We start from the raw sequence: 54,514 nt of genomic DNA, 5'->3' as shown, positions 1-54,514 counted from the left end.
GTCCGAGTATCCGTCCGTCGGCGCGTGGGTGAACCTCAACGACGGCGGTCACACGGAGACGGTCATCGGCTTCGACGCGGACACCGTCTACACCAAGGGTGGCAACAGCATCCAGACCGGCTCCTCCGACAACGGTCAGGGCAACGGCGTCTGGTCGCACGAGACGCCGCGGCGGGCCGCCAAGGTCGTCGGCTATCTCGCCCCGCACTTCCCCGACGGTGTGTGCCCGCCGACCGCTGACCCCAAGGACCCGCGCGGCGGTAAGGCCGTCGCCTCGTACCGGTGGGCTCCGGAGCCGTCCCCGACACCGGGCGCGCCCGCATTCCCGGGCCGCGACAAGTTCGTGCTCGGAGCCTCGAACGCGTTCGCGCTGGAGCTGCAGACGTGGCTGGCGCGCGGCGACTGGGGGCCCCGCTACCGGGTCGGCCCGTCCCGCACCATGGCGCAGATCGACCTGCAGAAGGTCGCCGCGCTCCAGCAGCACTACCTGTCCGCGCTCGGCCCGGCTGATGGCCTGTGCGGGCCGCTGACCTGGCGGTACGCATATGAGACTGCCTACGGCCTCCGCTCCAAGTAGCAGCCCTCTCCTCCCAGAAACGGAATCCGCCATGGCTAACGCCCCTGTCGAAACCAAGGTCACCGCGGCCACCGCCGCCGCGTACCTCGCCAGCACCGGTCTCCTCGCCAGCCTCACCGCCGTGCAGGACAACAGCTCTCTCGTGGGCTGGATGCCCGGCGCGCTCGCCCCGTTCGTGTTGTCGCTGGTCCCCACCGCGATCACGTTCATCGCCTCCTGGGGAGCGAAGCACAGCCCGCGGGCGCCGCTCACCCCGCCGCCCACAGCCTGACCCTCCACTCCTGATCCACTGCATCACCGGAGGCCCCCATGCCGGATGAGCCGTCCACTGGCGAGCTGGGGCGGCTCATCCAGACCTGGGATCGCCGCCTGGACATGGTGAACGCGAGGTTCACCGAGTACGTGCCGAGCCTGCTGTACACGACGACGGCCGGACACACGTCCGAGCGGTTCGCGCAGATGCAGGCGGAAATCCAGCAGATCCGCGCCGAACGCGACCAACTGGAGGCCGCGTTCGAGCAGTACCAGCGGGATCAGGCGACACGCCGCGAGCGGGAGCGCCAGGCACGTTTGTACCAGATGGTCGTCCCCGTCCTCATGGGGCTGCTGACCTCGGCTGTAGCGATCTGGGCGGTGGTGCGGTGAGCGACGCAAAGAATGTAGCGAAGCGCCCGCAGCCGCTGCGCCTCCCGCGCGCCGAGATCGTCATCGCGGCCACCGCCGTGCTCCTGGTGGCGTTCATGGCGTGGCTGGCCGTGCAGGTCGTGGGCCTGCACCACGACCTGGACACCTCCAACCACGCTAGGGACCAACTCGCCCGGCAGGTGCAGGGCTTGGGCGCCTCGCCGGTTGCCGGGCCGCCGGGATCGCGCGGGGAACCGGGGCCTGCGGTGACGGGGCCTCGCGGTGAACAGGGCATTCCCGGACGGGATTCGACCATCCCTGGCCCGACCGGATCCCCCGGGGCGCCGGGCAAAAACTCGACCGTGGCCGGACCACCCGGAGCACCCGGCCGGGATTCCACCGTGCCCGGCCCGACCGGACGTGCGGGCGCCCCCGGCGCAGACTCCACCGTCCCCGGGCCCAAGGGCGACCAAGGGTCGGCCGGCAAGGACGGCCGCGACGGCTCCAACGGCGCCCCGCCTGCCGGCTGGACGTACACGGACGCCGCGGGCATCACGTACACGTGCTCGCCGGCGGCAGGCTTCGATCCGGCCGCGCCCCGCTATACGTGCACCGCGAACCAGCCCACACCCGCGCCGCCGCCGCCGTCTCCGGCCCGCCGCGGCCTGCTCGGCGTCGGGCTCCTGGCCGCGAGTTCCAGCTACCGGAAGCTGCTATGAAACGCGCCGTATGGATCGTGTCCACTGCCGGCCTGGTGGCGCTGTCGTACTACCTGGTCGCGTACCGGTGGGATGAGGTCGGCGGCAACATCGAGGCGCAGGTCGTCATCATCACGCCCGCGTTTGCCGTGCATCACCTGTTGATCCGCCGCCGCGCCGACCGTCAGCACGCCCAGACCGTGGCCGCCATCGGCGCGGCCGACCCGAGCACGAAGGGAGCGCCCGGATGACTGAGCCCGAGGCGCATTTCGAGCGGCGCACCCTTCACGAGGTTGTGGCGTATCCGCCGCACGCCCCGCGCGAGGAGGACCCGCACTACCGGGTGTTCCACCACGCGCAGCACCACCTCATTCACGTGCTGGGGGTGGGCTGCTGGATCGGCGGGGCGACCCTCGCGCAGATCAAGGCGGGGCTGCCTTCCGGGCACCGCTGCGAGGGTGCGAAGCAGTTGGAGGCGCATCACGCGATCGCGGAGTTCGCTGGCCTCAATGAGGTGGACTGGCAGAAGGTCGCACAGGACTTCCCGCAGGCGAACATCCACAGCGACGAGGACTTCCTGAACTACGCCGAAGGGGAGGGAGGCTTGATGATCATCTGCGACCTGCACCACAGATCCCCAACCCGGGGAATCCATTCCGTCACCTACCCTGCGTGGCTGCTCGACCGGTACGCCCGGGACGGCTGGGAGTTCCTCCGCGACGCCGGCCCGCCCGTGGCCACCCCATTCCCCGGCCCGGTCATCGAGACCGCGTAGCCCGCCAACCCTTCACGACGACCCCCGATTTGGAGGCGCCGTGACCCGCATACGCGCCCTGCTCGCCGCCCTGGTCCTCTCCGCCGCGATGCTGCTCGGTGGTGGAGCGCCCGCGTCGCAGGCCGTTGTGGCGCCGGTGGCGTTCCAGGTCCCGACGTCGCTCGACCTGCATGACGGCTCCCTGAGCAAGTTCGGCAGCACGTACTACCTGTACGGGACGCAGTACAAGTGCGGTTTCAAGTGGCAGATCGCGTCACCGTGGTGCGGGTTCGGCGTATCCACGGCCCCGTCGCTGGCGGGCCCGTGGTCGACGCCGGTGACCTTGTTCTCGCCGTCGGACATCGACCCGTGGACGGGGACGACGTGGCAGGCGGAGTGCGGGGACGGTTCGGCACAAGGTTGCTTTAACGGACATATGGTGCAGCGGTCCGGGTGGGGCATGAACGATGGGGTGTTCATCCTCTGGTTCAACTCGCCCGCCGACTACTCCCGTTCCCACGCAAATGCGTACAACGCCCTCGGCTGCAATTCTCCGACCGGCCCGTGTGGTCCGTCCGCCGGCCCCCCTTACGGCTCGTACACCAAGCCGTCACTGACGATCTGTATCGGTAACGGCGACTTCGGGATCATCAACTCCGGGACGCCCGGCGGCCGTCCGGCGATCGTGTGCAGCCTCCCGTCCGGTGTGGGGCTGAGTATCGAGGAGCTCGACAAGTGGGGTGTGAACGGCACCGGGGTCGGCGTCCGCAACATGGCGAACCTGGGCGTGGTGGAAGGCCCGGGCGGCTGGTGGGATGCGGCAACCAACCAGTACGTGGGGACGTTCAGTGATCCACAGTGCGGGTACTGCGCCGGGGTCGCCACCGGCTATATGACCTCGCCAACGCTGTACGGGCCGTGGACTGCCCCGACCAACCTCGCCGCCGCCGGCCTCCCGGTCGCCGCGCGCCGTGACATCTCCGCGAACTCCTGCGGCGGCCAGCCCCGCACGGTGTCCGTCCTCGACGGGCAGGCGTACCAGGGCATCGACCTGTGGACCGGCGACCGGAACGAGACCAACGCCGGGTCACTGTTCGTGCCGCTGACCATGGGCACCCCCACCGGGACTCCTGGCGATGGCGGCATCTGGCGGCCACCACTCACCCTCGCCTGCTGACCGTTTGACCTCGCCCCCGCTGCCTGCCTTGTGCAGGTGGCGGGGGCGATTTCGCTGTGTCCGCCGTCACTGAGCGTCAAATCCTTGCGGTGTTGTCGGTGTTGGGATGTACATTGGCGGTGCCGCGAAGCGAAGCCCCGGGTTACTTCCTTGCAAAGACAGTCCCAGGGCGCCAGGTACTCGCAGCACCCTTCGGGGGGACAACTGGATACAGGTGGCGGGCGAAGCGCAGTTCGGGCCTACTTCGAATATGGATCGAGTGGTTGCGGGTTCAAATCCCGTCCACCGCTTCGGCGGTGGTAGCTCAATCAGGCAGAGCGCTTCGTAGCTCGAACGTCTGGTACTCGCCCGCCTCCTGTGTCCAGTTGCTCGCCCCGATCCGGTCGCCTCGCGGCCGGGCCGACAACTGCATAGACGCCGCGAAGCGCAGCAAGGCCCTACTTCTGCATCCAGCAGCACGCGGGTTCGAATCCCGTCGGCCTCTTCGGGGGCTGTCCGCTCAGCGGCCTAGAGCGTCACCTCGCAGGAGGTGGGCACGTAGGTCTTGCGATTCGTACTCGCGGCGTCCAGCAGTCTGTCCGTCGGCCCGGAACCCTCAACCGAGGAGACCGCCATGGGCAAGTTCACTTCCGCGCAGACCGCCGCGACCAGTCCTGTGACCACAACCGGGACGACCACCACCTTTGAGGGCGGGGCCGCGTTCACTCGCGACGCCAAGTCTGACCTGTTCCTGTTCGCGGCCGTCAACATGGTCGGCGAGAACACCTTCTACGAGAGCGCGGGCGCCCGCGATCAGCGGTTCCGTGACCTGGTCCGGGCTGCGACGCTGCAGGACCCGGACTGGGTCGCCTCGTTCGTGCCGTATCTGCGGGGCGAGATGAACATGCGGTCCGCCGCGATCGTCATGGCCGCAGAGTCCGCACTGGCCCGCAAGGACGGCACCGCGCAGGAGGCGACGATCCCGGTGCGGAAGATGGTCGCCGACGCGATGCTGCGCGCGGACGAGCCGGCGGAGTTCATCGCCTACTGGAAGCAGCGCACCGGTAAGAAGACGCTACCCGGCGGCGTGCAGCGCGGTGTCGCAGACGCTGTCGCGCGCCTGTACACGGAGCGGTCGGCGCTCAAGTACGACGGGTCGGCGTCGCCGTGGCGGATGGCGGACGTGGTCGCACTGGCGAAGCCGGAGCCGGCGGGGTCGTGGCAGGCGGACCTGTTCGACTACCTGGCGGACCGCCGGTGGAAGCGCGAGGTCGTGCGGGTCACGGACCGCCTGCCGATCCTGTCCGCGTACCGTGCGGCGGCGACCATGCCGGAGGCTGAGCGGCGCGCATGGTTTTTGGAGGATCCGGAGCGGCTGAAGGCTGCGGGGATGACGTGGGAGCAGCTGTCGAGTCTGGGCGCTATGGATGCGGCGGCCTGGTCGGCGATGATCCCGCACATGGGTTTGATGGCGCTGACCCGGAACCTGCGGAACTTCGACGAGGCGAAGGTGTCGGACGGTGTCGCGGCGACGGTCTGCGCGCGGTTGGCCGATCCGGTGGAGGTTGGCCGGTCGCGGCAGTTCCCGTTCCGGTTCCTCTCCGCGTACCGGGCGGCCCCTTCTCTCCGGTGGGGTCATGCCCTGGAGCAGGCGCTGGCCGCGGCGACGGCGAACATTCCGGAGCTGCCGGGCCGCACGCTGGTCTTGGTGGACACGTCCGCGTCGATGCGCAACACGGTGTCGGCGAAGTCCCAGGTCCGGCACGTGGACGTGGGCGCCCTCTTTGCCGTGGCGCTCGCAACGCGGGGCTGCTCGGTGGACCTCGTCGGGTACGCGGACGGCGTGTTCCAGCACCCGCTGACCCGGGCGGGGAGCGTCCTGAAGCAGGCGGAGGCATTCTGCCAGCGGATCGGCGAGGTGGGGCACGGCACGGAGACGGTCGCCGCGCTGCAGGCATCGTTCAAGGGCCATGACCGGGTGGTGATCGTGTCGGACATGCAGGCGTTCGCGCACCCGGGCTACGGGTGGGCCAGGTCCAGCACCTGGGGGCGCCCGGCAAGGGCGAGCATGTCTGTGTCGGAGGCAATCCCGGCGAACGTGCCGATGTTCGGCATCAACACCACGGGCTATGCGCAGGCCACCATCGACAGTTCGCAGGTGAACCGGTATGAGATCGGGGGGTTTTCCGACAAGCTGTTCACGATGATCGACCTGCTCAGCCGGGGCCGCGACGCGAAGTGGCCCTGGGTGTAGTCGATCCGCCTGCCACACTGTCCCTGGCGGCTGGTGCCACGAGCGCAGCACCGTGGTCAAATGCTGGGTCCAGGTCCGGGCAGCCAGCCGCTACTGCCGGGATGGTCGGAACCGTGGGAACGGATCCGCCGCCCTTGAGGTGGTTGAGGCCCCCGGAGCTGCATCGCCCCGGTCTGCTGCAGGCCGGGGCGTTCTGCTGCGCGTCATCGGTGGCGTGTGGCAGGGTGATTCCACTCCCGCGCAAGCGGAGGCTCTCCCTGCTTCTGCGGGGATGTTCCTTTGGATTCTCTAAGGTGCACGCTGCTCCCCGCCTGTGCGGGGATCCGTCGAAGCCCCCACTTACACCGTGGGGGCTTCGACGGATCCGGGGTCAGGCGCTTGCGTGGTCTGCGGTCTGGTCGGCCTCGCCCGGGGTGAGTACTTCACGGATGGTCTGCGCAGCGTCTCCGCTGATTGTTAGCCAGTAGTAGACGTCCAGGTCGCGCGGATTCGCCTCCAGCAGTCCGGGTTTGACGGGCCTGCGGCCGAGGATGACCTCATCTTCGCCGTCGAGGTCGATGAGGTCGGCGAGCATGGCGTGGATCGCCTCGTGGGCCTCGGTGCGGCTGTACTCCCCGCCCGCCATGACCTCGTCGAGGAGGTCGTAGTCGTGGACGGTTCGCCCGTGGATGATGCTGGCGATCTCGGTAGATTGCGGGTCGGCCTGAGCTACGGTCTGCTGGTGGCGGGTCCTGAGCTGGCCGACGCGCTGGCGGGAGATCCCGAGGATGTCGGCGGCCCGGACGTCGCCGTGGGCGGCTCCCAGGTCGTCGGCGATTGCAGCCCGCTTGGCGGACACGGCGGCTTTTACCTGGTCGATGAGGTCTCCGGCGGCGTCGTAGCGCTCCTTGTCGGAGAGGTTGTCGTACTCGGTCCAGTCGATGGTCAGTCCCACGGTGTGTCTCCTGGCGGTTGGTGGGCGGTGGGCGGTCAGTGTTCGGCGAGGACTCCGCCGGCCTGGAGGCTGACCTGCTTGGCGAGCTGGGCCCACTGGGCGTCGTCGAGGTGGACGCGGGCGGGGTCGATGTTGCCCATGATCGCGGCGATGTTGCGGGTCTTGACGTCGGTGAGGAGCTTGTGGAGTCCGGCGAGGGAGCGGACGTCGGCTGCGTGGTAGGCGCTGTCCATGACGACCTCGATGTAGTCCGTGGTGAGGTCGGCGATGACTGCGACCGCCTTGATGGTCTTGCGGCGGGCGCCGATGGCGATGCGGTGGGCGAGGGAGGTGGCGTCGATGATCCAGCGGCCGGAGGTCTTCGTGGCGGCGATGACCCCGCGCCGTGCCCAGGTGCGGATGGTGGCGGTGGTGACGTGGGCTTCGGTGGCTGCGGCGGTGGTGTTCATCGGGTCCTCCCCCTGTCGATGAACACAAGTAAACCCTAGGCTTGCACTTCTGTCAAGCCTAGGGTTTCACCAACCATGGATTTGCCCTACCCCCGCAGCCCCACTTCCGGCCGGCACACATCGCACGCCACCGCCCCGCCGGCCAGCAGCCTGGCCGCTTCCCGTATCCCGACGGCGTCCTTGGCGTTCGTCGCGACCCAGCAGTCATCCCGGTGAAGGAGCAGGTCGCCGACGTCCGCCCGCCACCGCCGCTGCACGAGGATGACACTCCCCGCCGGCCCGACTGCCTGCGGGTCGAGCCCGCTGTAGTCCTCGCCCGCGATGGGCTGCACCTCGTCCGGGTACCGGCCGGAGACTTCGACGGTGCGCGGCTCGACGTGCGATCCGGTGGGGGTGTCGACCCGCGACGGCAGGTCAATGCGCAGCGTGTACCACCACACCCCGGCGCTGTCCCGTTCCCGCCGGATGACCTCGGCGTCGATGCCCTGGCCGTCGGGGAGGGTGAGGCGCGCTTGGGGGCCGACGCCGGTCTGCTGCTCGGGGAGGCTGTCGGGGTCGGCGGAGTCGTTCATGTGTTCGATAATAATGCCTTGAGCCGGGAGTGGCGCGGCGGGGGCAGATTGCTGACATGTGCACGCTGGGTAGCCATATGGGAGCGTGAACCTCTGAACTCGCGCCCCTCACGCACGACTTGCGCCCCGCGCAACCGCACAAGGAGTCACTAACGCGGCGTAATGTTGTGGCAGCCGGATCATCGTTCGATCCGACAGGGACAGAGGTATGCCCCCGCACGGTGTCAGCCGCCGGAGGCAGAACCAGAGGAAAGAAGGTCCTCAGTGGTTACACCCAACAGTAACTTCCCCGCGCCCAGGGTCAACAGCGGGGTCAGCCCTTTCGACGCGATCCGCCGAACCGACACCTTCGGCCGCGAATACTGGGACGCCCGCGAGATGCAGCCCCTCATGGAGTACTCCCGGTGGGAGAAGTTCGACGAGGTCATCATCAAGGCCAGGAACTCCCTCGCCCTCGTCCAGGGCCCCGAGCAGGCAGGACATCACTTCACCACATGGGGAAGTGATGGGGGCCGCTGGGGAACCCAGAAGCTGGCCAGCTACCGCCTGACGCGCTTCGGTGCCTACCTGGTCGCGATGGCCGGCGACGACACCAAGGAAGCCGTCGCCCGCGCCCGCGTCTACTTCGCAGTCCTCGCCCGCGAGGCGGAGCTCGGGTCGCTCACCAGCGAGGAGATCCGCCACACCGCCCTGGCCAGGGCCCGCGAGATGGTCGACTACCGCACCTTCCGCGACATGATGGCGGAGAACGCCCCCGACTACGCGCCCAGCAGCAAGGCGACGAGCAAGTTCTTCGCCTGCATGCAGAACAAGCTGTACCGGCACCTGACCGGCATGGACGCCGTGGAGATCAAGAACGCGCGGGCTCTGTGCCACTGGCCCGGTCGCGAGGAGGGCAAGCCGGAGCCCAGCGCGAAGAGCCGCCACCGGAAGGTCGCGAAGAACTATCTGACGGTCTCCGAGCTGAAGAAGCTCAACCGGATGGTGGGCAGGCTGTGCCTGCGCGCGGAGGACGCCGCCGATGACGGGGTGCACCTGTCGCTCACCGAGTGGAGCCACCTGGTGGACGCCGAACTCACGCTGACGGTCACCCGCGCGCTCGCGGCCTGACCCGGCCGATACCAGGGCGTACACCTCGCTGGCCTGAGGTTCGTCGGTTCGGTCCCTCGCGTCAACGGGGGACCGTCCACCCGCCCGCCGTTGTCAGCGCCGCCCCGTACCCTGGGCTCATCCCATTCCCGCTGGCTGCGGTCGGGCCGCCCCGGTCGTTGAGGACCGGGGCACAACCTCGGAGGACCCCATGGCCGCTTGCCCGTTCTGCGAGATCGTTGCTGGCCGTGCGCCTGCCACGATCGTCCGCGAGTGGCCGGACGCGCTCGCTATCGTCCCGCTTGGGCCTGTCGTGGACGGCCACCTGCTGATCATCCCGAAAGTGCACGTCGCTGACTTCAGCGAGGACCCGGACGTGTCGGCCGCCACGATGCGCCGGGCCGCCGAGCTTGCTGATGGGACCAATCCGGCGAACATCATCACCTCGCGCGGCCGGGCGGCCACCCAGTCCGTGTTCCATCTGCATCTGCACCTGGTGCCCCGTGCGGCAGGCGACGGGCTGGCATTGCCCTGGTACAGCGGACGCGGCGGGAGGAGCGCGGCGTGAGCGACGACCTGGTGGAGTTCCTGCGGGCCCGGCTCGCCGAGGACGCGGAGGTGGCGCGTCTGGCGCACGCCACTGATCCCGCGCCTTGGTACGAGGACGTTGGGGAGGGCAGCTACACCAACCAGCGCGAGGGTGTTGACGGCGTCGGGCTTGTGCGCGCCGCCGACAACGTGGGGCTCTGGGACCGCGAGGCGTCGTGCACGCTGTCGATGACCGCTGCGACCGCGACGCACGTGGCCCGGCACGACCCGGCGCGGGTGCTGGCCGAGGTCGACGTCAAGCGGCGGATGCTCGACGAGTACGACCAGGCGCTTGCCCAGCGTGTGGAGTTGGCAAATACGCCGCACTCCATCGAGGGGTCTGTACGACTCCTGACCGCCCTACGCTTCGTGAAGCTGCTAGCCGTGCCCTGCTTCGACCACCCCGACTACCTCGCCGAGTGGCGCCCGTAGCTGACGCCGCCTGCACAACATCCCCGCGCCGTACCAGCCGCTACGCTGTAAGTGGGCGAGCATGCCCATCTCGCGGACGCAGCGCCCTGTGCACGGGCACCAGCTGCGGGTGCAGCCTCCAACCGGGCCGTCCGGGCTCCGCGTCCCGGACGGTCCACCTACGCCGCCTCGACCAGCCCGGCCCGCACCGCTGCGAGGTACGCCGCCCGTAGCCGGGCCAGCTCCGCCAACTCCCGGGGGCCCCACGCGATCCGGCCCGCCGCATATCGGCGCAACGCATCGTTCGCCTCAGCGGCAGACGGCGCGGCAGGGCCGGGCGGAGGGGTGGGGGGCATGATCGCAAGTCTAAGCGGCCGCTGTGACAGCGGGAAGAACGCGGTGGTGAACGGCATATGACGGCGCCTACGACTCCCAGCGGTAGAAGACTTTCCCGTCCCGCCGCTCCGCACCGAACGCCTCATAGAAGGCGAGCGCCGGCGGGTTGTCCCGGTCTGCAGTCCACTCCACCCGCGAGCACCCGGCCTCCTCCGCCACCGACCGGAGGGCGGCCATGAAAGCCCCGGCCACACCGCGGCGGCGGGCGCTCTCGAGGACGAACATCTCCTTCAAGTACAGGGACGCGTCCGCGCCGGCGGCCGGCCACAAGAACGTGTACGAGGCCAGGCCGACCACCTGTTCGCCGTCGCTGGCGAGGAGGACGGTCGCCATCGGCCGTTCGCCGAACAGGGCGTTGTGGACCTGCGCAACCAGGTCGGCGGCCTGCGGGATGTCCGTGGCCCCGTAGTACGTCTCGGTCTCGACGAGCATCTCTGCGATCGTCTCCGCGTCGCCCTCAGTCGCCTGCCCGATCGTGACCATGACTGTCCCTCTCGCCTGGGGATGGCACCCGCCCGCGCGCCACGGACGAGGCCCGGATGGATCAGGTCAGCCGAGTGGCACCCGCGCGAAGCTCTCCCACTCGTACATGTAGTTATCGCGGTGCAGCACGATCAGCTCCGCCGACGTGATCCGCGCCGTGGCCGGCTGCACGTGAAGCCCGTCGAGGGCGGCGGCAATCGGTGCGGCCGGACCGTCCCCGGCGCTGTACGCCACGGACACGTGCGGCGTGAACCCGCCCGCCTTCTCGGGCACCTCGCCGAGGACGTCGCCGATGCCCGCCCGGATCGCATCCCGCACCGCCCGCACCGGTCCATCGGTGGCCACGTTCAGCAGGATCGCCTCCGGGTCCAGGATCGCCGGGCCGATCGTCACGTCGAACGCCGGGACCGCAGCGAGCCGCACCCGCGCAGCCTCCACGACCTGCTGCACCACCTGCTCGTCGACCTCGCCGACGAAGTTGATGCCCTGCATGGTCAGGTGCAGCCACTCGTCCGGGATGAGCGTCAGCCCGTCCACCCCGGCGAGCCCGGCACGGTACGCCGCAGCCAGCCGGTGGACGTCGTCCTGCCCCTTGAACGTCAGATGCCAGGTGTAGAACCTCCGACCGGGCTCCCACCCGGGCCGCCACCACCAGTGATTCCGCATGATCTCGGGAGTCGTCATCCGGAGATCCAATCAGGGACCGGCATCCCCTGACGAGAGCGCAAGATGACGCGGCGCAGAATCCATGCACCAATCAGCCAGCAGCGTGCGGGCCGCGACGCTGGCTGCACCGCGGGAACCGGGGCCGCTGGCCATCATCGCCCCCAGGTCCCGCATCCGCCCGACGACGGTCTCCAGCCGCTGCTCAGGCCGCAGTTGCAGCACCGGCAACAGGGCCTCCATCGCACCCTCCGCCTCGCCGCCGCCGACGTGGGCCATGGCCCGGCTGATGTGGATCTGCGCCTCAGTGCCGTATGCCCGGACGGGCTGTTGTGCCAGGTGGGCCAGGGCGCTTGTCGTCTCCTCCAGCGCGTCGCCGTACAACCCCACCCGGATGTGCGCGCCGGCGGCGTAGTTCTCCTGGCGGGCCTGCGGGCACGAGAAGATCCCGCCGATGTCGTCCCCGCCAGACATGGACTCCCGTGCGGCGACCGCCCGGCGCAACGCGTTCTGCGTCTCGTCCGCAGCCCCCAGCTTCGACCAGGCGTCCGCCTCCTGGCAGGCCAGCAAAGCACCAACGGTTCCGGCCGGCTGGTAGGTGGCACCGCGACGGGCGTGCGTGATGGCGTCCCGCAGGCGGCCGTCCCAGAACGCAACCTTCGAGCGGGTCGAGGCGACCCAGGCGCGGAGCCCGTCGTGACCTGCCATCTCCGCGCACAACCACGCCGTGCGGCCTTGGGTGTCGGCGGCGGGCATGTGACCCAGATCCGATGACATCCAGGCGAGGAGACCGCACAGGTATCCGGCGGACACGTACAGGTCAGCGGACTGCCGCGGCGGCTGGTGGCCTTCGAGGAGCCGGAAGACTTGGTCGCGGAGCACCCGAGCTCGGCGGAAGAGCTCGACGGCGTCACCGGTCAGGTACTCCGTTGCGAGGGTCCGCACGTCGGCGCCGAGCTGCTCGAGGGCGATGTCGCCGACGTTCGTGGTCTCCGCCCACTGTGCCCAGGTTGCGGACTCAGCGGCTGCGGCCAGCACCGTCTCCGTTCCGGTGACGGCAGGCGGCGGCTCGGCGACATGCGGTGCGGCCGGGCGGTCCGTGGTCACTGCCGTGCTGGTGCGGCGCAGGATCCGCAGGTCACTCTCGGGCAGGGCGCGCCGGTCCTCCAGGTCGAGGAGCGCCTCAACGTCGCAGCCGTACAGGTCCGCCAGTAGCGCGAGAACGGCGAGCGATGGCCGGCGGCCGGCGGTGGACGGCCACTTCTCCCACTTGCCGAGCAGGCTCGCGTCTGCTGCAACCACCTCACGGCGCCCGGCGGCCAGGTCGTTGATGCGGTTCGCGGCGTCCTGGAGGCTCCAGCCGTGGGCGTGCCGCCAGGCTTCGCGGGGGCGCATCGTCCACCGGGTCCGCATCTCGGTGCAGATCTCCGCGGTGGTGCATCCGGTGGTGAGCATCTCGGTGCGCAGGGCGTCGCGTTCGGCGCGGGCTCCGGGCTTGGGGTGTGAGGTCATGGCGGTCCCCGTCGTGCGGTGGCGTGGCGCTCACCGTAGCGCCGGTGTCACCCGGTCGGGGCGGACACGTCCGGGTCATAGGGTGTCCAACTGTCCAATTCCCGCCCGGCCGATGGTGGTTAGCGCAGGTCGGGGCGCGTGTGGGCTGTCCGGAAATCTTGGACACCGCAGCCCGTGACGACTGGGGCTGGAGAGGGAATCGTGATGGGTAGGCAGATCACCACCTACCGGGGGCCCGCACATGAACCCGCACCACGACACGGAGCCGCGCTTGGACTGGCTGCCCGCCGAGCCCCAGGGGCATGCCGTAGTCCCTGCCGGCGTTCACGGCTGGGACGCCGTTCGCATCCCCAGGTTCTGGGCGAACCGGGTCCTGGACGCTCTCGGCGACGGGGCGGGTGCGGTCATCCACGACGGGCACTGTATGTACCTTCTCGTCGCCCACGGCACCGCCGACGATCTGCGCGTCCCGGCCGCGCACGACATCGCCGTCCTGGGCACCAGCACCTACGTCGCGATCCCGGGCATCGGCCGCCACGCCGGCACACCCGGTATCGACCGCCTCCGCTGGCGGACACCGCCGACACCCGACGGTGACTATCTCACCAACGCCGGCCTACTGCAGGCCGCGATCGACAACGCGCTCGGACCGCGTCGGGCAGCATCATGAGCGCCCCAGTTGCTGCCATCACCAAGGTGTGCCTCGCGGCGAAGGCAACCCCGGAGTTCCACGGGTACTGCCCCGGCAACGCCGACGTCTACGCCTACGGTGCGCCCCCCGGCGAGCCTCCCGTGCTACGGACCCGGTGCGGTTGCGACTGCCACAAGGTCGCTTCGTGATGCGCGCCTGGTGCCCCTGGTGCAAGACCGAACTGACGGGGGACGACCGCGTCATGGTCGGCGTCGTCGAGGTCGCCTCCGGCCCCGGCCGCCCGATCTACGCCTGCGACACGTGCAAGGTCGCCTACCGGATCGTCGCCTTCGCGGACCATCCGACCGACACCGACGGCAACCCGCGCTACACCGACCGGGAGCCGTTCGCGCCACGGTCACACCATGCCTGACCGTTCCTGCTGCCTGGCCGCCCCGCCCGTGATCGGGTTCCTCGCGTTCATCGCCGTCCTCATCGGCGGTAGCGGCCTGTACGGGCTGATCCACTCATGAGACGGGGCCGTCGTCCGCAAACCCCCCCGGACGGCGGCCCTTCACGCGGGGGGTGCGGGGGGTGCACAGGGTGTTCATGCAAGATGCATGTGCCTGACAGGCGTATGCCAGTAGCATCCCTCATCACGCAACCGTTGCGTGATGCGCCAACGTGGTCGGCTACTCCCGAAGGAGGTCGTGAAGGCAAGCGGGTCAACGGGCGGCCTGCCGTTGCACCGGTGCGTCAGCCCGTGTCGGCGGCGTGAGACTGGGCCGCCACATGTACGCCCCCGAGGGCGGCGGCCCTTCACGCGGGGGGTGCGAGACCGCAACCCAGGTGTCACCAGACAGCAGCAACCGCTCTCTAGCGCCTGGATGGCATATGCATCTAGGGTCCCTGTTGCGGACCCGCTGTTACGTCACCGTTACGCGGCCGGTCAGAGAGCTCATGCTCCCTGACGAGATCGGAGAGAGGTATGTCGAGCGACATGGCGATACGCAGCAGCCACGTCAACCGCGGGTCGGTCTCCGCCCGCTCGACGCGCTGGATCGACCGCCGGTCCAGTCCCACGGCTGTGGCCAGCGCGTCTTGCGACATTCGCTTATGCCGGCGGGCGGTACGGATGCTCTCGCCGATGGCGATGCGGCGGGCGGTCAGCCAGTCAGGTTGATGATCGTCAGGCACTCGACACACGGTCGATTGGTGGCGATTATGTGTCAGTACCTGGCTGGACGCATTTTCTGGCCGCGATCGAGCATGAGCACTACCTGAGGCGATCGGCCGGGGCCCGCACGACCCGTAGAACAACTGCCCGCCGAACGCAGCGCCTCGTGGACGTCAGCGGCGAGGCCCTAACCCCTGCGAGAAATTCGAACGTATGTTCACTCGAACGAGTGACGTAACCATCGGACAGGTGTGCTCGTTGGACTAGTTAGGTAAGGCACCCAAAGACGTGCCGGGCTCTCCGTGTTGTGCGTGAGCCCCTTCGCGGGAGTTCGGCACTTGCGCGCCCCGGTCTGCGACGGCAGACCGGGGCGCGTGCATGTCCGGAGGATCTGGGAGATGGATCGGGATTTGGGATGTTCCTGGGCGATGATCTTGCCGGTCGAATCCGGATGGGCGCCTACTCGACCCGGACCAACGCCCTAGGGATTGCGCTCTGGGCTGGTCGGCTGGGGAGTGACGGATCATCCACCATGCGGCCAGTAGGTGCCGTCTGACATCTACACGATCTTCGAGGGCACCAGCGAGATCCAGCGGCTGGTCATCGCCCGCACCCTGTCGGGCATGCCGATCCGCTGACGGAAACCCCGGCCGATGGCCGGGACCCCGCTCGTCCATGGCACCCCCTCCACCGGTGGAGGGGGTGCCTGTTGTCGTTCCGCTTGTCGTTCGGCTGCTTTGGAGAAAGCTTCCGCGGGAGGTTTCCGGGCCGGGCTTTGGGCTAAGAGCACTGAGGCCGGGACAACGACGTCACGGACGACGCGAGGGGCAGGTACGCCATGCATATGAGCGGCGGTGCACTCGCGGCCACCGTGAGCTTCGCGGTGCTGGCGGGGGTGGTCGGCGCCGGAGTCGTTCACGGGCAGTCGGTCGGAAACCACGGAACGGTGCCCGCGCGAACGGGCACCGAGACCGTCCAGAACTCGACGCGCACCGGTACGGGTGCGCCCGGTGCTCCCGGTGCTCCCGGGACAGTGTGCGAGGACGGCTGGGTGGCGCTGTCGGTGGGCGTCGAAAGCTGCGCGCACCATGGCGGCGAAGCGCCGTAGGCGGCGGTCATAGGCGGCCGGTCACGGGCCATCGGTCACGGACGCTGCGCATGGGGCGCGCGGGACCCGGAGCGGGAACGTACCGCTTCCTCGAATTCGTCGAGGGTATCCACCAGCAGCTCCGCGCCGCGGCGCACCATGCGCTCCTGGGCGCCGTCGCCGTGCCAGCCGTCGAGGGCGACCCGGACCGCGTCCCAGTCAACGGTGTCCCGGTCGCGCACAGCCTGCGCGGATTCGGTGACGGCCTCGCGGAGCACCCGGGCGAACTCCGCCGCGGCCGGTACGGGTTCGGCGTTCCGGCCGGGCAGATGGGCCTCCATCAGCATTCCCGCCCGCCCCATGGCGGACAGCGCCGCGTCGGCGTCCTGCGCCGCCCGGCGCGACAGGCCGCGGTGGCGCACCGGCTCGGAGTCGGCCCGCGCGACCGCCTGGTTCCAGGCGGCCCCGGCCGCCCGGGCGTCGAGCAGGGCCTCCCGTACCGTCCCGGAGCGCCGCTTGGCCGGATCGGCGAAGCCCTCCAGCACTGCGGCCGTGTACCCGGCCGTGGCCTCGAGCCGCTCCGCGAGCCGGTCCCGCAGCCGCGGCGTCTCCCAGGCGGGGAACACGGCGTAGGCCGCCATCGCCAGCACCCCGCCCAGCAGCGTCAGCAGCACCCGCTCGGGGACCGTCTGGGTCCACTCGCTGCCGCCCATGCCCAGCAGCAGGACCGCGTAGGCCGCGAGGCAGGCCTGGGAAACGGCGTAGCCGGTGCGCATCAGCAGATACATCAGGGTGATGGCCAGCACGGCCAGCCCGGCGCACAAGTACACGCCCGGTGAAGCCGCTTGCATCACACCGGTGGCGACGGCCACCCCCACGAGCGTGCCGGCGAAGCGGGCCGAGCCGCGCGCGTAGGTCTGGGAGAAGTCCGGGCGCATCACCATGACCGAGGCCATCGGTGCCCAGTACCCGTGGCCCAACGGCAGCGCCGCCCCGATCAGATAGCCCGCCGCGGCGACCGTCGACATCCGCACCGCGTGCCGGAACACCGGGGACTGCCAGTGCATCTCCCGGCGGATCGCCCGCGCCGCGAGCGGTACGAGCCGCAGCAGGGTGGGGCGCAGCAGATGGGCGGACTCGGTGGCGTCCGAGGGGCCCGAGCCGTCGGCGCTCTCCACGGCCGCGACGAGCAGGCCGATCAGTCGGGCGGCGGCCCGGCGGGCCGAACCGGTCAGTTCCGCTTCGGGTTCCGGCACCTTCAGGAAGGCCTTCACGTCCTTCGGCAGCCGCACCGGCTTCGCCTGCCGGATCGCGCGGGCCACCGCGTCCAGTACGGAGGCAGCCGCCGTCAGCAGTTCACGGGCGCGGTCCCGTTCCGGGCCTTCCGCCGCGGCGCCGACCGAGGGGTCGGCGAGCGACGCCAGCACCGGCCGGATCCGCTCGGCCAGCGCCCGCTTGCCGTGCAGTTCCTCCGGCCGCCGCCGGGCCTCCCAGGGCGTCACCGCGGCGGCGCTGCGCGCTGTCATCAGCGGCTCGGGATCGAACGGGGCGTGCGGATCCTGGCGCAGCCGCCGGGCGTAGTCCGCCTCGGCGGCGAACGCGTCCGCGAGCGCGTCGCGTTGTGCGCCCCAGCGCCGGATGGGGAACACCAGGATGAGCGACGCCTGGACCAGTCCGCCGAACGCGATCACTCCGGCGTGCACCAGGGCGCCCATGACGGATGTGGGGAGGGTGACGACGACCAGCATCACGGCGACGGTCAGGGCCGCGACGATGCCGGAGGTGGGGCCGAGCGCCCATGCCATGCCGGCCAGGAAGGACCAGACGGCCAGCAGTACGACGAACAGGAAGAGATTTGAGGCGGCCAGATATCCCAGGAAGGTGCTGACGGCGAGGCCGGCGCCCGCGGCGAGGGCGAGCACCGGGCGGGAGCGCCAGCTGCGCTGGAAGGTGGCGGTGCCCGAGGCGAAGGCGCCGAACGCCGACGACGCGGCCACGCCGGGGGAGGACAGCCACAGGGACAGCCCGATCACGATCGCGACCCCGGCCGCACCGCGGAGCGCGACCAAGGGCTCCAGCCGGGTCCGTTCGATTTGCAACCCGGAGCGGCCGGTCTCCTTCAGCGCGCGCAACCAGGTCATGATCCAGAGGATAGGTGGAAACGCGGCAGAACCGGCTTTCCTTCTCACCGGGCGGGCGTAGCGACCCGGCCGATGGGTAGGCGCGGCCCGACCCGGCCCGAGATCCACTGCACGAATGCACGAAGGAGAAGTCCATGGCCCATCCCGACCTGACCGTCATCCGGGCGACCGTCCCCCCGGTGCCCGACCCGCAGCCGCAGCCCCCGGACCCCGTCCAGCCCGATCCGGTCCCGCGGCCGGTTCCGCGCCCCGGCCCGCCGCTGCCTCAGCCCGTGCCATTGCCGCAGCCCGAACCGGGGCCACAGCCCGATCCGGTCCCGGACCCGTCCCCGCTGGCCCGCGTGAGGCTCGTGCGGCACGTCACATGAGGCCCCGGCGGCGCCTCGCGCGTCACGTGAGGCCCGGTGGCGCCTCGCACGACCCCGCCACGCGGTGACGCGATGACCGGAATCCGTGTTCCGCCGGCAACCCCCTGCCGCGCGGGGCGCGGCTTCTGGTTCAATAGGTCGCATGGCCAGCCTCACTGACATCGCGACAGGTCGCAGCGACCTCGAGCCCTTCTGGCCGTCCCGGCAGGGACATCACTTCGACCGAGAGTGTTGCCGCGCGATCACCGCGCGGACCCGCTCCCCTCGCTGACCTGCGGACAACGGCCTCCGGCCGTCGCCGTCAGCATCACGGATTCCGGTCCCGCGCAATACGTCGTCCATCCAACGACCCTTCGCGCGAAAGAGCCGAACCCATGTCGAACACCCAGTCCCTGACCCTCCCTGCCGTCAACCGCCAGCGGCTGCGCGCCGTCCGGCCCGACGAAGTTCCGCCCGCCCCCGACTTCCTGCCGCCCGGCGCCACCTGGCTGCCGGCGCCCGGCCATGTGCTGCCGGCGGTGGCCGGCCAGCAGCGGATGGTCGGCTACCTGGTCCTGGTCCCCGCCGAAACGGGACCGGCTCCGCTGGAGACCGCCGAGCCGGCGCACGAGCCCGCGCGGGTACGGATCGACACCGAGCGGCGCACCGCCGCGGTGGACGGCCGCCCGCTCGACCTGACCTACCTCGAGTTCGAACTGCTCGCCCACCTCGTCGCCCACCCGCACCGCGTGCACTCCCGCGACCAGCTCGTCACCACGGTCTGGGGATACGGTCACGTGGGCGACGGCCGCACCGTGGACGTGCACGTGGCGCGGCTGCGCCGCAAGCTCGGCGCCGAGCACCGCGGCAGCATCGTCACCGTGCGGCGCGTCGGCTACAAGTACGCGCCCGTGGAGGCTACGGGACGACTGTGACGGGCCAGCGCCCGGCCTTGACCAGCCGGACGGCGACCGAACCCACGATGCGGTGTCCCGCATGCTCGGAAGCACCGACCACCACCGCGTCGGCCGTGAGCTGATCCGCCGCGGTGACCAGCCCGTTGTAGGCGTCGCCGCGGACGGTGTGGAATTCCCAGCGGACATCGAAGATCCCCTGGAGCCGCTCCGTCGACCGGCGGATCTCGGCCATCAGATCCTCGGCGACCTCGGTGGTGGTCTCCGCCACCGGGGCGCCGAAGATCGCGCCGGTGAGGATGACCGGCTGTACGTATACGACGGCGAGCAACGCGTGCTGCCGCCGGGCCAGGCCCGCGGCGTAGGCCACGGCCCGCCATGAGGAATCGGAGCCGTCCGCTCCGACGACGATGACCTTGGGTCCGTCCGTTCCGCGCTCGAATGGCGCGGGCACTTTGTCCACCACGCCTTTGAGGCTAACGGCCGTTGCCCTGTGCCGGCCGTCGCCCCGCGCACCCTTGATCACCCGGATGGCCGTATTGCCACGACACGTGGGCTTTTGGGATGCAGGATTTCGGTGAGGAGTCCCAGAGAGAACCCGCAGTCCGGTGGCTCCCGGGCCGCCGACGTGCCGCCCGCATCTCTGAGCCAACAGCCAAGCCGGCAGAGCCGGCAACGGGGAGGTTTGCGATGCCGAGGGTGACCACAAGCGTGATTGTGTCGAGGCCGGCTGCTGAGGTCTTCGACTTCCTGGCCGATGCCCGAAATCTTTCGCTGTGGAGCTCGGGCGTGGCCGCCGTCGACAGGGATGCGGTGCCGCCGGGCGCCAACGCCCAGTACCGCTACCGCTATCCCGGACGGCACCGGGAGCACCTGCTGGTCTGCGCGGGCTACGAGCCCTGCCGGCACATCGTGTTCCGGGGCCAGCGCATGTGGAGCCCGCTGGGGACGCAGGTCCCCGAGTACGGCTTCGACCTGATGCCGCACGGCGGTGGCACGCTGGTGCGGCTTTCTGTGCACAGCGCGCTGGGGGCCGGGATGGCGCTCTTCTCGCCGGTGGTGTCCATGGCCTGGCGGCGCGATCTGCCGGTGGACGCCCGCAAGCTGTGCGAGGCGCTCGGCGGTCTGTACGCCGCACCGCGCGCGCTGAAGGCCGTACGACCGCCTGAGGCGGGGGTGCCCGCTCCCGAGCCCTACGACTACGCCCCCGCTGCCCGGGTGATCCAGCCCGGCGTTGGTGCGTAGTGGAGTCGAACATCACTCATTGAGTGTTAAAATATGCACGAAAGGCTGCTGAGCACCGCACCTTTCCCCCATACTGCCCCGGCCTGGTCCCCCCGTCCTGGCCGGGGCTCCTTTTTGTGCCGAGCCGTTGTGCCGAGCCGTTGTGCGAGCGCCACGGCGGCGGGGGGGGGGGGGGCCCGGCCCCCCCCGGGGGCGGGGGCCCCCGCTCTTCCCCACCAGGACAAGCCCCGGACCTACCGCTTGGCCACGAAGACGTGCGAGGCCACATCGGCCCCCAGCTCGGCGGCCTCGCCGCCGCTGCCCACGAGCACGCCGCCCGCCGAGGACGTCACACTCACCACCGCGCCCGGCTGCACACCGGCCCGCCGCAGCGTGTACATCAGCTGGGCGTCGGTCTGGATCGGCTCACCGATCCGCTTCACCACCACGCTCGCCCCGGCCGGGCCGGGCGCCAGCTCGGCCAGGCTGACCATGCCGTCCTCCAGGAACGGATCGGCCTCGGACTTCTCGCCCAGCTCCTCCAGGCCCGGGATCGGGTTCCCGTACGGCGACTCGGTCGGATGGCGCAGGAGCTCGAGCACCTTGCGCTCCACCGCCTCGCTCATCACGTGCTCCCAGCGGCAGGCCTCGGCGTGCACCTGCTCCCACTCCAGGCCGATCACGTCGACGAGCAGGCATTCGGCGATCCGGTGCTTGCGCATCACACGTGTGGCCGACTTCCGGCCCTCGTCGGTGAGTTCCAGGTGCCGGTCGCCGGCGACATGCACCAGGCCGTCACGTTCCATGCGCGCCACTGTCTGGCTAACCGTCGGGCCGCTCTGATCGAGCCGCTCGGCGATTCGGGCGCGCATGGGGACCACATCCTCCTCTTCCAGCTCCAGGATGGTGCGGAGATACATCTCCGTCGTGTCGATGAGTCCGGACATGCGCGCCCCTCAATAGCTAGTGCGTGGCCCTGCACCAATTCTTACGCATCCCACCGACAACCGGCCCCGGCGCGGGATTCTTGACAGCGACGGCAGCCTGGCCGCACGGTGATCCGCATGAGTGAGCCCCGCGACGATCTGGCCGGCGAGTACTTCGACGCGGCCATCGCCCTTCTCCGGAGGGTACGGGACGAGGAGTCCGCCGGTATCCAGGCGGCAGGTGAGGCCATCGCCGACGCAATCGCCGCCGGCAACCGCATCTTCGCCTTCGGCGCGGGACACTCCTCCCTCGCCGCCCAGGATGTCGTCTACCGCGCGGGCGGTCTCGCCCTCGTCAACCTGCTCGCGGTGCCCGGCGTCGTCGGCATCGACGTCATGCCCGCGACCCTGGGCAGCGCCCTGGAGCGGGTCGACGGCCTCGCGGGGGCGGTCCTCGACACGAGCCCGGCGCGACGCGGCGACGTCCTCGTCGTCATCTCGCTGTCCGGACGCAACGCCCTGCCGGTCGAAATGGCGCAGAACGCCCGCGCTCTCGGCCTCACCGTCATCGGCGTCACCTCCGTGGCCTACGCCAAGGAGACCAAGCCCCGCCACGTGTCCGGCACGTTCCTCAAGGACCACTGCGACATCGTCCTGGACTCGAAGATCGCCGTCGGCGACGCGGAGCTCGTCCGCGAGGACGTCCCGGCCCCCTTCGCACCCGCGTCCACCGTGGTGACCAGCGCGCTCATGCAGGCTGTCGTCGCCACCGCCGTCGCGAACCTCGCCGCCCGCGGCATCACCCCGCCGCTGCTGCGCTCCGGCAACGTGGACGGCGGCCATGACTGGAACGGCCGCATCTTCGAGGAGTACGGCTCGCGGATCTTCTTCCGGCACTGAGACCCTTGGGATCCGCTTCCGCCACCGAGACCCCGGGCGCGGCAAGGGCACCGGGGGCCGCAGGGGCCGTTCGGCTACCAGGGCGGCGCCCGCTCACCCCAGCAGCTGCGCCAGGTCCAGCGCCGCGGCGACCCGCACCGCCACGTCCTCCGCGTACGCCGCGTCCGAACGGTCGAAAAGACGGCGTCCGGCGCCCCGCAGGAAGGTGACCGCGCCCAGCGTGCGGCCGCGGCTCCGCAGGACCGTGGAGAGGCCGTGGACGGTCCCCTCGGGCCAGCGGCGGGCTGCCGCCCACTCGTCGATCCTGGCCCGCGAGGCGGGCTCGGCGGCCGCGAGGGCGCCGAAGCTGGCGCGTACGGTGCCGATCCGCTCGACGGCCTGCAGCACCGGGTGCGCCGCCCCGTACGCGACCGGAATCGTGCCGACCGGGACCGGGAGGCACGGCCCGGAGGTACCCTCCGGGGTCGAGGCGGCCCGTACGAGCCGGCCGTCGTCCCCCGCGAGGTCGACCAGCGCATGGTCGGCGAACCCCGCCAGCGCGAAGTCCAGATACGTGGTCGCGGCCTCCACCGGGTCCTCGCACTCGGAGGCCGTACGCCCCGCCCGGTGCAGCTGGTTGTGCCGGAAGCGCAGCTGGGAGCTCTCCTGCACGGCGATCTTGGCGTCCGTGACGTCGAGGAACAGCCAGCCGACCCCCAGCGGCACCGGCTCCTCGCCGAGCGGCGACCCGAGCCGCACGAACCCGCTGCGCCAGCAGTGCCGCTTGGCGCTCTCGTCGCCGCGCAGACTCACCCACAGCTCGGAGGGGACCGGCGGACTGCCCTCCGCGAGCACATGCTGCAGCGCCGTCTCCAGCTCCTCCAGGCCCTGGTCCAGCAGATCGCCGAGCGGCCGGCCGAGCAGCGTGTCGCGGCCGGTGCGCAGCAGCCGGGCGGCATGAGCGTTGACGACGGCGGGCCGCAGGTCCGCGTCGATCAGGACGACGCCCCACGAGGCGTCGTCGAAGAGCGCCTCACTGAGCGCGATGGAGCGTTCCAGGTCGATCTGGGCGTGCACCTCGGAGAACGCGCAGTAGACCCCGGCGGGGCGGCCGTCCAGCCCGTGTACGGCCGCGGACTGGGTGCGGACGAGCACCCGGTGGCCGTCCTTGGTCAGCAGCGCGAATTCGTGCACCTGGCGGCCGGGCGCATCCATCGCACCGAGCAGTCGCGTCTGCACGTCATGTGCGTCGGCGCTACGGGCCGCCCAGCCCGAGAAGCCATGACGGCCGACGGCATCGTCCGCCGACCAGCCGAGGATTCGTACGGCTTCGGAGTTCCAGTGGGTGATGACACCGTCGCGGTCGAAGGCACACAGGCCGGCGTCCATACCGTCGAGCAGAGCGGCGAGTAACTGCTCGTCGCCATCACTGAGCGGCTTCGCATCGAATGGCTGCACGTCGAAACATTCAACCCCGGTGTGACCCAGCCCACACGGTATTTCGATAAATCGGTTGTGCGTCCGGGGGCCGCTTCCTAATGTTGCGGTCACACACGAAGGGAGGTGGTTCGCAGCATGATGTGCAGTCGGACACGTGAGGTGACTGCGGGCTAGTCCCGCGCACCAAGCTCGTCGCGCAGGGCTCCATGACGGAGTCCGGGGGCGGGCCAATCCCAAGCAGTCACCCGACCCGCGGGCTCGTCGGACTTGTCCGGCCGGTGCCTGGAGGCAACTCCAGGGAGCAGCCCGCGGGTCGTTCGTGTTGTACGGGTCCTCTGGGGGATCAGGCGGTTGTGCGGGTCCTACGGGGCCAGCCGGTCGTACGGGTCCTACGGCGCCAGCCGTACGACGCTCCAGGCCGCGCCTTCGTCGCCCTCGCCGTCGCCGCGCTCGTAACGCAGCCGGTCGTGCAGCCGGTTCTCGCGCCCCTGCCAGAATTCCACGCTCCGCGTGCGCACCCGGATGCCTCCCCAGTACGGCGGCACCGGGACCTCGCTGCCCTCCGGGTAGCGCTCCTCCAGCTCCGCGTAACGCCGTTCGAGCTCCTCACGGGAGCCCACCACCGTGGACTGGGCGCTGGCCCACGCCCCCAGCCGCGAGCCGTGCGGACGACTGCGGAAGTACGCGGCGGTCTCGTCCTGCGAGACACGTTCGACGCTGCCGGAGACGATGACCTGGCGGGCGATCGCATGCCAGGGGAAGAGCAGCGAGATCTGCGGATTCTCGACCAGATCACGGCCTTTGCGGGAGCCGTAGTTCGTGTAGAAGACGAAACCTCGCGCGTCGTAGCCCTTGAGGAGCACGGTCCGCGAGCTGGGGCGGCCCTCGGCGTCGGCAGTCGAGACGATCATCGCGTTCGGCTCGGCGAGGCCGGCGGTCACGGTGTCCGCGAACCAGCGGGTGAACTGCGAGTACGGATCGGCGGCCAGTTCGGCCTCGGTCAGACCCTGGGCGCGGTAGTGCTCGCGCATGGCGGCGGGATCGGCATGATGCTGCACGCAGACATCTTGCATCGCGCGGGACTCCTGCGTCCCACGGGGCGGTAATCCCGGCCATGGGGGCATGGGGGGGGATGGGTGCAGGCAGGATGCAAGCTGGGCGCGGGCGGGGCGCACGGGCCGGTGGCGCCGAAGAGTGTGCCGTACCTCACGCTTCCCGTCATGTGCCAGAACCGACAGAATTGCGGGTCGGGCAGCTGTGGCCTCTTGACATCAAGAGATACCGTTTCTGACTCCGGCCCGAGTCCCGGATGGAGCAGGGTGACCATCACCTGAGCGGGGCATTACCGGATTGGCCACCAAGCACCTGTCGACCACATCACGAGGAGCCGCCTGATGTCCGACTTCGTACCCGGACTCGAAGGAGTAGTCGCGTTCGAGACGGAGATCGCCGAACCTGACAAGGAAGGCGGCTCTCTCCGTTACCGAGGCGTCGACATCGAAGATCTCGTCGGCCATGTGTCGTTCGGAAACGTGTGGGGCCTGCTGGTCGACGGCAAGTTCAACCCGGGTCTGCCGCCTGCCGAGCCGTTCCCGATTCCGGTGCACTCCGGCGACATCCGCGTCGACGTCCAGTCGGCGCTCGCCATGCTCGCTCCCGTGTGGGGCCTGAAACCCCTGCTGGACATCGACGTCGACGAGGCCCGCGACGACCTCGCGCGCGCCGCCGTCATGGCGCTCTCCTACGTCGCCCAGTCGGCGCGCGGCCAGGGCCTGCCCATGGTGCCGCAGAAGGAGATCGACAAGGCGGAGTCGATCGTCGAGCGCTTCATGATCCGCTGGCGCGGCGAGCCCGATCCCAAGCATGTGGCGGCCGTCGACGCGTACTGGACGTCCGCCGCAGAGCACGGCATGAACGCTTCCACGTTCACCGCGCGCGTCATCGCCTCGACGGGCGCCGACGTGGCCGCGGCGCTGTCCGGCGCCGTCGGCGCCATGTCGGGACCGCTGCACGGCGGAGCCCCTTCGCGTGTCCTCGGCATGATCGAGGAGATCGAGCGGACCGGCGACGCGAGCGCGTACGTGAGGCGGGCGCTCGACAAGGGCGAGCGCCTGATGGGCTTCGGCCACCGCGTGTACCGCGCCGAGGACCCGCGTGCGCGGGTGCTGCGGCGTACGGCGAAGGAGCTCGGCGCTCCCCGCTTCGAGGTCGCGGAGGCGCTGGAGAAGGCGGCTCTCGCGGAGCTGCACGCGCGGCGCCCCGACCGGGTGCTCGCCACCAACGTGGAGTTCTGGGCGGCGATCGTCCTGGACTTCGCCGAGGTTCCGGCGCACATGTTCACGTCCATGTTCACCTGCGCCCGGACGGCGGGCTGGTCCGCGCACATCCTGGAACAGAAGCGCACCGGCCGCCTCGTCCGCCCCTCCGCCCGCTACATGGGCCCCGGCCCCCGCGACCCGAGCGACGTCGACGGCTTCGCGAGCATCGGCAACTGACCACTGAGGCGCTGGGCACTGGGCGCTGAGCGCTGAGCCGCTGAGGCCGAGTCTGAGTCCGTCCTGCGGCCCGGTCCGCTCCCCATAGGGGGTGGACCGGGCCGCAGTCCTTTGCGGGGCGCGGGGTCGCCGGGCGCGTATCGGGTGCGTGCGTCCGATACGCGCCCACCGGCCCACGGACCAGGGACCCGCTGCCGCCGGAGGGGGCGCAAGAGCGCCCCGGCCGGCGGTTGGGAGAGCCAGGCCGAGTGGAGAAAGAGCCCGTCGAAGGCGACCCGGTGGGTCAGTCGGCCGGCAGGGCCTCCGCCAGGAGCTCGGCGAGGTGCCGGCCCGGTGTGCCGGCCAGGTCTGCGAGTTGTGTGCGGCAGGAGAAACCGTCCGCCAGCACGGCGGCTCCTGCGGGTGCCTTCCGGACGGCCGGGAGCAGCTGCTCCTCTGCGCAGGCCACCGACACGTCGTAGTGCCCCCGCTCGAAGCCGAAGTTGCCGGCCAGGCCGCAGCAGCCGCCCGCGAGGGCGCCGTTGAGACCGGCGCGCTCGCGCAGCCGCCGCTCGGCGGCGTCACCGAGCACGGCGTGCTGGTGGCAGTGGGTCTGCCCGACGACGGCACGGTCGAGGCGGGGCGGGACCCAGCCGGGGGCGAGCTCCTCCAGCACCTGGGCGAAGGTCCGTACGGAGGCGGCCAGTCGGGCCGCCCGGGGGTCGGCGGAGCCGAGCAGTTCCGGCAGGTCGGCGCGGAGTGCCGCGCCGCAGCTGGGTTCGAGGACGACGATCGGCAGCCCGGCGTCCAACGCGGGCGCGAGTGCGTCGACCGTGCGGCGCATGACCGTACGGGCCCGGTCGAGCTGCCCGGTCGACACCCACGTCAGACCGCAGCAGACGGCCTTCGGCGGCAGCACGACCCGCAGTCCCGCGGCCTCCAGCACCTTCACCGCGGCCTGCCCGACCTGCGGCGACAGATAGTTCGTGAAGGTGTCGGGCCACAACACGACGGCCGGCCCGGCGACGGCCGGCGCGGCGAGGCCCGGCCCGGCGACGGTCGGCCCAGCGACGGTCGGCCCGGGAACGTGCGATCCAGCGACGGCTCGGCGGTCGCCGCGGCGGCGCCACCAGCGGCGGAACGGCTCGTGGGCCAGCGCGGGGATGCCGCGTTCCGCGGCGATGCCGACGGCCCGCTTGGCCGGCCCGGCCAGTGGCCCGCGCGCCATCACGTTGAGCACGCGCGCGAAGGGCGCGGCGGCTCTCAGCCACACCGGGAGCCATCCCATCGAGTAGTGCGAACGCGGCCGCAGCCGTCCTTCGTAATGGTGGTGGAGGAACTCGGCCTTGTACGTGGCCATGTCCACTTCGACCGGGCAGTCGCTGCGGCAGCCCTTGCAGGACAGGCACAGGTCGAGCGCGTCGCGGACCTCCTCCGACCGCCAGCCGTCCTTGATGATCTCGCCCGCGAGCATCTCGTGGAGCAGCCGGGCGCGCCCGCGCGTCGAGTGCCGCTCCTCCCCCGTGACGCGGTACGACGGGCACATCACGCTGTCCCCGCCGCCGCCACCGCCGGCTCCGGATGAAGCGGGAGGCGCAGCCGTCCGGCATTTGGCGACACCGACGCAGCGCCGGACGGCCGCTGTGAAATCGCCGCCGTCACCCGGATAGGTGAATTCGACATCGACCGGATGCGACGCGCGGGACGGCAGCACATCGAAGCGGAGGTTGGTATCCATGGGAGCGGGGCGGACGAGCATCCCGGGGTTCATTCCGCCCGCCGGGTCCCAGAGATCCTTGAAAACTCCAAAGAGAGCCACGAGTTCGGGGCCGTACATCTTCGGCAGGAGTTCCGCCCGCGCCTGGCCGTCACCATGCTCGCCCGACAGGGAGCCACCGTGGGCGACGACCAGGTCCGCGGTCTCCTCCGAGAAGCGCCGGAAGCGCGCGATGCCGTGCGGCGTCAGAAGGTCGAAGTCGATCCGGACGTGGACGCAGCCGTCACCGAAGTGTCCGTACGGGGAACCGCGCAGACCGTGCTCACCCAGGAGTGCTCTGAACTCCCGCAGATACGCGCCCAGCCGGGCCGGCGGCACCGCGCAGTCCTCCCAGCCGGGCCAGGCCTCGCTGCCGTCGGGCATACGGGTCGCGGTCCCGGCGGCGTCCTCGCGGATCCGCCACAGGGCGCGCTGCGCGGCCGGGTCCGTGACGACGGTGCGACCGGTGGCGCCGTCGGCGGCGGCCCGGCGGCACAGTTCCTCGGCACGGGACCGCGCCTCGGCCGCGGTGGCGCCGCCCGTCTCGACGAACAGCCACGCGACGCCGCGCGGCAGCGAGTCGCGGGCGGCGGCGCCCACCAGGTCGGCCGCCATGCCCTCGACGGTCAGCGGGTGGTGGGGCAGCAGGAGATGCGCGGCGTCGGCGGCGGCGCTCTCGTCCTCGTAACCGAGTACGGCCAGTGCCCGGGCGCCCGGGGTCTCCACGAGCCGTACGGTCGCCCGGGTCAGCACGCCGAGGGTGCCCTCGCTGCCGGTGAACGCCCGCGCCAGGTCCCGGCCGTGCTCGGGCAGCAGCCGGTCCAGTGCATAGCCGGAGATCCGGCGCGGCAGGTCGGGGAATCCGGTGCGCAGCAGCGCCAGCCGCTCGTCCGCGAAGGCGGCCGTCCGGTCATGGAGCGGGCCCGGCAGGCCGCGGCCGAGCCTGGCGTGTTCCCCGCCGTAGGTCAGCACCTCAAGCTCATGCACATTGTCGGCGGTGGTTCCCCAGGCGACGGAGTGCGATCCGCACGCGTTGTTGCCGATCATGCCGCCGAGCGTGCAACGGCTGTGAGTGGACGGATCCGGGCCGAAGGTCAGCCCGTGCGCGGCCGCGGCAGCCCGCAGGTCGTCGAGGACCACGCCCGGCTGCACGACCGCGGTGCACGCCTCGGGATCGAGGTGCTCGATCGTGCGCATATGGCGGGTGAAGTCCAGCACCACCCCGACGCCCGTCGCCTGACCTGCGATGGAAGTGCCGCCGCCGCGCGGCACCACCGGCACCCCGTACTCCCGGCACACCGCCAGTGCCGCCGCCACGTCGTCCGCGTCGCGCGGTGCCACCACGCCCAGCGGCACCCGCCGGTAGTTCGACGCGTCCATCGTCACCAGGGCCCGCGCCCCCGCGTCGAACGCGACCGAGCCCCGTACCGCCGTCCGCATCGCCTGCTCCAGATCCATGCGCCAACCTTGTCTCACCGAGTGGACCGGTGGCGGGAGCGGGGGCGGGACGGATTACGCTGCGCTCGTGGCTGATATCCAGATTCCCGCTGACATCAAGCCCGCCGACGGCCGTTTCGGCGCGGGCCCCTCCAAGGTGCGGACGGAGGCGGTCGAAGCGCTGGCCGCGACCGGCACGTCCCTGCTCGGCACCTCCCACCGGCAGGCGCCGGTGAAGAACCTGGTGGGCCAGGTCCGCGAGGGTGTCCGGCAGCTGTTCTCCCTGCCCGAGGGCTATGAGGTAGTGCTCGGCAACGGCGGGTCCACCGCGTTCTGGGACATCGCCACCCATGGTCTGATCCGGCAGAAGTCCCAGCACCTGTCGTTCGGCGAGTTCTCCTCCAAGTTCGCGACCGCGGCGAAGCTCGCGCCGTGGCTGGACGACCCGTCGGTCATCAAGTCCGACCCGGGTACGCATCCGGTGCCGGTCGCCGAGGCCGGTGTGGACGTATACGCGTTCACGCACAACGAGACCTCGACGGGCGTCGCCGCTCCGATCAAGCGCGTGCAGGGCGCCGACGCCGGTTCGCTCGTCCTGGTGGACGCCACCTCGGGTGCGGGCGGCCTGCCGGTCGACATCACCGAGACCGACGTCTACTACTTCGCGCCGCAGAAGTCCTTCGCCGCGGACGGCGGCCTGTGGCTCGCCGCGTTCTCCCCCGCCGCGCTGGAGCGCGCCGCCGAGATCGCCGCGTCCGGCCGGCACATCCCCGCGTTCTTCGACCTGCCGACCGCGATCGACAACTCGTCGAAGAACCAGACGTACAACACCCCGGCGCTGTCCACGCTCTTCCTCCTCGCCAACCAGCTCGACTGGATCAACGGCCAGGGTGGTCTGGACTGGGCGGTCGCCCGCACCGCGGACTCCTCGTCGCGGCTGTACGGGTGGGCCGAGAAGGCGTCGTACGCCACCCCGTTCGTGGCGGACCCGGCGCAGCGCTCGCAGGTCATCGGCACCATCGACTTCGATGACGCGATCGACGCCACCAAGATCTCGAAGGCGCTGCGCGCCAACGGCATCGTGGACACCGAGCCGTACCGCAAGCTGGGCCGCAACCAGCTGCGCGTCGCGATGTTCCCGGCGGTCGACCCGGCCGACGTCGAGGCACTGACGGTCTGCATCGACTACGTCATCGACAAGCTGTAACAGCCCGCCGCGGCAGCACGGGGCAACAGCGCACGCATGAGGACGCGGGGTCCGGCCGGTGACGGCCGGGCCCTGCGTCAGTCGCGGCGGCGGCGCAGAATCCGGCGCAGGCCCGTGGCCGCGGCGAAGATCGCGGCCAGGACCGCGAAGCCGAGCACGGTCGCACTGTGGCCCGAGGAACCGCCCTTGGCCGCGTCCGCCCCGGCGCTGGAGGCCGATCCCTGGCCACCGGACCGACCGGTGGTGGCGGATCCCGTGGGCTCGGCGGCCACGCTGTCCGGCAGCTCCGCTCCGCTGAGCGGCGCCCGCCAGACGTCGCTGTCCTTGCCCTCGGTGCCGTACATCAGCGCCCGGCCATCGGGGGTGAAGGCCACCGACTCGCCCTGGCGCTGCATCGGCACATCGAGGCTGCCGATCTTCTGCGGGGCGTCGCCCGACCACCGCCAGCCGGTCGCCCAGAAGTAGCCGCGCAGCACCAGCCGGGTGCCGTCGGGCGAGAAGGAACCGTCGGTCACCCACGGCACCTCGGCGATCGGCCGGAAGATGTTCACGCCGTGCGTGCTGAGCGTCTTGGGGCCCGCGTACAGGTTGCCGCCGTCCTGGTTCTTGCTGGCGATGTAGACGCGGCCGGTCTTGGGATGGACCATCAGCGCCTCCGCGTTCCGCGGGCCGCCCTGGTACTGCACCGTGTAGCGGACGACGTCCGCCGTCGTGTCGCGCAGCTGCTTGGGCTCGGCGAACCGGTAGATCCACACATGCGGCCAGGTACCGCCGAGGTTGTCGCCGATGTCGCCGACGTAGATGTCCCCGTCCGGGCCGAGGGAGATCGCCTCCACGTCACGCGCGTCGATGCCGCGCATCGTGACCGTCGCGACGGTCTTGCCGGTCGCGGAGTCCACCGCGTAGATGTATGGGCCGTCGCCGCTGTCGTTGTGCGTCCAGTACACGCCCTTGTGGAGGTGGCTGGCGGCGAGCCCGCTGGACTCGGTGATCCGCGGGTCGCCGATGGTGAACGCGACAGCGGGTCCGTCGTCGGCGAGCGCCCCCGGCACCGGTCCGAGAACGGCGAACGCCGCGGCGGCGACGGAAGCGGTGGCTGCGGCGAGGGCGATACGTGGGCGCGGCATGCCACCAGCCTGCCATCCCGCCATGTGTCGGGGTTCACGCCGCCGGGCATCGCGGCCGGGGCCGTGCGTCCGCGATGATCTCAGCGTGCGTTATATGTTCGTCGGCGATTCCATGACCATCGGCAGCGCGGGCGATTTCACCTGGCGTTACCGCATGTGGCAACACCTGTGCTCGCTCGGCGAGCCCTTCACGGTGGTCGGCCCGCGCACCGCGCTGCACGACAAGGCGAGCGGCGAACCCGTCTCGCACGAGTACGCCGATCCGGACTTCCCGCCGGACGCCCGCCGTCATCTCGCCGGCTGGGGCGAGGGCTGGCTGCACATGGCCCCGCTGATCGACGACGCGGTGCGCGCCCACCGGCCGGACGTCCTGCTGGTCTCGCTCGGCCTGATCGATCTCGGCTTCTACACGACCGCCGAACAGACCGCGGACAATCTGCGGTGCTTCCTCGGCGCGGCCCGTGCCGCCGACCCCCTGATCCGCACAGTGCTGCTGCCGGTGATCCCCAACGTCCGGGCCGACCTGGACACCGCCTTCGCCGACCAGTGTGCGGAGTTCAACGTGCGGATGGCCAAGGCCGTCGCCGACCTGGACTCCGCTGCCTCTCCGCTGCTCCTCGCGTCGCGTCCGGACGGCTACGACCTGCGCGTCGACACCTACGACGGGACCCACCCCAGCCCTTCCGGCGAACACCGCCTCGCCGCCGCGTTCGCCGATGCGATGCACCAGGCGTGGGGCATGGGCGGCCCGTACGTCCGGCGGTAGCCGCACCCGCTCCCGTCCCCGTCGGCGCCGCCCCGTCCCAGCCGGCGAGTCACCCCTTGCTTCGAGCGCACTCGAAGAGCTTGGCTTACGTGTCATGGAGTACACGCAGCTCGGACGCACCGGTCTCAAGGTCAGCCGCCTGGTGCTCGGCACCATGAACTTCGGCCCGCAGACCGACGAGAACGACAGCCACGCGATCATGGACTCCGCGCTCGGCGCGGGTGTCAACTTCTTCGACACCGCCAATGTGTACGGCGGGGGTGGGAACAAGGGCCGTACCGAGGAAATCGTCGGGTCCTGGTTCGCCAAGGGGGGCGGCCGTCGCGAGAAGACCGTTCTCGCGACGAAGGTCAACGGCAACATGGCCGAGGGCGACGCCTGGCCGAACCACGACCGGCTGTCCGCCCTCAACATCCGCCGTGCCGCCGACGCGAGCCTCAAGCGCCTCGGCACGGACTACATCGACCTCTACCAGTTCCACCACATCGACCGGAACACTCCCTGGGACGAGATCTGGCAGGCCGTGGACGTCCTCGTCCAGCAGGGGAAGATCCTGTACGCCGGCTCGTCGAACTTTGCCGGCTGGAACATCGCCCAGGCCAATGAGGCCGCCGCCCGCCGTGGTTCGCTGGGGCTGACCAGCGAGCAGTGCCTGTACAACCTGGCCGAGCGGCGTGCGGAGATGGAGGTGATCCCGGCGGCGCAGGCGTACGGCCTCGGGGTGATCCCGTGGTCGCCGCTGCACGGCGGCCTGCTCGGCGGGGCGCTCCGCAAAGAGCGCGAGGGCGGCGGCGCGCGATCGACGTCCGGCCGCAGCGCGGACGCACTCAAGAGCGCCGCGCAGCGCGACCAGATCCAGGCGTACGAGGACCTGTGCGACAAGCACGACCTGGCGCCCGGGGATGTCGGTCTCGCCTGGCTGCTGACCCGGCCCGGCGTGACCGGACCGATCGTCGGCCCGCGGACGCAAGAGCAGCTGGACTCGGCGCTTCGTGCGGTCGGGCTGGAGCTGTCGGAGGAGTTCCTCTCCGCGCTGGACGAGGTGTTCCCCGGTCCGGGCCCGTCCCCGGAAGCCTTCGCCTGGTAGCAGCCGGCCAGGTGCGGATGGGCAGGCCCGCAAGGGCAGCTCACGTGGTCGGATTGGTCGCGGGCGGGCTCTCAGCGCAGCAGTGCGCCCGCGATCACCACGACGAGCAGCAGGACGAGGGCGGCGGTCATCACTCGGGTACGGGTCTTGGGGTCCACGTGTCGAGGTTAACCGGCCGGGGTCACCGGCCCAGCGGCCAGGTCCCCACCGTCTCGTAGCGGGGGCCCGGTGCGGGGTTCCTGCGCACCAGCGCGAGGGTGTCGGCGGGCCAAGGCGTGCCCCGGAATCCGCCGAGCGCGTCGGCGTACGGTCCGAGGGCGACGGCGCCGCGGTTGCGGGCCAGCGTGAGGTGCGGTGTGTAGGCGTGTTCCTGCGCCGGGACGACACCGGCCGTCAGGGCGGCGGCCTGGACGGAGTGCGCCAGTTCCGCGAGCTGCTCGGTCTGTCCCCCGGCGCCCGTCCACAGGGCCCGGTCGCCGAAGCGGCCGCCACCGGACAGCCGCAGTTCGCAGGGCGCGTGACGGCGCGCGGTGGCCGCGAGGCCGTCCCGCAGCGCGGGCAGCCGCCCGTCGTCGACGTCGCCGAGGAAGGCGAGGGTGAAGTGCCACCCGTCCCGTTCGGTCCAGTTCAGCTTTCGGGCTCCGGGGAGCCGGTGCAGCACGGCGAGGGCCGAGTCGAGCTCGTCCGCCGCCCCGGTCGGGGGGAGGACCGCGGCGAACAGCCTCATGCGGCCGTCACCAGCCGGGCCGCCGCACCCTCACGGGGAACGAACTCGATCAGCCGGTGGTCTTTTCCCCGGTGCAGATCGACCTTCAGCCGCAGTCCGCCGACACGGGCCAGCACCAGGCCGACGCCGAGCGCCGCGAGGGCCGCGACGAGGCCGCCGGACAGGAAGCCGACCCGGGCCCCGTAGGTGTCCGTCACCCAGCCGATGAGCGGGCCGCCGATGGGGGTGCCGCCGACGAAGACCATCATGTACAGGCTCATGACGCGGCCTCGCATGACGGGGTCCGTGGCGAGCTGCACCGAGGCGTTGGCCGAGGTGTTGAAGGTCATGCCGAAGACGCCGATCGGCAGCAGCAGGAACGCGAACATCCAGAAGGACGGCGACAGCGCGGCCAGGACCTCCAGCATGCCGAAGGCGAAGGCGGCGGCCACCAGCAGCCGCAGCCGGGTGCTTCCGCGGCGGGCCGCGAGCAGCGCGCCGCCGAGCGAACCCAGCGCGATCACGGTGTTCAGCAGCCCGTAGGTGCTCGCGCCGCTGTGGTAGACGTGGTTGACGAAGCCGGTGAGGATGATCGGGAAGTTGAATCCGAAGGTGCCGATGAACCCGACCAGCACGATCGGCCAGATCAGTTCGGGGCACCCGGCGACGTAGTGCAGACCCTCACGCAACTGGCCCTTGCCGCGCGGCACGCGTTCGACCTTGTGCAGCTCGGCGGTGCGCATCAACAGCAGGCCGGTGAGCGGCGCGATGAACGACAGTCCGTTGAGCAGGAACGCCCAGCCGCTGCCGACCGCGGTGATCAGGACACCGGCGACCGCCGGGCCGACCAGCCGGGCGGCCTGGAAGTTCGCGGAGTTCAGGGAGACAGCGTTACGGATCTCGCTGGGGCCGACCATCTCGACGACGAATGTCTGCCGGGCCGGGTTGTCGACGACGGTGACCATGCCGAGGGCGAAGGCGATCACGTAGACGTGCCAGACCTGGACATTGCCGCTCAATGTGAGCGCGGCGAGCAGCAGCCCGAGCAGGCCGAGCACGGCCTGGGTGCACAGCAGGATCTGCCGCTTGGGGTAACGGTCGGCGATGACACCGCCGAACAGGCCGAAGAGCAGCATCGGCAGGAATTGCAGCGCGGTGGTGATCCCCACCGCGAAGGAGGAACCGGTGATGCTGAGCACCAGCCAGTCCTGGGCGATCCGCGACATCCAGGTGCCGGTGTTGGACACCACGGCGCCGGTCGCGAAGAGCCGGTAGTTACGAACCTTGAGCGAGCTGAAGGTGCCGCGCTTCGTGGTCGTATCGGGTTCTTGTCCGGGTGCGGTGTCTGATCCGGCTGCCGAACTCAATCTTGGTTCGCCTCCCCTGTGTGGCGTTGCGCTTCTCTATAGCTGTGCGAGCTTCTCCAGGACCGGCGCCGCGGCACGGAGCACCGCGCGCTCGTCGTCACTGAGACCCTCGGTGAGCTGCGCCAGCCAGACGTTGCGCTTGCGGCGGCTCTCCTCGAGCATCGCCTCGGCCTGCTCGGTCTGGCTGACGACGACCTGGCGGCGGTCGTCGGGGTGCGGGTCCCGGCGGACGAGGTCCTTGGCCTCCAGCATCGCGACGATGCGCGTCATGGAAGGCGGCTGGACGTGTTCCTTGCGGGCCAGCTCCCCGGGTGTGGCGGAGCCGCAGCGGGCGAGGGTACCCAGCACGGACATCTCGGTCGGGCTGAGCGACTCGTCCACCCGCTGGTGGCGCAGTCGCCGCGACAGTCGCATCACTGCGGAGCGCAGAGAGTTGACTGCGGCGCGGTCGTCCTCGGACAGTTCGGTCACAGTCCTTAGGGTAGCTCATTACCTAAGCTAAGTAAACCTCACCCATATGAGTGAGTTAGCGCCCGAAAGCGACCCGGGGAACCACCACCGCCCGGGACCTTTGGCATATGGCATCGAGAGTGCTCAGCCTGCGTATAGACGCCGACCTGCTGGATCGGCTCCGTGACCACGCCGCAAAATGCGGAACGAGCGTCCAGGACTACGTGGTCCGGACGCTCGTTCGCGACGACTTCGACGAGCGGTTCAAGACCGCCGTCGCCGAGACGGAACGGTTCTACGCCGCTCCGCCGGGATGACACCTGACCGATCAGGCAGCCCGGCTCAGGTGAGGCCGAGGGCCGGCATCAGGTAGTAGAAGCCGAAGACCGCCGCGACCGCATAGAGCGCCGGGGGGACCTCACGTCCGCGCCCCGCGGCCAGCCGCAGCAGGCAGAAGCTGAGGAAGCCGATGCCGATGCCGTTGGTGATGGAGTACGTGAACGGCATCATCACCATCGTCAGGAACGCCGGGACGGCGATGGTGAAGTCGTTCCAGTCGATGTCCCGGATGCTGTTCGCCAGGATCAGGAAGCCCACCGCGACGAGCGCGGGGGTGGCGGCCTGGGCCGGGACCATGGTGGCGAGCGGCGTGAGGAACAGCGCGAGCACGAACATCAGGCCCGTGACAACACTGGCCAGGCCGGTGCGGGCGCCCTCGCCGACACCGGCCGTGGACTCCACGAAGCAGGTGTTGGCCGAGCTGGAGGTGACGCCGCCGAGCGCGGTGGCGACACCGTCGATCATCAGTACCTTGTTCATGCCGGGCAGGTCGCCCTTCTCGTCCAGCAGGTGCGCCTCGTCGCTCACGCCGAGGATCGTGCCCATGGCGTCGAAGAAGCCGGAGAGCAGAACGGTGAAGACGAAGAGAATCCCGGTGATGATGCCGACCTGGTGGAAGCCGCCGAAGAGGCTGACGTGGCCGATCAGGCCGAAGTCAGGAGCGGCCACCGGATTGCCGGGCCACTTGGGAACGGTCAGTCCCCATGCCTGGCCGGGGGTGGACGTAACGGCGTCGAGGATGAGGGCGAGCACGGTCATCGCGACGATGCTGATCAGGATCGCGCCCGACACCCTGCGGATGATCAGGGCCAGGGTCAGCAGCACACCGACGATGAACACCAGCACCGGCCAGCCGTGAAGGTGGCCTCCTGTGCCGAGCTGCAGGGGGACGGTGGTGTGGGCCGCGTCCGGGATGCGGGTGACGAAGCCGGAGTCGACCAGGCCGATGAGCAGGATGAACAGGCCGATACCGATGGCGATGCCCTTGCGCAGGCCGAGCGGCACCGCGCTCATGACGCGCTCCCGCAGCCCGGTGGCTACCAGCAGCATGATCGCAAGACCGGCGAGGACCACCATGCCCATCGCATCCGGCCAGCCCATCCTGGGTGCGATCTGAAGCGCGACGACGGAGTTGATGCCGAGGCCGGCCGCGAGCGCGATCGGCACATTGCCTATGACACCCATCAGCAGGGTGGTGAAGGCGGCGGTCAGCACGGTGGCGGTGACCAGCTGTCCGTTGTCCAGGTGGAGGCCGTACTTGTCCACGCCGGAGCTGAGGATGATCGGATTCAGCACGATGATGTAGGCCATCGCGAAGAACGTGGCGAGGCCGCCCCTGACCTCCCGCGGGATCGAGGATCCCCGCTCGGAGATCCGGAAGAACCGGTCCAGCCCGTTCTTGGGTGGTACGGAGGACGGCAGCGTGGCGTCGACCGAAGCGGTGGCCGAGGGGGACATGTGGGTCCTCTATTTGTGTGTTCGTACGACTGAATCCAGTCACCGGGGGACCGTTTCAGTATGAACAAACGAAAGACCGAGCGCTATCTCCGCGCGTAGACCCATGTGGCGACCGGCCTCCCCCACCGAGTCCCCACCCCCGTCCCCGCCCCGTCCTCACCGCGTACCCTGAGCGGATGAGCAAGTGGAAAGCCACCCACGAGACGCCCGAGCCCCTGGAAGCGAACGACATCGCGACCGTCATCGTCGGCACGAGCATCTGGTTCGCGCTCTTCCTCGTGCAGCTCCCCTTCTACGGCTGGTTCGCCGACCACGGCCACACCTGGTGGATCTGGACCTGCCTGGCCGGCACCCTGCTCGGACTCTTCGGCCTCTGGTACGTGCGGGTGCGCAACGCCGCCCTCCGGAAGGGCGCCCAGAACGCGCCGTCCGGCGGGTGAACCGGTGAACCCGGCGATCCGCACGTAGCGTCGTGCCATGACGGATCGCACGGACACCGAGGTCATCGCCCGCGGCTCCGGGCTGACCAGCAGCGAAGTCGCCGAGCGGGTGGCCAGGGGCGAGGTCAACGACGTACCGGTGCGGTCGTCGCGCTCCACGCCCGACATCGTCAGGGCCAACGTCTTCACCCGGTTCAACGCCATCATCGGCGTGCTCTTCCTCGTCATCCTCGTGGTCGGCCCGATCCAGGACGGCCTCTTCGGATTCGTCATCGTCGCCAACACCGCGATCGGCATCATCCAGGAACTGCGCGCTAAGAAGACCCTCGACAGCCTCGCGCTCATCGGCGAGGCCAAGCCCACCGTGCGCCGCGACGGCGCGGCCGTCGAGATCCACACCTCCGCGATCGTGCTCGGCGACCTCATCGAGCTGGGCCCCGGCGACAAGGTCGTCGTCGACGGCGAGGTCGTCGAGGCCGACGGGCTGGAGATCGACGAGTCGCTGCTGACCGGCGAGGCCGACCCCGTGCTCAAGAAGCCCGGCGATCCCGCCATGTCCGGCAGCTTCATCGTCGCGGGCGGCGGAGCGTTCACCGCCACCAAGGTCGGCCGCGAGGCCTACGCCGCGCAGCTCGCCGACGAGGCGTCGCGCTTCACCCTCGTCAACTCCGAGCTGCGCAACGGCATCAGCCAGATCCTCAAGTACGTCACCTGGATGATGGTCCCGACCGCGATCGGCCTGATCATCAGCCAGCTCGTGCTCCAGAATCACGACTGGCGCGAGGCGGTCCGCCGCACGGTGGCCGGAATCGTACCCATGGTCCCCGAGGGCCTGGTGCTGCTCACCTCCGTCGCCTTCGCGATCGGCGTCATCCGGCTCGGCCGCAAACAGTGCCTCGTCCAGGAACTCCCCGCCATCGAGGGCCTGGCGCGCGTCGATGTCGTCTGCCTCGACAAGACCGGCACCCTCACCGAGGGCGGCATGGACGTCACCGGGCTGCGGCTGCTCGGCGGCGCCCAGGAGCCCTACGTCCAGCAGGTGCTCGGCGCGCTCGGCGCCTCCGACCCGCGCCCCAACGCCAGCCTCCAGGCGATCGTCGCCGCCTATCCGGCCGCCGCCGGCGGGAGCGACAACTGGCGCTGCACCGAATCGCTCCCCTTCTCCTCCGCGCGCAAGTACAGCGGCGCCGCCTTCAACGAGCCGGACGGCGACAGCAGTACGTGGCTGCTCGGCGCCCCCGACGTGCTGCTGCCCGCCGGCCACACCGCTCTCGCCGACATCGACGAGCTCAACAACCAGGGCCTGCGGGTGCTGCTGCTCGCGCGCACCGCCCGCGCACTCGACGATCCGGCCGTCGCCGCCGACGTCACCCCGCAGGCGCTCGTCATCCTGGAACAGCGGCTGCGCCCCGACGCCGCCGACACCCTGCGGTACTTCGAGGAGCAGGGCGTCCACGCCAAGGTCATCTCCGGCGACAACGCGGTCTCGGTCGGCGCGGTCGCCGGCAAGCTCGGCCTGCCCGGCGCGGACCATCCGGTGGACGCGCGGCAGCTCCCCACCGACCGGGACGCGATGGCGGATGTGCTGGAGACCGGTGCGGTCTTCGGCCGGGTCACCCCGCAGCAGAAGCGCGACATGGTCGCCGCGCTCCAGTCCCGCGGCCACAACGTGGCGATGACGGGCGACGGCGTCAATGACGTACTCGCCCTGAAGGACGCCGACATCGGCGTCTCGATGGGCTCCGGCTCCGAGGCGACCCGGGCCGTCGCCCAGATCGTGCTCCTCAACAACAGTTTCGCCACGCTGCCGTCGGTGGTCGCCGAGGGCCGCCGCGTGATCGGGAACATCACCCGGGTGGCGACGCTCTTCCTGACCAAGACCGTCTACTCGGTGCTGCTCGCGCTGCTCGTCGTCTTCTGGCGGATTCCGTATCCGTTCCTGCCCCGCCACTTGACGCTGCTGTCCACCCTGACGATCGGCGTTCCGGCGTTCTTCCTCGCGCTCGCCCCCAACAAGGAGCGGGCCAAACCGCACTTCGTGCGGCGCGTCATGCGGTACTCGGCTCCCGCGGGCGTCATCTGCGCGCTGGCGACCTTCGTCGAGTATCTGCTGGCCCGCCACCACTACACCGGCGCCGGGTCGCTGGACGCCGAGACCAGCAGCGCGACCCTCACCCTGTTCCTGATCTCCATGTGGGTGCTGGCCATCGTCGCCCGCCCGTACACGTTGTGGCGGATCTGCCTGGTCCTCGCCATGGCCGCGGGCTTCCTGATCGTGCTGGTCACGCCCTGGCTGCAGAAGTTCTTCGCGCTCAAGCTGGTGGGCACGGAGGGCCCGTGGGTGGCGGTGGGGGTCGCTGTCGCGGGTGCGGTCGTCCTGGAACTGGTCTGGCGGTGGCTCCGTATCCGCGACAACGAGGAATGACCGGGGCTACCGCACGAATTCGGCGGCGTACTCCTCTGCCCACACCGCGAAGCCGCGAGCCGGGTGACCGGTCAGCTCCTCGACGGTGTGGGTGAGATCGACGGGCCGGCCGTCGTTGGACTGCCAGTAGTCGAGCAGCGCGTCGGCGAAGGGGCCGTGCATGTACTCCGCCACCTCTGCCTTCCAGGCGTCGCGGGTGACGGCGTCGACCCTGAGCTGCCGCCCCGTGGTGCGGCTGAGCAGGGCGACCTGTTCACCGAAGGTGATGGAATCCGGGCCGGTCAGGGTGTACGCCCCGCCGCGCAGCGACGGATCCTTCAGGATCGCGAGCGCGGCCTCGGCGATGTCCGACTCGTGGATGGCGTCGGTGTGCGAGCCGGGGTACGGCAGGTTGAGCGCGCCGGTGGTCCTCAGCGGCCAGGACCAGTAGAGCGCGTTGCTCGCGAAGGCACCGGGGCGCAGGAAGGTGCACGGGAGGGCGGAGGACTTGAGGGCGTCCTCGACCTCCAGGTGCTGCCGGGCGATGGGGTCGTTCGCGGCGTTGGGACCGAGCACCGCGGACGACGAGAGCAGCACCACGTGCTGGACCCCGGCGTCGTTGGCCACCTTGATGAACTCCTCGATGTGCGAGGAGTCGGCGTAGAGGAATACGGATCCGACGCCGGCCAGCGCGTCGGGGAACGTATGTGGGTCGGCGAAACTCAGTTTCACGTCCGGTACGCCGTCGGGCAGGGCGAGTTCGTCGGGTTCGCTGGACGCGGCCCGCACCTTGAAGCCCTGTTCGTGCAGGAGGCCGATGAGCGTCCTGCCCACGCGTCCGCGGCTGCCTGTGACGAGAGTGGTGGTCATGGTGATGTTCCTTCCGGGTCTTCCGGGCTGGTGTCAGTGGTGGTCGTCGGGCTGCGCGTTGCGCGGCATCAGCCACACGAGACCGGTGCTGAGGAGCGCGACGCAGGCGACGACGATGAGGCTGTAGGTCATGGCGTGGGCCTCGTCGTCGGAGGCGAGGGTCTTGAAGTAGACCGTGGTGACGACGGCCGCGCCGATGGCGTTGGCGAGCTGCTGGACGGCGCTGAGGGAGCCGCTGGCGCTGCCGGCTTCCTTGGGGTCGATGTCACCGATGGTGACGTCGTAGATGGTGCCGAAGCAGGTGCCCATGCCGAGACCGATGATCAGGACCGGGGTGAGGAGACCCCAGGCGCCGATGCCGGTGCCGTAGGCGTGGACGAGGGCGAGCAGCCAGCCGGTGCCGATGAGGGTGATCAGCAGGCCGATGAGGACGAGGTCGCGTCCGAGCCTGCCGACGAGCTGGTAGCAGGCGATGGAGGCGACGACGATACCGGCGGCGACCGGAGCGAGGCCGAGCGCGGCGCGCATCGGCGTGTAGCCCAGGCCGTTCTGCAGGAAGAGCGAGAGGACGTACAGCAGGCCGGCGTTGGCGGCGAAGAAGACGATGCCGAGGACGAGGCCGGAGGTGAATCCGCGGTTCTTGAGCAGGGACGGCTGGATGAGCGGGTTGGCGGCGGTGCGCTGGCGGTGGCAGAACAGGGCGAAGAAGACGAGGCCGCCGGCGAGGGAGAGGAACGGGACGGGGGTCCAGCCGTTGGAGGAGCCGTCGATCAGGCCGTAGAGCAGCCCGAGCATGGCGCCGGCCAGCAGACCGGAGCCGATGCCGTCGACGACGGTGGCGGAGTCGCCGGTGTCCTTCGGCAGGAGCCGGACGGCGGCGATGATCGCGATGCCGCCGAGGACGATGTTGATGAGGAACATGGAGCGCCAGCCGGAGCCGGCGATGTCGGCGTCGATGAGGAAGCCGGCGAGGATCGGGCCGCCGACGGCGGAGATGCCGAGGGTCGGGCCGAAGGCGCTGAACGCCTTGCCGATCTGGTCGCGGGGGAAGACGGCACCGAGGATGCCGAAGCCCTGCGGGATCAGCAGGGCGCCGAAGGCACCCTGGAGGAGGCGGGCGACGATGATCGAGGCGGGGCTGAACGCGAGGCCGCAGGCGATGGACGCGACCGTGAAGCCGGTGAGTCCGATGAGGAAGACGCGGCGGCGGCCGTACTTGTCGCCGAGGCGTCCGCCGACGACGAGGAGCACGCCGAGGGAGAGGGCGTAGGCGGCGCCGAGCCACTGGATGAGGGCGGCGCCGCCGTTCAGGTCCTTGCTGATGGTGGGTGCCGCGATGTTGGTGATCGTCGCGTCGAGGAGGTCCAGGACGTCGGCGATGAGGATGACGGCGAGGACGGCCCACCGGCGCTTCGGGGAGACGGCCGGGGCGGCCGGGGCAGGGGAGATCGTGAGCGTGGACATGAGAGCGGGTCTTTCGGAGAGAAGGGCGCGGCAGTCGCCGCGTAGGATGCAACCGCGGCGATCAGATTGCGCCGCGCAGATGTTGCGTAACACACATAAATTTGGAGCAAGAAGGACCCGATGTCAAGCCGAAAAGATTTGCTCGCCCGGATCGCCGACGAGAGCCAGCGCCACTACGCGGCCTGGACGGTCTTCAACCAGGCCATGGCCGACCACCTCGGCCTGCACCCCACCGATCTCCAGTGCCTCGGTCTGCTCGGCATGGAACCCGAACCGCTGAGCACCGGCCGGATCGCCGAACTGACCGGCCTCACGGCCGGCTCCGCCACCCGGCTCGTCGACCGGCTGGAGAAGGCCGGACTCGTCGTGCGGACCGCCGATCCCGGCGACCGCAGGCGCGCGCTGGTCGCGCTGGCGCCGGACTCGCTCAGCAGGTTCGCGGAGGCCTGGGACGAGCCCGGTGAGGCCTTCACCGAGGTCCTCGACGGGTACAGCGACCACGACCTCGACGTCATCGCCGACTACCTCCGCCGCGCCGCCGAGGTGGGCCGGAGCCAGGCCGCGAGGCTCGCCTCGGGCAACTGAGGCGAGCGGCCGCCCGCGGCGGGCGGGCGTGCCCGGCCGATCGCGAACGACCCCTCGCATCGGACTCGGGCTAGTCGAACCAGCGGGCCGTGGCCAGCTCCTCCGTACGGGACGGGTCCTCCAGCAGCGCCGCGAGTTCGAAGCGGTGCTGCCACTGCCCCGCGGCCCAGGCGAGACCGGCCGCGACACCCTCCGTCGTCGCCGCGTGCAGGACGCCGTCCACGTAGCGCCAGTCCAGCTCCGTACCGCCCGCCACCACGAGCTCCTCGTGCTCGACATACGACAGGGGAGCCCGCGGCAGCAGCTCGCGCACGGCCGCGGGGACCTCATGGGTCTCCCCCTCGGAGACCACCTGCGCGTCGTACGCCTCACTCAGCCGGCGGACCTGGAACAGCTCCGCCAGATCCCCCGCCCGGTGCGGCGGCACGGGCAGCAGCGGTTGTCCTCCGGCCAGCGGCAGCAGGTCGGGGGAATCCGCGACGAGCGCGTCCGCCGCGTCCACCACACAGACCTCGCCGTCCACGACGGCCCGCACCTCGTCCGGCAGCGTCACCTGGCCCGGGTCGAGATCGGCCAGCGCCGCGTAGAGCCGCACCAGCTGAGCGGAGGTCACGGGCCGGTCCGGGTCCGCCAGCCGCGACAGCAGTTCGGCGGCGCCGCCCGGCTCGTCGAGCAGGGCGGCCACCGACGTACGGACGCCCAGCGCACGCAGCACCTGCTCGTCCACGTCCACGTCGGCCTCGTCGTACAGCCCCGCGAGCAGCGGATCGCCCCCGGCGGCCCGCAGACCGACCGGGCGGCGGCCGTCCAGCACCGGGTGGTCGCGCAGCCACCAGGCCGAGTACGCGCGGACCGACTCGGTCGTACCGTCCGGCAGCAGGACCCGCACCGGCGCGGTGATCGCGTCGCGCAGCGGCGGCCGCGACAGCATTGCCAGGGCCTGCGGCCAGGCGTCGTCGTCGACCAGATCGAGATCCCGGATCGCGACGATCTCGGTGGCGACCGGCGGCACATCCGTGTCCGGCAGCCGGTCGAGCACGTCCTCGCACCATACGTCGACGGCGTCCAGCAGACCGACGTCGTCCGGCTCGGCCCAGTCGCTCTCGCGCGGCTCCAGCTCGTCCGGGTCCAGCACCACGTCCGCCGCGCGCACCAGGGCGAACGTCGCGAGCACGCCCACGGCTGTCAGCGGCTGCTCGCCCCATTTGTCGGCCAACTCCTGTGCAACCGGCGCGAGTTCGTCCTCCCGCAGGACCTGCTCCAGCGCGCTGCCCGGGAACACCAGCTCCCCGGCCGGCACCAGTTCACCCTCGTCGTCGGGCAGGGCCAGCGCCCCGAGCCACGGCTCGTCGCCCGGCGCGAGACCCGCCGCCCGCACCAGACCGAGCACCACCTCGGCCAGCTCATCGGCGTCCAGGCCGTCCTCGTCCCAGATCTCCCCCGAGTCCAGCGATCCGGCGACGGCCGCCCGCACCTGCGGGGTCGTCAGGACGGCATTCGGCGTCGCGGCCAGCGCGCCCAGCTTCTCCAGCAGCGGGTGCACCGCATCCGGATCGGCCACCTTCAGCCCCAGCCGGGCCAGCGGAGCGAGATCCACCTCGCCGTCCGGCAACGGCAGCAGCACCTGGCGCGAACCCACCACCGTCCGGCCGTCGGCCAGCGGCACCGGCAGGCCCGTCAGCCGGTCGGGATCCGTCCCGGCCAGCGCGTCGTACAGCCTGCGCCACCAGGCCGCCGGGCGCTCGGCACCCGCGAGCCGGTCGATGGCGTCGGCCAGCGACAGCCGCGCCACGCCCAGCGCGCGCAGCTCGGGCCGGCGCTCGAGACTCGCCGGCAGCAGCGTCGGAAACACCTCCGCCAGCACGCTGACGGCTTCCGCCTGCGCACCCTCCACCACCTCGGCCTCGACCGGCCGCAACGCCTCGCGCTCGCCCACCAGACCGCCGACGCCGCCGTCCCACCTGCCCTCCGCCACCTCGGGCGCGTCACCGCCGCCACGAGGCGGCAGCACGGCCGCCCGCGGCAGGAAGGCCGTACGCGGAAGGCCCGCCAGCACCTGACGGCGCAGCTCCGCGTCCAGTTCCCCCTTGCCCAGCGGGCCCGGCACCAGATCCACGATGCCCACACCCACCGGCTGCCAGTCGCCCAGCAGCCCCACATACGTCTCAGCCGCCCGCGCCACCAGGAAATCCGTCAGCGGGCCCGGCGCCGCGTGCCGCCGCGTCGGATCCATCGGGAACGACGCGATCAGGAGCGCCGGCAGCCCCAGCGGCTCATCCGTCGGCGTCGGAGCGTGCACGACACCCGCCGTACGCGGCCGGACCGGCGCACCGTCCCCGCCCACCGGAACCGCCCACGTCACCGACCACACCGGCCGCAGCCGCTCCTCCACCGGACGGTCCGCCAGCAGCCCCGCCTCCAGCGCGCCCGCCGCCGCGGCCACCCGCCACCGGGTCACGGCACCCGCCGCGCTGTCCTCGACGAGGACCGTCCCGTCCTCCCGACGCTGCGTCAGCGTCCTTACGCCATCCGGCGTGTCGACCACGACCTCCGCCAGCCCCGGCAGCGTCAGCAGCAGCGCGTCATCGATCCCCGCCAGCAGATGGGCCGCCAGATCCTCCGCCGCGCCGTCCCGCAGCGGCAGCACCACGACCGTGTCGTACCCCTCCGGCGCCGAACCCTCCGCCGGGAACGGCAGCCGCAGCAGCGGCACATGCCCGTCCCTGCGCCGCAGCTCCTCGGCCAGCCCCGGAGTCTCCGCCGCCAGCGACCTGGCCTCCGCGAGCGACCACCGCACGCCGCCGCCCCTGCCGACCACCGCCGGCTCATCACTGACCGCCAGCACCGACGCGAACCCCACGCCGAACCGGCCGACGGTGGCCTCCGCGTCCTCCCGCTTCGCCGACGCCCGCAGCGTCGACAACGACTCCACACCCGCCGCGTCCAGCGGCGCCCCCGTATTCGCCGCCGCCAGCACCGGCGGGCTGTCGCCCTGCGCCGCGTGCAGCGTCAGCCGCAGCCGGCCGGGCACTCCCGCCCGTACCGCCGCGTCCGCCGCGTTCTGCGCCAGCTCGACGACGAGCCGGTCCCGGTACCCGCCGAGCGCCAGATCCTCCTCGGCGTTCGCGTCCTCCCTGAACCGCGCCGCCGACGCCGCCCACGCGTCCAGCACTCCACGCCGCAGCCGCCCCGTCCCGAACGGGTCCGCAGCCGCCCCGCCGCCTGGTTCCCGTACCGCCGTTGCGCCGCTCACGTCGGTGTCTCCTCGCCTCTACGAATCCCCTGCCAGGGGAAGGTACCGCGCGCCTCCGGCACGGTTGCGGGTACGTCGCGCCTGCGGCGGGTTGTGGGCCGGGGCCGGCTGATCCCCCGAGCGGGCCACCCCATGTGCCCCACCCACCGGTGGCCCGCTAACGGCACTCTCAGGAGTGACCGAGCTCCTCAGCCGGCGTCGACTCCTCCACCGACCCCTGCCGATCCGGATGCAGCACCAGCGGATCGACCTCATTGATCTCGTCGAGTGTCATCGGCGCCGGCGCCATCGGCTTCGGCATCACCGCCGCTTCGGAGTGGCCCCCGCAGCCGTACCCAAGCGACACGACACGCCCGTCCGCCGGCGAGAATTCGTTCGCGCAGATCCCGAACGCCTGGCGGAGCGATCCGGCGATCGGGACGAAGAAGCCGCAACTGAGGCAGTTGGCCGGCGCGGCTTGGGCCATCGGGGTCTTGGGCCCGAACTCCTCTTCCCAACGGTCCGCGGCGGCGTGCAGGCCGTACCGCGAGAGAACACGGCGCCGGCCCATGCCGATTTCCCCGGCGATGGCACCGATGCTGCCAATGGCAGGAAGCGCGGCCGCAGGGCCGGACAGCTCGGCGTCCTCGGCCTCGACGACGTCGGCGAGCTCTTCCGACACGATGGAGTTCGGCAGCGGCGCGTCCTCGCCGCTCCAGCCGGGTTCGAGCCGCAGATCGTCCGACTCGGTCGGGAGCAGGTCGCCGGGCCCCATGTCACCCGGTCGGAGCCGCTCGCTCCACGGGACCCACTCGGGCGCGAGGATGGAGTCGTCGCCGGGCAGCAGCACGGTCTCGTCGATCGTGATGTTCTTGGCGCGCGAGGCCCGCGTGAGCGTGGTGGCCCAGCGCCACCCGCGATACGCGGGTTCCTTGCAGGCGAAGTAGTGAGTGACGACACGGTCGCCCTCGGCGACGACGCCGAGATGCTCGCCGACCGATTGCGGCCCGGCGGCCTCCTCGGTCACAGTCAGCGCGAACGCGACCGCCTCGGCGCACAGGCGGTCTGGGGTACGGCTTCGCATCGCAGCACTCACAAGAATCGATTCTCTCCGTTACGCCGTCTCACGTGTGCGCCGCCGGAGGCGGGCGGGGGCCGGAACGGAGCGGACCTGCGGACCGCGTCGACGCTTCTTTCCCTACCCGAACGACCTCGGGCGCACCTGTTGGCACCCATTCTGCGCGATCGCACGCTACCCGTGCGCACCGCGTGCGCAAAGGAGGGGGTGACAGGCTGCTCATTTGGGGCAGGATGGCCATCGTGGTTCGTGCAGCTACGTCCGGCCCGGGGCCGATTCGCAGGGCCGGACGCGCCCTGGTGAGTGCGGCGCGGCGGTCCGGCGGGGCCGTGCGCCGGCGTATCCGGCGGTCCACGCACGCCCACGGAGCGGGCGAGTCCGGCCTCGCGAAACTCATCGAACTGCATGCGGTGAATTCCGCCGGCGACATGTTGATCACGATCGCGCTCGCCAGCACTGTGTTCTTTTCGGTACCGACCGGCCAGGCGCGCGGCCGGGTGGCGCTCTATCTTCTGGTCACGATGGCGCCATTCGCGTTGCTCGCGCCGGTGATCGGCCCGCTGCTCGACCGGTTGACGCACGGCCGCCGGGCGGCCATGGCGATGGCGATGCTGGCGCGGGCGGTACTGGCCTGGACGATGGCGTCGGTGGTGACGACGGCGGGTCTCGGCCTCTATCCGGCGGCGCTGGGCGTGCTGGTGGCGTCGAAGGCGTACGGAGTGGTGCGCAGCGCCGTCGTGCCGAGACTGCTGCCGGGGCGGACGACCCTGGTGAAGGCGAATTCCCGGGTCACACTGGCCGGTCTGCTGGCCACGGCGGTCGCGGCGCCGATCGGTGCCGGGCTGCACATGATCGGGCCGCAGTGGCCGCTCTACGGGGCGTTCGTGGTGTTCGCGGGCGGGGCGCTGCTGTCGATGTCGCTGCCGCACAAGGTCGACTCGGCGAAGGGTGAGGCGAAGGCGCGGTTCGCCGAACTCGAAGCCACCGGCGGCGAGGGTGACGGCATCGACGCGCCGGGCTCCGGGCTGCCGGGTGACGGTCTGCAAGGGACCGGCCGCAAGCCGGGGCTGCTGGGCGTCGGGTCGTCCGTGGTGCACGCGCTGCAGGCGAATTCCGGGCTGCGCGCGCTGTCCGGCTTCCTGACGATGTTTCTGGCGTTCCTGCTGCGCGAGCACCCGCTGGGCGGGCTGACCCCGGCGTTCTCGCTGGGTGTGGTGGTGGTCGCGGCGGGCGGCGGCAACGCGCTGGGGACCGCGCTGGGGGCGTGGCTGAAGTCCCGCGGCCCGGAGATGATCATCGCGATGGCGCTGATCGGCGCGGTGACCGCGGCGACGGTCGCCGCGGTCATGTACGACACGGTGACGGTCGCGGCGGTCGCTGCGGTGGCCGGGATCGCGCAGGCGCTGGGCAAGCTGTCGCTGGACGCGCTGATCCAGCGCGATGTCCCCGAATCCGTCCGCACCTCGGCGTTCGCCCGCTCGGAGACGGCCCTGCAGCTGTCGTGGGTGGTCGGGGGCGGCCTCGGCATAGTGCTGCCGCTGATCGGCTCGTTGGGGATGGCGGTGGCGGCCGGGCTGGTACTGGTGGGCTTCGCCCTGTCGGTGCGCGGCCTGATGGGCGCGGCCCGGCGCGGCACGGCGCGACCGCGCGTCGCGTGAGCGGAACGCCACGCGGTCGGGGGCCGGGTCCACCCCTGCGGCCGCGTTGCGGGCCGCGCGGGACGCCACGCCGTACCCCCGCGCGGCGTGGAGGCAACCGCCCGGTAGCCTCACTTCCATGAGCATTCGCCGCGCTGCCGCCGCCCTCGGTGCCGTGTCCCTCGGGCTGGTCGCCCTCACCGCGTGTGAGAAGCCGACCCCGCTGGCAACCGTGACCGTGGGCACCAAGACCGTGACCACCGAGGCCACTGCCAAGTGCTACGCCAAGGGCAAGAAGCTGCCGAGCGCGATCTTCATCGCGTGCCTGGGAGCCACCCCCGAGCACACGCTCAAGATCAAGCCCGGTGAGAAAGTGCGGGTCGGTGTCGACCCGTCCATCGGTGACAAGGGCTGGCTGATCGCCTCCGGTGTGAGCCAGAAGACGGACGTGCTGAAGGGCGAGACGTACTGGACGATCAGCGAGTCCGCCGGGCTCTTCACGGCCCATGACCCGCAGACCGGCAGCAGTATCCCCCTCAAGAACGCCACGCTCAACATCGTGGGGAGCCCCGACGCCACCGCCGAGAACGCGTTCGGTGTCTGGCAGTTCAAGCTGGAGAAGGCCGCGTAACGGGATTCCGGCGATGCGCCTGCTGGTCGTGACCGCGGTGGCGGCGGAACGGGATGCCGTGGCCGCCGGGCTGCGCGGCGCCGGGCACACCGGGGTCCACACCGATGTGATCGCCGCCGGGATCGGTCCCGCCGCCGCGGCGGCCGGAACGGCCACCGCGCTGACCCGCTCACCGGCCCCGTACGACCTGGTGGTCTCCGCCGGGATCGGCGGCGGCTTCCAGCCCGCCGCGCCCGTGGGATCGGTGGCCGTCGCGGAGACGATCGTGGCGGCGGATCTGGGCGCGCAGACGCCCGACGGGTTCCTGCCGGTCGCGGAACTGGGCTTCGGAGTCAGCGAGCACCGGCCGCCGGCCGCGCTCAGCGCGGCCGTGGCGCGGGCGCTGGGCGCGGTCCACGGGCCGGTCCTGACGGTGTCGACGGTGACCGGAAGCGCCGCGCGGGCCGCCGAGTTGGCGGGCCGCCACCCCGGGGCCGTCGCGGAGGCGATGGAGGGGTTCGGCGTCGCGGAGGCCGCGGCGTCGCACGGCGTACCGGTGCTGGAGATCCGTACGGTGTCCAATGCGGTGGGCCCGCGCGACCGCGCGGCCTGGCGGATCGGGGACGCGCTGGCCGCGCTGACCGTGGCCTTCGGGAAGCTGCCGGCGGTACTCGCTGTTGAGGAATTGATATGAGAATCGCGTACTCGCCCTGCCCGAACGACACCTTCGTCTTTCACGCGTGGGCGCACGGCCTGGTTCCGGGCGCGCCCGCCCTGGATGTGACGTTCGCGGACATCGACATCACCAACGCGCTGGCGGAGCGCGGCGCGGACTGCGATTACGACGTGCTGAAGGTGTCGTACGCGGTGCTGCCGTGGGTGCTGGACGAGTACGCGCTGCTGCCGTGCGGCGGCGCGCTGGGCCGTGGCTGCGGCCCGCTGGTGCTGACGCGGGAGCCCATGAGCCTCGCCGGCAGGACGGTCGCGGTGCCGAGCGAGCGCTCGACGGCGTACCTGCTGTTCCGGCTGTGGGCGGCGGCCGAGGTGCCGGGCGGGGTCGGCAAGATCGTCGTCCTGCCGTTCCACGAGATCATGCCCGCGGTGCGGGACGGCCGGGTGGACGCGGGGCTGGTCATCCACGAGGCGCGCTTCACGTATCACCAGTACGGGCTGCACAAGCTCGCCGACATGGGCGAGCACTGGGAGGACACGACCGGCCTGCCGATCCCGCTGGGCGCGATCATCGCGAAGCGGTCGCTGGGCGCCGAGAAGCTGCACGCGCTGACGGACGCCATCCGTACGTCGGTGCGCATGGCGTGGGACGATCCGACGGCCTCGCGCGACTATGTGCTGGCGCACGCGCAGGAGATGGATCCGGCGGTCGCGGACCAGCACATCGGGCTCTATGTGAACCAGTTCACGGCCGATCTGGGCCCGGACGGCTACGCGGCCGTCCGCGGACTGCTCACCCGCGCGGCGGCCGAGGGGCTGGTACCACCCCTCGGCCCCGACGCGCTGACGTTCTGACTGCTGCTGACGTTCTGACCTGCTGTCGTCACACGTCGCCGCTGCCGTCACACGTCCAGTTGGTCGGCCACCGCCCGCAGCACGCCCGCGATCTTGTGACCGTGGGTCTTCTCCGGGTACCGGCCGCGCTGCAGTGAGCGCGCCACGTCCTCCAGGAGCGTGGTGAGGTCCTGGACGATGGGCAGCAGTTCGTCCGGCTTGCGGCGCTGCGCGGCCGCGACGGACGGGGCGGGTTCGAGGAGCGTGACGGAGAGCGCCTGTTCGCCGCGCTGTCCGTTCACGACGCCGAATTCCACGCGTTGGCCGGGCTTGAGCGCGGCCACCCCGTCGGGCAGCACCGACGAGTGCACGAAGACGTCGCCGCCGTCGTCGCGGGAGAGAAAGCCGAAGCCCTTCTCACTGTTGAACCACTTGACCTTGCCGGTAGGCACGTCCGACCTCGTCCTCATCGCTCGTAAAGCCCTGAAAAGGGCCCTGAATAGCAGTGCGGCAGGCCCGTACGAGCAGACCTGCTGTTGCTACCAGCCTATTGGCCCGGTGGCCGGTGACAAGACGCCGTGGTCCCCCATCTCTCTCGACCCGATCTACCCTGGTCGGGTGACCAACACACCTCTCCCCCGGGGGACGACCCCCGCAACGTCCGAAAGCCGTGGGGCCGGCGACCTCCTGGTGCGCGTCGGCGCGATCGTCTTCTTCGTGGGCGCCGTGGGCACGCTGGCCACCATGGCTCCGCTGGTCCTCGGTTCCGACCCGCTGCCGACACCCGCCTATCTGGTGTCGATGCTGATGGGCGTCGGTTTCGCGCTGGCGCTGGGCGGGCTGCTGCGCTCCGCCCTGGCGCAGAAGCGTCAGACGTCGGCGGGCGCGTAGGACGCGAACCAGCCGGGGAACTGGGTGAGACTGTCCAGCACCACATCCGCGCCGGCGGCGCGCAGTTCCGCCGCGTCGCAGGGTCCGGTGGCGACCGCGACGGAGAGCGCGCCCGCGGTGCGGGCGCCGCGCACATCGCCCGTGTGGTCGCCCACATAGACCGAGGCGCCGTATTCGAGCAGCGCCTCCGCCTTGGCCTCGGCCCACAGCCAGCCGCGTACCTCGGCCTCGATGCCCAGGTGAGCGAGGTGGAGCTTGGCGTTGGGCTCGTGCTTGGCCGTGACGACGACCGCCCGGCCGCCCGCGGCGCGCACGGCGTCGACGGACTCGCGGGCGCCGGGGAGCGCGGGCGTCGGCTCTATCGCGTAGTCCGGGTAGAGCTCGCGGTAACGGTCAAGGATCTCCGGGATCCGCCCCGCCGGGAACCAGTGGGCGAGCTCCTCGTCGAGCGGTGGCCCGAGACGGGTGACGGCCAGTTCGGAGTCGATGAAGACGCCGGTCTCCGCGGACAGCCGGTCGTACGCGGCCTTGATGCCGGGGCGGGAGTCGATGAGCGTCATGTCCAGGTCGAAACCGACAGTGAGCTGCGGAACACCGGGAACGGTCGAAACGGTAGCCATACCCGCCATTCTCGCCCCACCCGCCGGCGGACCCTCGCGGGCCGGCCGGGGATCGGACGGGATCAGACGCGTCGGCTCCGCCAGAACAGGTACAGCGCGGAACCGACGGCCGCCACCCGGACCACCACCGGAAGCGCGTCCACCAGCGCCTGCCCCATCGTCCCCTGCGCGACCGGCTCGCCCCACCGGCCCGCGGTCCGTCCCCACAGCCATACGAGCAGGCCGCCCGCCACCATTCCGGGAATGCCGAACACCGCGAACTTCGCCTGGTTGCGGGACAGTTGACGGGAGAAGTACGCGAGCAGCCAGCCCAGTCCCAGCGGAATCCACGACCCGATCACCGCCCCCGCGACCAGCAGGATCCCGGCCAGCAGCAGCAACGGGCCGGTCCGCCGCTCCCGCACCGACCGCCCCCGGCGGCGCGGCAGCCACCGACGACGCGGCTCGGTCTCATAGACCTCGGCCTCGTCCTCCGCCGCCTCTTCCAGAGCCTCCGGCTCCTCCTCGTCCTCTTCCTCGTCCTCATCGAAGTCGAAGTGCGTCCCGCCCGTCATCCCGGGCAGACCCGCCAGCTCGTCCCCCGGCCCGGCCGGCGCACTGACCCGCCACCAGTCGGGCTCCCCCCGGCCCGGCGCGTCCTCCCGCTGCTGCGGGATCTTCCGGAACGAGGGCCCAGGTTCCACCGGTACCTGCGGCCTACTGGCCGCGGCCTCCACCACCTCGTTCGGAGACCCGAGCCGCCCCAGAATCCGCCGCACGACGGCCGGACTCTCCCCGTCACCGGTACCGCCGGAGCGCTCACGGTCGATATCACTGCGCAACTGCGCGACGAGCCGCATGCGCTGGGCCGCGGGCAGCGTCGTCTGCGCCAGGTCCCCGACCCGGCTCAAGTAGTCGTACACGAGCTGATCGCTCTCGACACCCATCCACCCCACCCGCCCAAGCCACGTACGCCACCGCTGTCTTGACGGTACCGGTTCGCCTCCGGCGGGGCTGCGGGTACAACGACGCCCCGGGCGCACGTGTGGGCCCACCGGCGCCCACACCCCCGCGCACGCCTGCGGCGGGCCGGAGAAG

Annotated in this window: 57 protein-coding genes (1 of these 57 cut by a window edge); 31 read left to right on the top strand and 26 right to left on the bottom strand. The window is 71.0% G+C overall.

Annotated features, from left to right (window positions below; genetic code table 11):
* From QMK24_RS27955 to QMK24_RS27920, 8 genes are all read left to right on the top strand, one after another.
* On the top strand, positions 1–577 hold the 3' portion of the coding sequence (locus QMK24_RS27955; RefSeq protein WP_283469573.1) for a hypothetical protein. Its footprint begins 251 nt before the window's first position; only the last 577 of its 828 coding nucleotides appear in the window; its start codon lies beyond the left edge, outside the window; it ends in the stop codon at positions 575–577.
* Positions 578–608: 31 nt separating this feature from the next.
* Entirely contained in the window at positions 609–848 is a 240-nt protein-coding gene (locus tag QMK24_RS27950) for a holin (RefSeq protein WP_283469572.1), read from the top strand.
* 38 nt (positions 849–886) lie between these two features.
* Positions 887–1,222, top strand: a complete 336-nt coding sequence (locus QMK24_RS27945; RefSeq protein ID WP_283469571.1) for a hypothetical protein — start codon at positions 887–889, stop codon at positions 1,220–1,222.
* Positions 1,219–1,920, top strand: coding sequence for a collagen-like domain-containing protein (locus tag QMK24_RS27940; RefSeq protein ID WP_283469570.1), 702 nt, complete (start codon positions 1,219–1,221; stop codon positions 1,918–1,920). Before QMK24_RS27945 ends, QMK24_RS27940 begins: the two co-directional genes overlap by 4 nt.
* A complete protein-coding gene (locus QMK24_RS27935; RefSeq protein WP_283469569.1) occupies positions 1,917–2,150 on the top strand; it encodes a hypothetical protein in 234 nt (77 codons plus the stop codon). Before QMK24_RS27940 ends, QMK24_RS27935 begins: the two co-directional genes overlap by 4 nt.
* Entirely contained in the window at positions 2,147–2,674 is a 528-nt protein-coding gene (locus tag QMK24_RS27930) for a hypothetical protein (RefSeq protein WP_283469568.1), read from the top strand. Before QMK24_RS27935 ends, QMK24_RS27930 begins: the two co-directional genes overlap by 4 nt.
* 40 nt (positions 2,675–2,714) lie before the next feature.
* Complete coding sequence (locus QMK24_RS27925; RefSeq protein WP_283469567.1) at positions 2,715–3,830, top strand: glycoside hydrolase family protein; 1,116 nt, start codon at positions 2,715–2,717, stop codon at positions 3,828–3,830.
* Between the two features lie 613 nt (positions 3,831–4,443).
* Positions 4,444–6,063 carry a TROVE domain-containing protein gene (locus QMK24_RS27920; RefSeq protein ID WP_283469566.1) on the top strand — a complete coding sequence of 540 codons (1,620 nt, stop codon included), beginning with the start codon at positions 4,444–4,446 and terminating at the stop codon, positions 6,061–6,063.
* A 370-nt stretch (positions 6,064–6,433) separates the two neighbouring features.
* On the opposite strand, the gene QMK24_RS27915 is transcribed toward QMK24_RS27920, so the two are convergent.
* The 3 genes from QMK24_RS27915 to QMK24_RS27905 all read right to left on the bottom strand — a co-directional run bounded on the left by QMK24_RS27915 (position 6,434) and on the right by QMK24_RS27905 (position 8,018).
* A complete protein-coding gene (locus QMK24_RS27915; RefSeq protein WP_283469565.1) occupies positions 6,434–6,997 on the bottom strand; it encodes a hypothetical protein in 564 nt (187 codons plus the stop codon).
* Between the two features lie 35 nt (positions 6,998–7,032).
* The gene (locus QMK24_RS27910; RefSeq protein ID WP_283469564.1) at positions 7,033–7,446 is read right to left on the bottom strand and encodes a MerR family transcriptional regulator; all 414 of its coding nucleotides are present in this window, start codon (positions 7,444–7,446) and stop codon (positions 7,033–7,035) included.
* A gap of 86 nt (positions 7,447–7,532) precedes the next feature.
* Entirely contained in the window at positions 7,533–8,018 is a 486-nt protein-coding gene (locus tag QMK24_RS27905) for a DUF6233 domain-containing protein (RefSeq protein ID WP_283469563.1), read from the bottom strand.
* Between the two features lie 264 nt (positions 8,019–8,282).
* On the opposite strand from QMK24_RS27905, the gene rhuM reads away from it, so the two are divergent.
* The 3 genes from rhuM (at position 8,283) to QMK24_RS27890 (ending at position 10,127) form a co-directional block, all read left to right on the top strand.
* A complete protein-coding gene (gene rhuM, locus QMK24_RS27900) occupies positions 8,283–9,128 on the top strand; it encodes a RhuM family protein (RefSeq protein WP_283469562.1) in 846 nt (281 codons plus the stop codon).
* Between the two features lie 190 nt (positions 9,129–9,318).
* Positions 9,319–9,675, top strand: a complete 357-nt coding sequence (locus tag QMK24_RS27895) for an HIT family protein (RefSeq protein ID WP_283469561.1) — start codon at positions 9,319–9,321, stop codon at positions 9,673–9,675.
* A complete protein-coding gene (locus tag QMK24_RS27890; protein WP_283469560.1) occupies positions 9,672–10,127 on the top strand; it encodes a DUF6221 family protein in 456 nt (151 codons plus the stop codon). The genes QMK24_RS27895 and QMK24_RS27890 overlap by 4 nt, the downstream gene beginning before the upstream one ends.
* A 158-nt stretch (positions 10,128–10,285) precedes the next feature.
* Here QMK24_RS27890 and QMK24_RS27885 read toward each other — a convergent pair whose 3' ends face one another.
* The 4 genes from QMK24_RS27885 to QMK24_RS27870 form a co-directional block, all read right to left on the bottom strand.
* Positions 10,286–10,462 carry a hypothetical protein gene (locus QMK24_RS27885; RefSeq protein ID WP_283469559.1) on the bottom strand — a complete coding sequence of 59 codons (177 nt, stop codon included), beginning with the start codon at positions 10,460–10,462 and terminating at the stop codon, positions 10,286–10,288.
* A 67-nt stretch (positions 10,463–10,529) separates the two neighbouring features.
* Positions 10,530–10,985: a GNAT family N-acetyltransferase gene (locus QMK24_RS27880; RefSeq protein ID WP_283469558.1), complete on the bottom strand. Its 456-nt coding sequence runs from the start codon at positions 10,983–10,985 to the stop codon at positions 10,530–10,532.
* Between the two features lie 66 nt (positions 10,986–11,051).
* Complete coding sequence (locus QMK24_RS27875) at positions 11,052–11,669, bottom strand: 2'-5' RNA ligase family protein (protein WP_283469557.1); 618 nt, start codon at positions 11,667–11,669, stop codon at positions 11,052–11,054.
* Between the two features lie 12 nt (positions 11,670–11,681).
* Positions 11,682–13,160, bottom strand: a complete 1,479-nt coding sequence (locus tag QMK24_RS27870; RefSeq protein WP_283469556.1) for an NsdA family TPR-like regulatory protein — start codon at positions 13,158–13,160, stop codon at positions 11,682–11,684.
* Between the two features lie 241 nt (positions 13,161–13,401).
* Between QMK24_RS27870 and QMK24_RS27865 the strand changes: the two genes are divergently transcribed.
* Both QMK24_RS27865 and QMK24_RS27860 read left to right on the top strand, forming a co-directional pair.
* On the top strand, positions 13,402–13,830 hold the full coding sequence (locus QMK24_RS27865) for a hypothetical protein (RefSeq protein WP_283469555.1): 429 nt from the start codon (positions 13,402–13,404) through the stop codon (positions 13,828–13,830).
* 169 nt (positions 13,831–13,999) lie between these two features.
* Positions 14,000–14,224 carry a hypothetical protein gene (locus QMK24_RS27860; RefSeq protein ID WP_283469554.1) on the top strand — a complete coding sequence of 75 codons (225 nt, stop codon included), beginning with the start codon at positions 14,000–14,002 and terminating at the stop codon, positions 14,222–14,224.
* 467 nt (positions 14,225–14,691) lie between these two features.
* On the opposite strand, the gene QMK24_RS27855 is transcribed toward QMK24_RS27860, so the two are convergent.
* Positions 14,692–14,988 (bottom strand): helix-turn-helix transcriptional regulator, encoded by a 297-nt coding sequence (locus QMK24_RS27855; RefSeq protein WP_283469553.1) that lies wholly within the window; start codon positions 14,986–14,988, stop codon positions 14,692–14,694.
* Between the two features lie 824 nt (positions 14,989–15,812).
* On the opposite strand from QMK24_RS27855, the gene QMK24_RS27850 reads away from it, so the two are divergent.
* Positions 15,813–16,076, top strand: coding sequence for a hypothetical protein (locus QMK24_RS27850; protein WP_283469552.1), 264 nt, complete (start codon positions 15,813–15,815; stop codon positions 16,074–16,076).
* A gap of 35 nt (positions 16,077–16,111) precedes the next feature.
* On the opposite strand, the gene QMK24_RS27845 is transcribed toward QMK24_RS27850, so the two are convergent.
* Positions 16,112–18,196 carry an FUSC family protein gene (locus QMK24_RS27845; protein ID WP_283469551.1) on the bottom strand — a complete coding sequence of 695 codons (2,085 nt, stop codon included), beginning with the start codon at positions 18,194–18,196 and terminating at the stop codon, positions 16,112–16,114.
* A 134-nt stretch (positions 18,197–18,330) separates the two neighbouring features.
* On the opposite strand from QMK24_RS27845, the gene QMK24_RS27840 reads away from it, so the two are divergent.
* Entirely contained in the window at positions 18,331–18,564 is a 234-nt protein-coding gene (locus QMK24_RS27840) for a hypothetical protein (RefSeq protein WP_283469550.1), read from the top strand.
* 374 nt (positions 18,565–18,938) lie between these two features.
* Positions 18,939–19,478, top strand: coding sequence for a winged helix-turn-helix domain-containing protein (locus tag QMK24_RS27835; protein ID WP_283469549.1), 540 nt, complete (start codon positions 18,939–18,941; stop codon positions 19,476–19,478).
* Here QMK24_RS27835 and QMK24_RS27830 read toward each other — a convergent pair.
* Positions 19,462–19,923 (bottom strand): universal stress protein, encoded by a 462-nt coding sequence (locus tag QMK24_RS27830; RefSeq protein WP_283469548.1) that lies wholly within the window; start codon positions 19,921–19,923, stop codon positions 19,462–19,464. The two genes, QMK24_RS27835 and QMK24_RS27830, sit on opposite strands and share 17 nt — an antisense overlap.
* A 98-nt stretch (positions 19,924–20,021) precedes the next feature.
* On the opposite strand from QMK24_RS27830, the gene QMK24_RS27825 reads away from it, so the two are divergent.
* Entirely contained in the window at positions 20,022–20,702 is a 681-nt protein-coding gene (locus tag QMK24_RS27825; RefSeq protein ID WP_349362002.1) for an SRPBCC family protein, read from the top strand.
* A gap of 233 nt (positions 20,703–20,935) precedes the next feature.
* Here the strand turns inward: QMK24_RS27825 and QMK24_RS27820 are convergent, their stop codons facing one another.
* On the bottom strand, positions 20,936–21,628 hold the full coding sequence (locus tag QMK24_RS27820; RefSeq protein ID WP_283469546.1) for an iron-dependent transcriptional repressor DtxR: 693 nt from the start codon (positions 21,626–21,628) through the stop codon (positions 20,936–20,938).
* 117 nt (positions 21,629–21,745) lie between these two features.
* On the opposite strand from QMK24_RS27820, the gene QMK24_RS27815 reads away from it, so the two are divergent.
* Positions 21,746–22,507, top strand: a complete 762-nt coding sequence (locus QMK24_RS27815; RefSeq protein ID WP_283469545.1) for an SIS domain-containing protein — start codon at positions 21,746–21,748, stop codon at positions 22,505–22,507.
* Positions 22,508–22,600: 93 nt separating this feature from the next.
* Here the strand turns inward: QMK24_RS27815 and QMK24_RS27810 are convergent, their stop codons facing one another.
* Together QMK24_RS27810 and pdxH are read right to left on the bottom strand one after the other, a co-directional pair.
* The gene (locus QMK24_RS27810; protein WP_283469544.1) at positions 22,601–23,944 is read right to left on the bottom strand and encodes a PAS domain-containing protein; all 1,344 of its coding nucleotides are present in this window, start codon (positions 23,942–23,944) and stop codon (positions 22,601–22,603) included.
* Between the two features lie 371 nt (positions 23,945–24,315).
* On the bottom strand, positions 24,316–24,957 hold the full coding sequence (gene pdxH, locus QMK24_RS27805) for a pyridoxamine 5'-phosphate oxidase (RefSeq protein ID WP_349307935.1): 642 nt from the start codon (positions 24,955–24,957) through the stop codon (positions 24,316–24,318).
* Between the two features lie 363 nt (positions 24,958–25,320).
* Here pdxH and QMK24_RS27800 point away from each other — a divergent pair, with 363 nt between their 5' ends.
* Positions 25,321–26,421: a citrate synthase 2 gene (locus tag QMK24_RS27800; RefSeq protein WP_283469542.1), complete on the top strand. Its 1,101-nt coding sequence runs from the start codon at positions 25,321–25,323 to the stop codon at positions 26,419–26,421.
* Between the two features lie 283 nt (positions 26,422–26,704).
* Here the strand turns inward: QMK24_RS27800 and QMK24_RS27795 are convergent, their stop codons facing one another.
* Positions 26,705–29,614 (bottom strand): FAD-binding and (Fe-S)-binding domain-containing protein, encoded by a 2,910-nt coding sequence (locus QMK24_RS27795; RefSeq protein WP_283469541.1) that lies wholly within the window; start codon positions 29,612–29,614, stop codon positions 26,705–26,707.
* Positions 29,615–29,681: 67 nt separating this feature from the next.
* Here QMK24_RS27795 and serC point away from each other — a divergent pair, with 67 nt between their 5' ends.
* Entirely contained in the window at positions 29,682–30,800 is a 1,119-nt protein-coding gene (serC, locus tag QMK24_RS27790) for a phosphoserine transaminase (protein ID WP_283469540.1), read from the top strand.
* Positions 30,801–30,877: 77 nt separating this feature from the next.
* Here the strand turns inward: serC and QMK24_RS27785 are convergent, their stop codons facing one another.
* Positions 30,878–31,927, bottom strand: a complete 1,050-nt coding sequence (locus tag QMK24_RS27785; protein ID WP_283469539.1) for a hypothetical protein — start codon at positions 31,925–31,927, stop codon at positions 30,878–30,880.
* 94 nt (positions 31,928–32,021) lie between these two features.
* On the opposite strand from QMK24_RS27785, the gene QMK24_RS27780 reads away from it, so the two are divergent.
* Both QMK24_RS27780 and QMK24_RS27775 read left to right on the top strand, forming a co-directional pair.
* Positions 32,022–32,693 carry a GDSL-type esterase/lipase family protein gene (locus QMK24_RS27780; RefSeq protein ID WP_349307936.1) on the top strand — a complete coding sequence of 224 codons (672 nt, stop codon included), beginning with the start codon at positions 32,022–32,024 and terminating at the stop codon, positions 32,691–32,693.
* Between the two features lie 94 nt (positions 32,694–32,787).
* Entirely contained in the window at positions 32,788–33,780 is a 993-nt protein-coding gene (locus QMK24_RS27775) for an aldo/keto reductase (RefSeq protein WP_283469537.1), read from the top strand.
* 181 nt (positions 33,781–33,961) lie between these two features.
* On the opposite strand, the gene thpR is transcribed toward QMK24_RS27775, so the two are convergent.
* The 3 genes from thpR to QMK24_RS27760 are packed head-to-tail and all read right to left on the bottom strand — an operon-like array spanning position 33,962 to position 36,267.
* Complete coding sequence (thpR, locus tag QMK24_RS27770) at positions 33,962–34,507, bottom strand: RNA 2',3'-cyclic phosphodiesterase (RefSeq protein WP_283469536.1); 546 nt, start codon at positions 34,505–34,507, stop codon at positions 33,962–33,964.
* A complete protein-coding gene (locus tag QMK24_RS27765; protein WP_283469535.1) occupies positions 34,504–35,853 on the bottom strand; it encodes an MFS transporter in 1,350 nt (449 codons plus the stop codon). Before QMK24_RS27765 ends, thpR begins: the two co-directional genes overlap by 4 nt.
* A 36-nt stretch (positions 35,854–35,889) precedes the next feature.
* The gene (locus tag QMK24_RS27760) at positions 35,890–36,267 is read right to left on the bottom strand and encodes a MarR family winged helix-turn-helix transcriptional regulator (protein WP_283469577.1); all 378 of its coding nucleotides are present in this window, start codon (positions 36,265–36,267) and stop codon (positions 35,890–35,892) included.
* Positions 36,268–36,431: 164 nt separating this feature from the next.
* Here QMK24_RS27760 and QMK24_RS27755 point away from each other — a divergent pair, with 164 nt between their 5' ends.
* Positions 36,432–36,620, top strand: a complete 189-nt coding sequence (locus QMK24_RS27755; protein ID WP_283469534.1) for a ribbon-helix-helix protein, CopG family — start codon at positions 36,432–36,434, stop codon at positions 36,618–36,620.
* Between the two features lie 25 nt (positions 36,621–36,645).
* On the opposite strand, the gene QMK24_RS27750 is transcribed toward QMK24_RS27755, so the two are convergent.
* A complete protein-coding gene (locus QMK24_RS27750; RefSeq protein WP_283469533.1) occupies positions 36,646–38,100 on the bottom strand; it encodes an NCS2 family permease in 1,455 nt (484 codons plus the stop codon).
* Between the two features lie 176 nt (positions 38,101–38,276).
* Between QMK24_RS27750 and QMK24_RS27745 the strand changes: the two genes are divergently transcribed.
* Both QMK24_RS27745 and QMK24_RS27740 read left to right on the top strand, forming a co-directional pair.
* Entirely contained in the window at positions 38,277–38,540 is a 264-nt protein-coding gene (locus tag QMK24_RS27745) for a DUF2530 domain-containing protein (protein ID WP_283469532.1), read from the top strand.
* Positions 38,541–38,577: 37 nt separating this feature from the next.
* Positions 38,578–40,965, top strand: a complete 2,388-nt coding sequence (locus tag QMK24_RS27740) for an HAD-IC family P-type ATPase (protein ID WP_283469531.1) — start codon at positions 38,578–38,580, stop codon at positions 40,963–40,965.
* A 6-nt stretch (positions 40,966–40,971) separates the two neighbouring features.
* On the opposite strand, the gene QMK24_RS27735 is transcribed toward QMK24_RS27740, so the two are convergent.
* The gene (locus QMK24_RS27735; RefSeq protein WP_283469530.1) at positions 40,972–41,814 is read right to left on the bottom strand and encodes an NmrA family NAD(P)-binding protein; all 843 of its coding nucleotides are present in this window, start codon (positions 41,812–41,814) and stop codon (positions 40,972–40,974) included.
* A gap of 33 nt (positions 41,815–41,847) precedes the next feature.
* Complete coding sequence (locus QMK24_RS27730; RefSeq protein WP_283469529.1) at positions 41,848–43,278, bottom strand: MFS transporter; 1,431 nt, start codon at positions 43,276–43,278, stop codon at positions 41,848–41,850.
* Positions 43,279–43,398: 120 nt separating this feature from the next.
* Between QMK24_RS27730 and QMK24_RS27725 the strand changes: the two genes are divergently transcribed.
* Complete coding sequence (locus QMK24_RS27725) at positions 43,399–43,863, top strand: MarR family winged helix-turn-helix transcriptional regulator (RefSeq protein ID WP_283469528.1); 465 nt, start codon at positions 43,399–43,401, stop codon at positions 43,861–43,863.
* A gap of 70 nt (positions 43,864–43,933) precedes the next feature.
* On the opposite strand, the gene QMK24_RS27720 is transcribed toward QMK24_RS27725, so the two are convergent.
* Positions 43,934–47,116: a sacsin N-terminal ATP-binding-like domain-containing protein gene (locus tag QMK24_RS27720; protein ID WP_283469527.1), complete on the bottom strand. Its 3,183-nt coding sequence runs from the start codon at positions 47,114–47,116 to the stop codon at positions 43,934–43,936.
* A 169-nt stretch (positions 47,117–47,285) separates the two neighbouring features.
* Positions 47,286–48,179: a DUF3027 domain-containing protein gene (locus QMK24_RS27715; RefSeq protein WP_283469526.1), complete on the bottom strand. Its 894-nt coding sequence runs from the start codon at positions 48,177–48,179 to the stop codon at positions 47,286–47,288.
* 227 nt (positions 48,180–48,406) lie between these two features.
* Between QMK24_RS27715 and QMK24_RS27710 the strand changes: the two genes are divergently transcribed.
* The 4 genes from QMK24_RS27710 (at position 48,407) to QMK24_RS27695 (ending at position 51,947) form a co-directional block, all read left to right on the top strand.
* Positions 48,407–49,831, top strand: coding sequence for an MFS transporter (locus tag QMK24_RS27710; protein WP_283469525.1), 1,425 nt, complete (start codon positions 48,407–48,409; stop codon positions 49,829–49,831).
* Between the two features lie 118 nt (positions 49,832–49,949).
* The gene (locus tag QMK24_RS27705) at positions 49,950–50,441 is read left to right on the top strand and encodes a hypothetical protein (RefSeq protein WP_283469524.1); all 492 of its coding nucleotides are present in this window, start codon (positions 49,950–49,952) and stop codon (positions 50,439–50,441) included.
* A gap of 13 nt (positions 50,442–50,454) precedes the next feature.
* Entirely contained in the window at positions 50,455–51,114 is a 660-nt protein-coding gene (locus QMK24_RS27700) for a futalosine hydrolase (RefSeq protein ID WP_283469523.1), read from the top strand.
* Entirely contained in the window at positions 51,111–51,947 is an 837-nt protein-coding gene (locus QMK24_RS27695) for a 1,4-dihydroxy-6-naphtoate synthase (RefSeq protein WP_283469522.1), read from the top strand. The genes QMK24_RS27700 and QMK24_RS27695 overlap by 4 nt, the downstream gene beginning before the upstream one ends.
* Positions 51,948–51,994: 47 nt before the next feature.
* On the opposite strand, the gene QMK24_RS27690 is transcribed toward QMK24_RS27695, so the two are convergent.
* Positions 51,995–52,378 carry a cold-shock protein gene (locus QMK24_RS27690; RefSeq protein WP_283469521.1) on the bottom strand — a complete coding sequence of 128 codons (384 nt, stop codon included), beginning with the start codon at positions 52,376–52,378 and terminating at the stop codon, positions 51,995–51,997.
* A gap of 166 nt (positions 52,379–52,544) precedes the next feature.
* Between QMK24_RS27690 and QMK24_RS27685 the strand changes: the two genes are divergently transcribed.
* Complete coding sequence (locus QMK24_RS27685) at positions 52,545–52,817, top strand: hypothetical protein (protein WP_283469520.1); 273 nt, start codon at positions 52,545–52,547, stop codon at positions 52,815–52,817.
* On the opposite strand, the gene QMK24_RS27680 is transcribed toward QMK24_RS27685, so the two are convergent.
* Both QMK24_RS27680 and QMK24_RS27675 read right to left on the bottom strand, forming a co-directional pair.
* Positions 52,796–53,446 carry an HAD family hydrolase gene (locus QMK24_RS27680; RefSeq protein ID WP_502962673.1) on the bottom strand — a complete coding sequence of 217 codons (651 nt, stop codon included), beginning with the start codon at positions 53,444–53,446 and terminating at the stop codon, positions 52,796–52,798. The genes QMK24_RS27685 and QMK24_RS27680 overlap by 22 nt on opposite strands.
* Positions 53,447–53,499: 53 nt before the next feature.
* Positions 53,500–54,363, bottom strand: coding sequence for a hypothetical protein (locus tag QMK24_RS27675; RefSeq protein ID WP_283469518.1), 864 nt, complete (start codon positions 54,361–54,363; stop codon positions 53,500–53,502).
* Positions 54,364–54,514: the final 151 nt, after the last annotated feature.

Source organism: Streptomyces sp. PH10-H1, from assembly GCF_030063355.1.
Classification (GTDB): Bacteria; Actinomycetota; Actinomycetes; order Streptomycetales; family Streptomycetaceae; genus Actinacidiphila.
The sequence above is the reverse complement of the archived record's forward strand: the minus strand, read 5'-3'. Positions and strand labels throughout refer to the sequence as shown.

Excerpts from the sequence above, each read along its gene's own strand:
- thpR (WP_283469536.1), bottom strand. The coding sequence starts at position 34,507 with ATGAGGCTGTTCGCCGCGGTCCTCCCCCCGACCGGGGCGGCGGACGAG.
- QMK24_RS27895 (WP_283469561.1), top strand. The coding sequence starts at position 9,319 with ATGGCCGCTTGCCCGTTCTGCGAGATCGTTGCTGGCCGTGCGCCTGCC.
- QMK24_RS27865 (WP_283469555.1), top strand. The coding sequence starts at position 13,402 with ATGAACCCGCACCACGACACGGAGCCGCGCTTGGACTGGCTGCCCGCC.
- QMK24_RS27680 (WP_502962673.1), bottom strand. The coding sequence starts at position 53,446 with ATGGCGGGTATGGCTACCGTTTCGACCGTTCCCGGTGTTCCGCAGCTC.
- QMK24_RS27860 (WP_283469554.1), top strand. The coding sequence starts at position 14,000 with ATGCGCGCCTGGTGCCCCTGGTGCAAGACCGAACTGACGGGGGACGAC.
- QMK24_RS27800 (WP_283469542.1), top strand. The coding sequence starts at position 25,321 with ATGTCCGACTTCGTACCCGGACTCGAAGGAGTAGTCGCGTTCGAGACG.
- QMK24_RS27745 (WP_283469532.1), top strand. The coding sequence starts at position 38,277 with ATGAGCAAGTGGAAAGCCACCCACGAGACGCCCGAGCCCCTGGAAGCG.
- QMK24_RS27760 (WP_283469577.1), bottom strand. The coding sequence starts at position 36,267 with ATGCGACTGTCGCGGCGACTGCGCCACCAGCGGGTGGACGAGTCGCTC.
- QMK24_RS27695 (WP_283469522.1), top strand. The coding sequence starts at position 51,111 with ATGAGAATCGCGTACTCGCCCTGCCCGAACGACACCTTCGTCTTTCAC.
- QMK24_RS27845 (WP_283469551.1), bottom strand. The coding sequence starts at position 18,196 with ATGACCTGGTTGCGCGCGCTGAAGGAGACCGGCCGCTCCGGGTTGCAA.
- QMK24_RS27935 (WP_283469569.1), top strand. The coding sequence starts at position 1,917 with ATGAAACGCGCCGTATGGATCGTGTCCACTGCCGGCCTGGTGGCGCTG.
- QMK24_RS27750 (WP_283469533.1), bottom strand. The coding sequence starts at position 38,100 with ATGTCCCCCTCGGCCACCGCTTCGGTCGACGCCACGCTGCCGTCCTCC.
- QMK24_RS27820 (WP_283469546.1), bottom strand. The coding sequence starts at position 21,628 with ATGTCCGGACTCATCGACACGACGGAGATGTATCTCCGCACCATCCTG.
- QMK24_RS27725 (WP_283469528.1), top strand. The coding sequence starts at position 43,399 with ATGTCAAGCCGAAAAGATTTGCTCGCCCGGATCGCCGACGAGAGCCAG.
- QMK24_RS27795 (WP_283469541.1), bottom strand. The coding sequence starts at position 29,614 with ATGGATCTGGAGCAGGCGATGCGGACGGCGGTACGGGGCTCGGTCGCG.
- QMK24_RS27840 (WP_283469550.1), top strand. The coding sequence starts at position 18,331 with ATGGCCCATCCCGACCTGACCGTCATCCGGGCGACCGTCCCCCCGGTG.
- QMK24_RS27920 (WP_283469566.1), top strand. The coding sequence starts at position 4,444 with ATGGGCAAGTTCACTTCCGCGCAGACCGCCGCGACCAGTCCTGTGACC.
- QMK24_RS27835 (WP_283469549.1), top strand. The coding sequence starts at position 18,939 with ATGTCGAACACCCAGTCCCTGACCCTCCCTGCCGTCAACCGCCAGCGG.
- QMK24_RS27910 (WP_283469564.1), bottom strand. The coding sequence starts at position 7,446 with ATGAACACCACCGCCGCAGCCACCGAAGCCCACGTCACCACCGCCACC.
- QMK24_RS27870 (WP_283469556.1), bottom strand. The coding sequence starts at position 13,160 with ATGACCTCACACCCCAAGCCCGGAGCCCGCGCCGAACGCGACGCCCTG.
- QMK24_RS27880 (WP_283469558.1), bottom strand. The coding sequence starts at position 10,985 with ATGGTCACGATCGGGCAGGCGACTGAGGGCGACGCGGAGACGATCGCA.
- QMK24_RS27825 (WP_349362002.1), top strand. The coding sequence starts at position 20,022 with ATGCAGGATTTCGGTGAGGAGTCCCAGAGAGAACCCGCAGTCCGGTGG.
- QMK24_RS27815 (WP_283469545.1), top strand. The coding sequence starts at position 21,746 with ATGAGTGAGCCCCGCGACGATCTGGCCGGCGAGTACTTCGACGCGGCC.
- QMK24_RS27875 (WP_283469557.1), bottom strand. The coding sequence starts at position 11,669 with ATGACGACTCCCGAGATCATGCGGAATCACTGGTGGTGGCGGCCCGGG.
- QMK24_RS27755 (WP_283469534.1), top strand. The coding sequence starts at position 36,432 with ATGGCATCGAGAGTGCTCAGCCTGCGTATAGACGCCGACCTGCTGGAT.
- QMK24_RS27740 (WP_283469531.1), top strand. The coding sequence starts at position 38,578 with ATGACGGATCGCACGGACACCGAGGTCATCGCCCGCGGCTCCGGGCTG.
- QMK24_RS27730 (WP_283469529.1), bottom strand. The coding sequence starts at position 43,278 with ATGTCCACGCTCACGATCTCCCCTGCCCCGGCCGCCCCGGCCGTCTCC.
- QMK24_RS27785 (WP_283469539.1), bottom strand. The coding sequence starts at position 31,927 with ATGCCGCGCCCACGTATCGCCCTCGCCGCAGCCACCGCTTCCGTCGCC.
- QMK24_RS27930 (WP_283469568.1), top strand. The coding sequence starts at position 2,147 with ATGACTGAGCCCGAGGCGCATTTCGAGCGGCGCACCCTTCACGAGGTT.
- QMK24_RS27780 (WP_349307936.1), top strand. The coding sequence starts at position 32,022 with ATGTTCGTCGGCGATTCCATGACCATCGGCAGCGCGGGCGATTTCACC.
- QMK24_RS27950 (WP_283469572.1), top strand. The coding sequence starts at position 609 with ATGGCTAACGCCCCTGTCGAAACCAAGGTCACCGCGGCCACCGCCGCC.
- QMK24_RS27675 (WP_283469518.1), bottom strand. The coding sequence starts at position 54,363 with ATGGGTGTCGAGAGCGATCAGCTCGTGTACGACTACTTGAGCCGGGTC.
- QMK24_RS27945 (WP_283469571.1), top strand. The coding sequence starts at position 887 with ATGCCGGATGAGCCGTCCACTGGCGAGCTGGGGCGGCTCATCCAGACC.
- pdxH (WP_349307935.1), bottom strand. The coding sequence starts at position 24,957 with ATGCGCGAGCACTACCGCGCCCAGGGTCTGACCGAGGCCGAACTGGCC.
- QMK24_RS27885 (WP_283469559.1), bottom strand. The coding sequence starts at position 10,462 with ATGCCCCCCACCCCTCCGCCCGGCCCTGCCGCGCCGTCTGCCGCTGAG.
- QMK24_RS27850 (WP_283469552.1), top strand. The coding sequence starts at position 15,813 with ATGAGCGGCGGTGCACTCGCGGCCACCGTGAGCTTCGCGGTGCTGGCG.
- QMK24_RS27715 (WP_283469526.1), bottom strand. The coding sequence starts at position 48,179 with ATGCGAAGCCGTACCCCAGACCGCCTGTGCGCCGAGGCGGTCGCGTTC.
- QMK24_RS27905 (WP_283469563.1), bottom strand. The coding sequence starts at position 8,018 with ATGAACGACTCCGCCGACCCCGACAGCCTCCCCGAGCAGCAGACCGGC.
- QMK24_RS27705 (WP_283469524.1), top strand. The coding sequence starts at position 49,950 with ATGAGCATTCGCCGCGCTGCCGCCGCCCTCGGTGCCGTGTCCCTCGGG.
- QMK24_RS27710 (WP_283469525.1), top strand. The coding sequence starts at position 48,407 with ATGGCCATCGTGGTTCGTGCAGCTACGTCCGGCCCGGGGCCGATTCGC.
- QMK24_RS27775 (WP_283469537.1), top strand. The coding sequence starts at position 32,788 with ATGGAGTACACGCAGCTCGGACGCACCGGTCTCAAGGTCAGCCGCCTG.
- QMK24_RS27735 (WP_283469530.1), bottom strand. The coding sequence starts at position 41,814 with ATGACCACCACTCTCGTCACAGGCAGCCGCGGACGCGTGGGCAGGACG.
- QMK24_RS27700 (WP_283469523.1), top strand. The coding sequence starts at position 50,455 with ATGCGCCTGCTGGTCGTGACCGCGGTGGCGGCGGAACGGGATGCCGTG.